This window comes from Pseudomonas sp. 5Ae-yellow (assembly GCF_014077575.1).
Classification (GTDB): domain Bacteria; phylum Pseudomonadota; class Gammaproteobacteria; order Pseudomonadales; family Pseudomonadaceae; genus Halopseudomonas; species Halopseudomonas neustonica.
The window spans coordinates 1-56,066 of sequence record NZ_JACGWE010000002.1 but is presented as its reverse complement, the minus strand read 5'-3'; the positions used below and the strand labels follow the sequence as shown (position 1 = coordinate 56,066).

The 56,066-nt window shown below is 56.6% G+C and carries 55 protein-coding genes, 1 tRNA gene and 3 pseudogenes (1 of these 59 running past the window's edge); 25 read left to right on the top strand and 34 right to left on the bottom strand.

Annotated elements, in window-relative coordinates:
- The 5 genes from H4J77_RS02290 to H4J77_RS02270 form a co-directional block, all read right to left on the bottom strand.
- A protein-coding gene (locus H4J77_RS02290; protein ID WP_182246881.1) for an MFS transporter crosses the window boundary here: on the bottom strand, positions 1–601 show its 5' end (the start). 626 nt of this gene lie to the left of the window's left edge; 601 of the gene's 1,227 nt are visible here — the first part of the coding sequence; the start codon lies at positions 599–601; its stop codon lies off the left edge, out of view.
- A 117-nt stretch (positions 602–718) separates the two neighbouring features.
- Positions 719–1,588: an MBL fold metallo-hydrolase gene (locus tag H4J77_RS02285; protein ID WP_123888671.1), complete on the bottom strand. Its 870-nt coding sequence runs from the start codon at positions 1,586–1,588 to the stop codon at positions 719–721.
- 98 nt (positions 1,589–1,686) lie between these two features.
- Positions 1,687–2,940, bottom strand: coding sequence for an OprD family porin (locus H4J77_RS02280; protein WP_123888672.1), 1,254 nt, complete (start codon positions 2,938–2,940; stop codon positions 1,687–1,689).
- 19 nt (positions 2,941–2,959) lie between these two features.
- Positions 2,960–4,336, bottom strand: coding sequence for a solute carrier family 23 protein (locus H4J77_RS02275; protein WP_123888673.1), 1,377 nt, complete (start codon positions 4,334–4,336; stop codon positions 2,960–2,962).
- 79 nt (positions 4,337–4,415) lie between these two features.
- The gene (locus H4J77_RS02270; protein WP_123888674.1) at positions 4,416–6,035 is read right to left on the bottom strand and encodes an acyl-CoA synthetase; all 1,620 of its coding nucleotides are present in this window, start codon (positions 6,033–6,035) and stop codon (positions 4,416–4,418) included.
- Positions 6,036–6,210: 175 nt separating this feature from the next.
- On the opposite strand from H4J77_RS02270, the gene H4J77_RS02265 reads away from it, so the two are divergent.
- Positions 6,211–7,641: a sensor histidine kinase gene (locus H4J77_RS02265; protein ID WP_123888675.1), complete on the top strand. Its 1,431-nt coding sequence runs from the start codon at positions 6,211–6,213 to the stop codon at positions 7,639–7,641.
- A 26-nt stretch (positions 7,642–7,667) separates the two neighbouring features.
- Positions 7,668–8,303 carry a response regulator transcription factor gene (locus tag H4J77_RS02260; RefSeq protein WP_123888676.1) on the top strand — a complete coding sequence of 212 codons (636 nt, stop codon included), beginning with the start codon at positions 7,668–7,670 and terminating at the stop codon, positions 8,301–8,303.
- A gap of 136 nt (positions 8,304–8,439) precedes the next feature.
- Here the strand turns inward: H4J77_RS02260 and H4J77_RS02255 are convergent.
- Positions 8,440–8,516: transfer RNA gene (locus H4J77_RS02255), tRNA-Met, on the bottom strand.
- A 235-nt stretch (positions 8,517–8,751) separates the two neighbouring features.
- On the opposite strand from H4J77_RS02255, the gene H4J77_RS20150 reads away from it, so the two are divergent.
- Positions 8,752–9,933: a GGDEF domain-containing protein gene (locus tag H4J77_RS20150; protein ID WP_123888677.1), complete on the top strand. Its 1,182-nt coding sequence runs from the start codon at positions 8,752–8,754 to the stop codon at positions 9,931–9,933.
- A 47-nt stretch (positions 9,934–9,980) separates the two neighbouring features.
- Positions 9,981–11,033, top strand: coding sequence for a DNA polymerase IV (gene dinB / locus H4J77_RS02245; RefSeq protein ID WP_123888678.1), 1,053 nt, complete (start codon positions 9,981–9,983; stop codon positions 11,031–11,033).
- 56 nt (positions 11,034–11,089) lie between these two features.
- On the opposite strand, the gene H4J77_RS02240 is transcribed toward dinB, so the two are convergent.
- On the bottom strand, positions 11,090–11,533 hold the full coding sequence (locus tag H4J77_RS02240; protein ID WP_123888728.1) for a hypothetical protein: 444 nt from the start codon (positions 11,531–11,533) through the stop codon (positions 11,090–11,092).
- Positions 11,534–11,680: 147 nt separating this feature from the next.
- Here H4J77_RS02240 and H4J77_RS02235 point away from each other — a divergent pair, with 147 nt between their 5' ends.
- Positions 11,681–12,463, top strand: a complete 783-nt coding sequence (locus H4J77_RS02235; RefSeq protein ID WP_123888679.1) for an SDR family oxidoreductase — start codon at positions 11,681–11,683, stop codon at positions 12,461–12,463.
- Positions 12,464–12,500: 37 nt separating this feature from the next.
- On the opposite strand, the gene H4J77_RS02230 is transcribed toward H4J77_RS02235, so the two are convergent.
- Both H4J77_RS02230 and H4J77_RS02225 read right to left on the bottom strand, forming a co-directional pair.
- Positions 12,501–12,941: a DUF2489 domain-containing protein gene (locus H4J77_RS02230; RefSeq protein ID WP_123888680.1), complete on the bottom strand. Its 441-nt coding sequence runs from the start codon at positions 12,939–12,941 to the stop codon at positions 12,501–12,503.
- 5 nt (positions 12,942–12,946) lie between these two features.
- Complete coding sequence (locus H4J77_RS02225) at positions 12,947–13,417, bottom strand: LEA type 2 family protein (protein ID WP_123888681.1); 471 nt, start codon at positions 13,415–13,417, stop codon at positions 12,947–12,949.
- Positions 13,418–13,518: 101 nt separating this feature from the next.
- On the opposite strand from H4J77_RS02225, the gene H4J77_RS02220 reads away from it, so the two are divergent.
- Positions 13,519–14,097, top strand: a complete 579-nt coding sequence (locus H4J77_RS02220) for a hypothetical protein (RefSeq protein ID WP_123888682.1) — start codon at positions 13,519–13,521, stop codon at positions 14,095–14,097.
- 56 nt (positions 14,098–14,153) lie between these two features.
- On the opposite strand, the gene H4J77_RS02215 is transcribed toward H4J77_RS02220, so the two are convergent.
- Both H4J77_RS02215 and H4J77_RS02210 read right to left on the bottom strand, forming a co-directional pair.
- Positions 14,154–14,639, bottom strand: a complete 486-nt coding sequence (locus tag H4J77_RS02215) for a YchJ family protein (protein ID WP_123888683.1) — start codon at positions 14,637–14,639, stop codon at positions 14,154–14,156.
- A gap of 2 nt (positions 14,640–14,641) precedes the next feature.
- Entirely contained in the window at positions 14,642–15,139 is a 498-nt protein-coding gene (locus H4J77_RS02210; protein ID WP_123888684.1) for a DUF6231 family protein, read from the bottom strand.
- Between the two features lie 127 nt (positions 15,140–15,266).
- Here H4J77_RS02210 and dinG point away from each other — a divergent pair, with 127 nt between their 5' ends.
- The 4 genes from dinG to H4J77_RS02190 all read left to right on the top strand — a co-directional run bounded on the left by dinG (position 15,267) and on the right by H4J77_RS02190 (position 20,339).
- On the top strand, positions 15,267–17,402 hold the full coding sequence (gene dinG / locus H4J77_RS02205) for an ATP-dependent DNA helicase DinG (RefSeq protein WP_123888685.1): 2,136 nt from the start codon (positions 15,267–15,269) through the stop codon (positions 17,400–17,402).
- Positions 17,403–17,533: 131 nt separating this feature from the next.
- Positions 17,534–18,706 carry a serine hydrolase domain-containing protein gene (locus H4J77_RS02200; protein WP_123888686.1) on the top strand — a complete coding sequence of 391 codons (1,173 nt, stop codon included), beginning with the start codon at positions 17,534–17,536 and terminating at the stop codon, positions 18,704–18,706.
- 88 nt (positions 18,707–18,794) lie between these two features.
- On the top strand, positions 18,795–19,436 hold the full coding sequence (gene pdxH / locus H4J77_RS02195; protein ID WP_123888687.1) for a pyridoxamine 5'-phosphate oxidase: 642 nt from the start codon (positions 18,795–18,797) through the stop codon (positions 19,434–19,436).
- Positions 19,437–19,514: 78 nt separating this feature from the next.
- Positions 19,515–20,339, top strand: coding sequence for an SDR family oxidoreductase (locus H4J77_RS02190; protein ID WP_123888688.1), 825 nt, complete (start codon positions 19,515–19,517; stop codon positions 20,337–20,339).
- Here the strand turns inward: H4J77_RS02190 and H4J77_RS02185 are convergent.
- The 3 genes from H4J77_RS02185 to H4J77_RS02175 form a co-directional block, all read right to left on the bottom strand.
- Positions 20,317–21,561 carry a TIGR03862 family flavoprotein gene (locus H4J77_RS02185; protein ID WP_123888689.1) on the bottom strand — a complete coding sequence of 415 codons (1,245 nt, stop codon included), beginning with the start codon at positions 21,559–21,561 and terminating at the stop codon, positions 20,317–20,319. The two genes, H4J77_RS02190 and H4J77_RS02185, sit on opposite strands and share 23 nt — an antisense overlap.
- Positions 21,562–21,765: 204 nt before the next feature.
- On the bottom strand, positions 21,766–22,980 hold the full coding sequence (locus H4J77_RS02180; RefSeq protein ID WP_123888690.1) for a hypothetical protein: 1,215 nt from the start codon (positions 22,978–22,980) through the stop codon (positions 21,766–21,768).
- Between the two features lie 228 nt (positions 22,981–23,208).
- Positions 23,209–24,129, bottom strand: a complete 921-nt coding sequence (locus H4J77_RS02175; protein ID WP_123888691.1) for a histone deacetylase — start codon at positions 24,127–24,129, stop codon at positions 23,209–23,211.
- 202 nt (positions 24,130–24,331) lie between these two features.
- Between H4J77_RS02175 and tesB the strand changes: the two genes are divergently transcribed.
- Together tesB and H4J77_RS02165 are read left to right on the top strand one after the other, a co-directional pair.
- Positions 24,332–25,195, top strand: a complete 864-nt coding sequence (gene tesB, locus H4J77_RS02170; RefSeq protein ID WP_123888692.1) for an acyl-CoA thioesterase II — start codon at positions 24,332–24,334, stop codon at positions 25,193–25,195.
- Entirely contained in the window at positions 25,192–25,776 is a 585-nt protein-coding gene (locus H4J77_RS02165; protein WP_123888693.1) for an HAD family hydrolase, read from the top strand. The genes tesB and H4J77_RS02165 overlap by 4 nt, the downstream gene beginning before the upstream one ends.
- A 5-nt stretch (positions 25,777–25,781) precedes the next feature.
- On the opposite strand, the gene nadC is transcribed toward H4J77_RS02165, so the two are convergent.
- Both nadC and H4J77_RS02155 read right to left on the bottom strand, forming a co-directional pair.
- Positions 25,782–26,639: a carboxylating nicotinate-nucleotide diphosphorylase gene (gene nadC, locus H4J77_RS02160; protein ID WP_123888694.1), complete on the bottom strand. Its 858-nt coding sequence runs from the start codon at positions 26,637–26,639 to the stop codon at positions 25,782–25,784.
- Between the two features lie 113 nt (positions 26,640–26,752).
- Positions 26,753–28,105: a sodium:alanine symporter family protein gene (locus H4J77_RS02155; protein WP_123888695.1), complete on the bottom strand. Its 1,353-nt coding sequence runs from the start codon at positions 28,103–28,105 to the stop codon at positions 26,753–26,755.
- A gap of 345 nt (positions 28,106–28,450) precedes the next feature.
- Here H4J77_RS02155 and H4J77_RS02150 point away from each other — a divergent pair, with 345 nt between their 5' ends.
- From H4J77_RS02150 to H4J77_RS20275, 5 genes and pseudogenes are all read left to right on the top strand, one after another.
- Entirely contained in the window at positions 28,451–30,850 is a 2,400-nt protein-coding gene (locus H4J77_RS02150) for a DUF1631 domain-containing protein (protein WP_123888696.1), read from the top strand.
- Between the two features lie 68 nt (positions 30,851–30,918).
- Complete coding sequence (gene ampD / locus H4J77_RS02145) at positions 30,919–31,479, top strand: 1,6-anhydro-N-acetylmuramyl-L-alanine amidase AmpD (RefSeq protein WP_123888697.1); 561 nt, start codon at positions 30,919–30,921, stop codon at positions 31,477–31,479.
- A gap of 11 nt (positions 31,480–31,490) precedes the next feature.
- On the top strand, positions 31,491–32,312 hold the full coding sequence (ampE, locus tag H4J77_RS02140; RefSeq protein ID WP_123888698.1) for a regulatory signaling modulator protein AmpE: 822 nt from the start codon (positions 31,491–31,493) through the stop codon (positions 32,310–32,312).
- A gap of 209 nt (positions 32,313–32,521) precedes the next feature.
- Positions 32,522–33,646: pseudogene (locus H4J77_RS20280) on the top strand (HAMP domain-containing protein); the annotation flags it as partial.
- 324 nt (positions 33,647–33,970) lie between these two features.
- Positions 33,971–34,507 (top strand): annotated as a pseudogene (locus tag H4J77_RS20275) (methyl-accepting chemotaxis protein); the annotation flags it as partial.
- 19 nt (positions 34,508–34,526) lie between these two features.
- Here the strand turns inward: H4J77_RS20275 and H4J77_RS02130 are convergent.
- The 3 genes from H4J77_RS02130 to H4J77_RS02120 form a co-directional block, all read right to left on the bottom strand.
- Positions 34,527–35,093, bottom strand: a complete 567-nt coding sequence (locus H4J77_RS02130) for a cob(I)yrinic acid a,c-diamide adenosyltransferase (protein WP_123888700.1) — start codon at positions 35,091–35,093, stop codon at positions 34,527–34,529.
- A 72-nt stretch (positions 35,094–35,165) separates the two neighbouring features.
- A complete protein-coding gene (locus tag H4J77_RS02125; RefSeq protein ID WP_123888701.1) occupies positions 35,166–36,077 on the bottom strand; it encodes a 2-dehydropantoate 2-reductase in 912 nt (303 codons plus the stop codon).
- A gap of 8 nt (positions 36,078–36,085) precedes the next feature.
- Positions 36,086–37,042: a response regulator gene (locus H4J77_RS02120; protein WP_123888702.1), complete on the bottom strand. Its 957-nt coding sequence runs from the start codon at positions 37,040–37,042 to the stop codon at positions 36,086–36,088.
- Between the two features lie 110 nt (positions 37,043–37,152).
- Between H4J77_RS02120 and H4J77_RS02115 the strand changes: the two genes are divergently transcribed.
- Complete coding sequence (locus H4J77_RS02115) at positions 37,153–37,638, top strand: YajQ family cyclic di-GMP-binding protein (RefSeq protein ID WP_123888703.1); 486 nt, start codon at positions 37,153–37,155, stop codon at positions 37,636–37,638.
- A 29-nt stretch (positions 37,639–37,667) separates the two neighbouring features.
- Positions 37,668–38,504, top strand: coding sequence for a mechanosensitive ion channel family protein (locus H4J77_RS02110; RefSeq protein WP_123888704.1), 837 nt, complete (start codon positions 37,668–37,670; stop codon positions 38,502–38,504).
- A 62-nt stretch (positions 38,505–38,566) separates the two neighbouring features.
- Here H4J77_RS02110 and H4J77_RS02105 read toward each other — a convergent pair whose 3' ends face one another.
- Positions 38,567–39,940, bottom strand: a complete 1,374-nt coding sequence (locus tag H4J77_RS02105) for an AmpG family muropeptide MFS transporter (RefSeq protein ID WP_123888705.1) — start codon at positions 39,938–39,940, stop codon at positions 38,567–38,569.
- A gap of 30 nt (positions 39,941–39,970) precedes the next feature.
- A complete protein-coding gene (locus tag H4J77_RS02100) occupies positions 39,971–40,327 on the bottom strand; it encodes an MGMT family protein (protein ID WP_123888706.1) in 357 nt (118 codons plus the stop codon).
- A gap of 45 nt (positions 40,328–40,372) precedes the next feature.
- Here H4J77_RS02100 and H4J77_RS02095 point away from each other — a divergent pair, with 45 nt between their 5' ends.
- Positions 40,373–41,395, top strand: a complete 1,023-nt coding sequence (locus H4J77_RS02095; RefSeq protein ID WP_158611241.1) for a DUF481 domain-containing protein — start codon at positions 40,373–40,375, stop codon at positions 41,393–41,395.
- Between the two features lie 73 nt (positions 41,396–41,468).
- Here H4J77_RS02095 and H4J77_RS02090 read toward each other — a convergent pair whose 3' ends face one another.
- Positions 41,469–42,227, bottom strand: coding sequence for an SDR family oxidoreductase (locus H4J77_RS02090; RefSeq protein ID WP_123888708.1), 759 nt, complete (start codon positions 42,225–42,227; stop codon positions 41,469–41,471).
- A 190-nt stretch (positions 42,228–42,417) separates the two neighbouring features.
- On the opposite strand from H4J77_RS02090, the gene H4J77_RS02085 reads away from it, so the two are divergent.
- From H4J77_RS02085 to groL, 3 genes are all read left to right on the top strand, one after another.
- On the top strand, positions 42,418–42,867 hold the full coding sequence (locus tag H4J77_RS02085; protein WP_123888709.1) for an FxsA family protein: 450 nt from the start codon (positions 42,418–42,420) through the stop codon (positions 42,865–42,867).
- A 201-nt stretch (positions 42,868–43,068) separates the two neighbouring features.
- Positions 43,069–43,362 (top strand): co-chaperone GroES, encoded by a 294-nt coding sequence (locus H4J77_RS02080; RefSeq protein ID WP_092288096.1) that lies wholly within the window; start codon positions 43,069–43,071, stop codon positions 43,360–43,362.
- 49 nt (positions 43,363–43,411) lie between these two features.
- Positions 43,412–45,061 carry a chaperonin GroEL gene (gene groL / locus H4J77_RS02075; RefSeq protein ID WP_123888710.1) on the top strand — a complete coding sequence of 550 codons (1,650 nt, stop codon included), beginning with the start codon at positions 43,412–43,414 and terminating at the stop codon, positions 45,059–45,061.
- 458 nt (positions 45,062–45,519) lie between these two features.
- On the opposite strand, the gene H4J77_RS19880 is transcribed toward groL, so the two are convergent.
- From H4J77_RS19880 to mutS, 3 genes are all read right to left on the bottom strand, one after another.
- A complete protein-coding gene (locus H4J77_RS19880; RefSeq protein ID WP_259364681.1) occupies positions 45,520–45,651 on the bottom strand; it encodes a hypothetical protein in 132 nt (43 codons plus the stop codon).
- 45 nt (positions 45,652–45,696) lie between these two features.
- On the bottom strand, positions 45,697–46,020 hold the full coding sequence (fdxA, locus tag H4J77_RS02070) for a ferredoxin FdxA (RefSeq protein WP_123888712.1): 324 nt from the start codon (positions 46,018–46,020) through the stop codon (positions 45,697–45,699).
- Between the two features lie 147 nt (positions 46,021–46,167).
- On the bottom strand, positions 46,168–48,708 hold the full coding sequence (gene mutS, locus H4J77_RS02065; protein ID WP_123888729.1) for a DNA mismatch repair protein MutS: 2,541 nt from the start codon (positions 48,706–48,708) through the stop codon (positions 46,168–46,170).
- A gap of 217 nt (positions 48,709–48,925) precedes the next feature.
- Between mutS and H4J77_RS02060 the strand changes: the two genes are divergently transcribed.
- Entirely contained in the window at positions 48,926–50,362 is a 1,437-nt protein-coding gene (locus tag H4J77_RS02060; RefSeq protein WP_259364679.1) for a site-specific integrase, read from the top strand.
- Between the two features lie 191 nt (positions 50,363–50,553).
- On the opposite strand, the gene H4J77_RS02055 is transcribed toward H4J77_RS02060, so the two are convergent.
- From H4J77_RS02055 to H4J77_RS02030, 6 genes are all read right to left on the bottom strand, one after another.
- On the bottom strand, positions 50,554–51,180 hold the full coding sequence (locus H4J77_RS02055) for an SCO family protein (RefSeq protein WP_053113916.1): 627 nt from the start codon (positions 51,178–51,180) through the stop codon (positions 50,554–50,556).
- A gap of 17 nt (positions 51,181–51,197) precedes the next feature.
- On the bottom strand, positions 51,198–51,554 hold the full coding sequence (locus H4J77_RS02050; RefSeq protein ID WP_008173648.1) for a DUF3703 domain-containing protein: 357 nt from the start codon (positions 51,552–51,554) through the stop codon (positions 51,198–51,200).
- A 57-nt stretch (positions 51,555–51,611) separates the two neighbouring features.
- The gene (locus H4J77_RS02045) at positions 51,612–52,334 is read right to left on the bottom strand and encodes a cytochrome c biogenesis CcdA family protein (protein WP_008173647.1); all 723 of its coding nucleotides are present in this window, start codon (positions 52,332–52,334) and stop codon (positions 51,612–51,614) included.
- A gap of 81 nt (positions 52,335–52,415) precedes the next feature.
- Complete coding sequence (locus H4J77_RS02040; protein ID WP_123891401.1) at positions 52,416–53,093, bottom strand: thioredoxin domain-containing protein; 678 nt, start codon at positions 53,091–53,093, stop codon at positions 52,416–52,418.
- Entirely contained in the window at positions 53,090–53,524 is a 435-nt protein-coding gene (locus H4J77_RS02035; protein ID WP_008173641.1) for a disulfide bond formation protein B, read from the bottom strand. The genes H4J77_RS02040 and H4J77_RS02035 overlap by 4 nt, the downstream gene beginning before the upstream one ends.
- Positions 53,521–54,246 (bottom strand): cation diffusion facilitator family transporter, encoded by a 726-nt coding sequence (locus H4J77_RS02030; RefSeq protein WP_008173639.1) that lies wholly within the window; start codon positions 54,244–54,246, stop codon positions 53,521–53,523. Before H4J77_RS02030 ends, H4J77_RS02035 begins: the two co-directional genes overlap by 4 nt.
- A gap of 69 nt (positions 54,247–54,315) precedes the next feature.
- Between H4J77_RS02030 and H4J77_RS02025 the strand changes: the two genes are divergently transcribed.
- Positions 54,316–54,723, top strand: a complete 408-nt coding sequence (locus H4J77_RS02025) for a helix-turn-helix domain-containing protein (protein ID WP_008173636.1) — start codon at positions 54,316–54,318, stop codon at positions 54,721–54,723.
- A gap of 61 nt (positions 54,724–54,784) precedes the next feature.
- Here H4J77_RS02025 and H4J77_RS02020 read toward each other — a convergent pair whose 3' ends face one another.
- The 3 genes and pseudogenes from H4J77_RS02020 to H4J77_RS02010 form a co-directional block, all read right to left on the bottom strand.
- Positions 54,785–55,408 carry an SCO family protein gene (locus H4J77_RS02020; protein WP_123891400.1) on the bottom strand — a complete coding sequence of 208 codons (624 nt, stop codon included), beginning with the start codon at positions 55,406–55,408 and terminating at the stop codon, positions 54,785–54,787.
- Positions 55,405–55,938 (bottom strand): annotated as a pseudogene (locus tag H4J77_RS02015) (cytochrome c oxidase assembly protein); the annotation flags it as partial. The pseudogene H4J77_RS02015 and the gene H4J77_RS02020, both read right to left, overlap by 4 nt.
- Before the next feature lie 4 nt (positions 55,939–55,942).
- The coding region (locus H4J77_RS02010) for a transposase (RefSeq protein WP_182246879.1) at positions 55,943–56,066 on the bottom strand (124 nt) is incomplete at its 5' end.

Below are 56,066 nucleotides of genomic sequence, written 5' to 3'. Positions count from 1 at the left end.
GATTGTCGTTGCGCGCTTCGGCATCACGCACGCCGTGCAGAAAGAGCAGTGCCAGCAGGAACAGGCCTAGTCCGGCGGCACCACTGATCAGGAAGACATTACGCCAGCCACTGACTTCGATCGCACTGGATAGCGCCACCGCGCCGATCGCCGCGCCCAGCATGCCGGTGGCATTGACGATACCCGAGAGCACCGCAAAGCGCTCCGGAGCAAATTGGTGGTTGACCACATAGAGCGCACCAACAAAGGCGAAGGAGGCGCCCAGTCCTGTCAGTAAGCGTGCTGCGGCCGTTAGCGCTAACCAGTCGGTCGCGGCAAACAGTGCCGTGCCCAGCGCGCAAAACAGAATCGCGGGTACAACAGTACGCCGCACGCCATAGCGGTCCAGTGCCAGGCCCACCACCAGCTGCATGGGTGCGTAAATCCAGAAGAACAGACTGACCAGAATGCCAAAGCCGGTATTGCTCAGGCCAAGGAAGCGGCTGATGTCGGTAGCGGCGAGGCTGGGCTCGATGCGCGCGACGAATTCATAGAGAAAGAACAGGCTTGCGGTGATAAAAGCCAGCCAGCGGAAAATAGCAGCGTTGTTGGTATTGCTCATGCCTCAGATACCCCGGGGACAAGACCGGCACAGGCCGGTACAGCGTTATCCAGTGCCGGAGTATAGGGCACCCTGCCGCTGACCATAACCCGTCAACGGCAACAGGGGCTTTCTGTGTCAGTGATTCAGACCGCTGATCTGCGCCTGACTGTCATCCACGCTGTAGCGCCCGCTTTCGCTATCGCGGGCTACTCGCGCCATGGCAACGCGCGGGTCGTGGGTGAATACCAATCGCCCATTACGTGATACCAGATTGTCCAGCAAGGCTTCTTTTTCCTCGATCAACGCTTCCGGGAACCGGTCGTAGCCCATGGTGATGGGCAAGTGAACCCAGGGTGCACCAGGGATCAGATCGCCGGGGAAGACCACGGGGCCATCGGGCATATCGATGATGGGAATCATCAGCCCTGGTGTGTGGCCATCACTGAACCGGAAACGCCAGCCTGCGCCCAGAGTGGCAGACGCCTGGCCGTCGTCAATCAGCTCGAGGCGCCCGCTATTTTCCAATAGTGTCAGCAACTCCGGGATGAACGAGGCCTGATCGCGCGGATGCGGTCGCTTGGCGCGGTGCCAGTGGCGTTGTCCGGTGATGAAGGTTGCATTGGGGAAAAGCAGCTGCGAAGGCTGGCCTTCCTGCCAGGCACTAAGTAGTCCGCCAGCGTGATCGAAGTGCAGATGCGTGAGTACCACCACGTCAATATCAGCGTCAGTCAAGCCAGCGGCGGCCAGGCTGTCGAGCAGTACGTGCCGGTCTTCCACGACGCCGTATCGATCTTTCAGATGCGGTGCGAAAAAGGCGCCGATTCCGGTTTCTACCAGTATGTTGCGATTGTCTTCCTGAACCAGCAGTGCGCGGCAACTCAGGGCGATACGATTTTTGTCATCGACCTCGACCCAGCGGGACCAGAGGGCCTTGGGAGCGTTGCCGAACATGGCACCGCCGTCGAGTCGCTGGCTGTTGCCTTCCAGAGTAGAGAGTGTGCGCATGGGGGCGCTCCTATAACAGAAGGCCATGCGTTGACTCGTTTGTCATGCGCATGGCAGCAGGTATGTTGTCAGCCCGTTTGCGGGCTGTCCAAGTTATCTCAGAGTGAGAAGGTGTAGCCGATAATAAAGCGGTTTTCATCCATGTCGCTGGCGAAGCTACTGCGGTAGGTCGCGTTGCGCCAGTGCAGGGATAGATTCTCCAATGGTCCGCTTTGTATGGTGTAAGCCAGATCGGTGTTGCGCTCCCATTCACTGGCGTTGTCGCTGCCGCTGACGATGTTGATATTGTCGCCGTGGGTGTAGCGGTTCATCAGCTTCAGGCCCGGCAAGCCCAGATCGGCGAAACTGTAGTCATGGCGTACTTGCCAGCTGTGCTCACCACGATTGGCAAAGTCGTTGATCTGTACCAGGTGGACCAGAAAGGGGTCGGTGCCCTGCAGGTAAGCGAAGCCGGTATTGCCATCCATCTGTTGGTAGCTGCTGGCCAGGCGATGCATGCCGGACTGCCAGGAGAGCGCCAGACTGGTCATGCGGTTGTCGACATTGCTGCGTCCGGCATCACTGCTGTCGGCGTAACGCAGGTTAGCATTCAGGCTGCCGCCACCCAGTGCCCGGCTATGGTTGAGGGTCAGGTAATGTTGGCGGTAGATGGAATCTAGCTCGCCGTAGTGATAGCTGGCGCGTGTATCAGGGCTGAAAGCATAAGTGGCGCCAGCAAAGTCAAAGGCGTTGCTCTGCTGTTTGCCGGTCACTATGACATTGCGCGCGCCGCCTTGTACGGGCTGCATGCTCTGATAGTCCGACGAATCGCGCAGATTGATGGCATCAAAGCGGCCCAGGTCGAAGCTAAGGGCATCGTTGCCCTGGGCTTGCAGCCAGCCACCACGGAACGTTTGCGGCAACAGGCGGCTATCGTTATGCATGGCGACGGGCAAGGTGGGTATCAATGTGCCCAGGCGCAACACGTGTTCATCCAGTCTTAGTTTAGCGGTCAGCCCCAGCTCGCCGTATTCAGACATGGCGCGCCCATCGCTGCGGTCACGCTTGAGCAAGCCTGTGCCAGTGCGATCAGGGCTGGAGTCCAGTTTGATGCCAAGCAGCCCGATGGCGTCCAGCCCGACGCCGACGCGGCCAGCGGTATAACCTGATTGCCAGTAGGCACGTACGCCCTGCGCCCACTCATCGGCCTTGCTCTGGGCCGCGCCGGATTGACGAAAGTCACGATTGAAGTAGAAATTACGCAGCTCGATACGACTCTCTGCATCCTGCAAAAAGTCGGCATGTGCCGGCAGAATCAATAGACCTGGCAGGGCTGTCAGTAGAGTGGCTTGTAGCAGTTTCATAGTGTTCATCTCTTGTTTTTATAGTTGATCAGTCAGGGGTGTCGGCGTTTTTGCTCGGCATGTCCTTGACGCTGCGAAAGCGCAGGATGTGGGTGCGTTCGACCAGGATGTACAGCACGGCACCTGCTGCCAGCCCCCAGCCGGCGCCATACACGGCCAGGACGACGCCCATGGTGCCGGCAACGCCGCGCTCGGTATTGTTGTTGAGTTGCTCAAAGCCGACCATCAGGCAGATATAACCGGTCAGGACCAGAGTCAGCGACAGAGCAATGGGCAGCACAGGTTGAAAGAAGCTGACCAGCGGCAGCATGAACAACGCAAGGAAACCGGTGATCCAGAAGGTGCCTGCGCCGCTATAGATCGAGTCCATTGCCTTGCGGCCGTACTTGTAGCGCTCAGCCATGGTGGCGGCGACTGCGGTCCAGATTGGGCCGGCCAGCCCTGGATAGGGGGCGAAGAAGGCATGCAGCGCATTACGCAACGCCGTCACCAGATGCGCTCGATCGATGTTGTTCTCGATGACTTCGTCTGGGCGCAGTTCGTCTGCGCGCTGCATCAGTGACTGACCCACGATAATGTCACCGAAGGCAATTATGTAGGCAATAACCGCCGTTGGTGCCGCCAAGAGGAAAACCTTGGCGTCCGGGAAGCCAACATTGAATGGCAGGTAATTCCACATCTCGGCAAAGGCCGGCATGGTAATGCCCCAGCGCACATTCGGTACCTGATACTCGCCTACCGCAATGCCGACGATAATGGCGATCAACATGCCTGGCACCATGCCGTAGTTGACGATCTTGCGCATGAATGGGACGCGCTCGGTCAGCCCTTTGAAGGATACCGAGAACATCAGATACAGGCAGATCAAGGTGCCCAGGATCAAGGATATTGGTGTGTTGGCCAGGCGGCCGCCGGTCGATATTTCGCCCATCAGAGCGGCGATGCCGGCACCGATAACAATGCCGCCCTTCATCGAGTTGGGCACGATGCGCACCATCACGCTACCGAGCCGGGTGATACCCAGTATCAGAAAGATCAGAAAGACCGTGAACTGCAGTGCGAACAGCGCCTGAATAGCCTCTGGTCCCGGTGCGAAATCACCAAGAAACAGCAGCACAACAGGAATCGCCGGGGTGATCCAGCCCGGTACCATAGGCACCCCAAGCAGGGCCGGCAGCATGAAACCGATGCCGCAGACTACGACGTAGGCCAGCGCGACGTCGTAGGGCAGTCCGAGAAATTTTTCCAGTAGCGGGATCATGCCCAGGCTGACCACAAACATGATCAGCGCCTGCAGCATTTCTGCGGTTTCCCAGCGATAGTGGACGAATGGCAAACGGATCTTGAACGGGCCACAGGGCCAGAAAGGTTGCTCTGCGCCGTCGGCGCGCTTGAAAATAGACATGAAAGGCTCCGTCAGCCGGGCAATACCCGGCTGCTTATTGTTGTTGTGAAACGGTTTTGTGGTGGTGCGGTGCTGTCGTCTAGAGCGCCTTGGCCCAGTCACGCAGCACGTACTTCTGGATCTTGCCGGTTGAGGTTTTCGGCAATTCGGTAAAGATCACGGTTTTGGGTGCTTTGAAGGCTGCCAGGTGCTCGCGGCAGAAGTTGATGATGTCCTCGTGTGAGATGTCGTGGCCGCGCTTGCGGGTTATGAAGGCGCAGGGTGTTTCTCCCCACTTTTCATCCGGACGGGCGACGACGGCCGCTTCCAGCACGGCAGGGTGTTTGTAGAGCGTATCCTCCACTTCGATGGTTGAGATGTTTTCGCCGCCGGAAATGATGATGTCCTTGAGACGGTCCTTGATCTGCACATAGCCGTTGGGGTGACAAACGGCCAGGTCGCCAGTGTGGAACCAGCCGCCCTCAAAGGCTTCTGCCGTGGCTTCCGGGTTTTTCAGGTAGCCTTTCATGACAGTGTTGCCGCGCATGAAGATCTCGCCGATGCTCTTACCGTCACGTGGCACTGGCTGCATTGTTTCCGGGTCACCTACCATCACGCCTTCCAGTGTTGGATAACGCACACCCTGATGGGACTTAAGGTCAGCACGCTCGTCCAGCGACAGGGCGTCCCACTCGCTGTGCCAGGCGCAGACTGTGACCGGGCCATAGACTTCGGTCAGGCCATAGGTATGGGTGATTTGGATACCCATGTCTTCAACCGCACCTATGACCTTGGCCGGTGGAGCTGCGCCGGCGACCATTGCCTTGACTGGATGATCGATGGCGGCCTTGGCCGAGTCGGGCATGTTGGCCAGCGCATTCAGCACAATCGGGGCGCCACACAGGTGAGTGACCTGATGCTCATGGATCAGGTTGAGAATCTTCTGTGGGTCGACCCGGCGCAGGAATACATGCACACCGGCCATGGCTGTGATGGTCCAGGGGTAGCACCAGCCGTTGCAGTGGAACATCGGCAGCGTCCACAGATAGACGGGGTGCAGGCCCATGGCCCATGTCATCTGATTGCCGATGGCATTCAAATAGGCGCCCCGGTGGTGGTAAACCACACCCTTGGGGTTGCCGGTGGTGCCTGAGGTGTAATTCAGCGATATCGCATGCCATTCATCCGTCGGCCAGTGCCAGTCGTATTCGGGGTCGCCTTCGGCGAGAAAGGTCTCGTAGTCTAGCTCGCTGACCGGCTGGCCCTCACCGTATTCGGGATCGTCAACGTCGATGACCAGAATGGGCCGCTTGATCAGATCCAACGCCTTGCTGATGACCTCGTGAAACTCACGGTCGGTAATCAGCACCCGCGCTTCGCCGTGATTCAGCATGAAGGCGATGGCCTCGGCATCCAGACGTACGTTCAGGGTATTGAGTACCGCGCCAATCATGGGCACGCCAAAGTGAGCTTCAAGCATCGCCGGGATGTTTGGCAGCATCACAGCAACCGTATCGCCACTGCGAATACCGCGCTCGTGCAGCGCTGAGGCAAGGCGTCGGCAGCGTTGATAGGTTTCCTGCCAGTCGCGGCGTATGGCGCCGTGGACGACCGCCGGGTAGTGTGGATAGACATGGGCCGTGCGCTCAATGAACGACAGCGGGGACAGGGCAATATGGTTCACGGGGGCCGGTGCGAGGCCTTCCTGGAAGATGCTCATGGCAAAACCTTCTTGTAGTTGTCGGCTGTGCGCGGTGATGTACGATGCGCATGCGGTTCTTGAGATACCCAGTTTGGTGCGGTACGGGTATCCTGCTAGAGGTATTTATATACCAGTCAGAGTTAATATGGAATATACCCTAAGGTATTATGGTGTAATTACTATATGGTGATGCATGGCTGAATCCCTACCCTCGTTGCGTGGTCTGCTGCAGGCGGACCCATTGCCGATGATGCTGGTCGCGGCGCAGGGCTTGCCGCTGTTTCGTAACGCGGCGCTGAGCCGGTTGGCTGACGACGCCAGCGGCCTGGATGCCTGGCTGCCACCGAATCATCTGTCGCTGGTTAACTCGGCGCTGCAACAGCGGCGAGCCATCGAAGATGTGCATACCTGCTGCGGGGAGCGCCATTTGTTGTGGAGTTATATTCCGCTGGTCGAGACCGAACAGGTCTGGGTGCGTGGCCGGGATGCAACGCAGTGGCTGCAGCATCAGGAGCAGGCGACTGTAGCGCGCCGTCTGTATCATTTGATTATTGAAAACACCACAGACCTGATCTCTCGGCATCGTCCGGACGGTCGCTTCATTGATGCTTCTCCGGCCTCCTGGACCTTGCTGGGGGTCTGGCCTGAGCAACTGCGCGGGCAGTTGCTTGATAGCCTCTTTCATCCGCAGGAGCGCGAGCAGTTGATCGCTCGTTTTCGTAATGCCCTGGAACAGGATGGCTATCTCACCTATACCTATCGCATCCGCCATCGTGATGGCCACTACCTGTGGTTCGAGACCGCCAGCCGGGCGATTCGTGAAACCTACACCGGTGAAGTAGTCGAGGTCGTGAGCGTATCGCGAGACATCACCGAGCGGCTGCAAAGTGAAGAGCAGAACCGCCGACTGCAGGATGAACTGGCGCATGCTGCGCGCCTGGCGACGCTGGGCGAGTTGGCTTCAGGTATTGCCCACGAGATCAATCAGCCGCTGGCAGCCGTACTCAACTATGCGGGCGCCAGTCAGCGCTATTTGGCGCAACTTGAGAGTGACACACCAGAGGCGATCAAGATTGGCCAGGGCCTGGAACGCATTCAGCAGCACGCAGAACACGCCGCAGCGGTGATCCGGCGTTTGCGTGATTTTTTGCGTAAGGGGCAGCGACGTTTACAGCAGGTTAACGCCGGTCAGTTGGCCGCTCAGGCCGTTGGCTTGTGCGCTTGGGAGGCGGGGCAGTATCAGGTGCGTATCATTGAACAGATAGCCGATGAACTGCCGGACCTCAACGTCGACCCGATTCTGCTGCAGCAGGTCTTGTTGAACCTGCTACGCAACGCTATTGATGCCAATCGAGAGAGTCATGGGGAGCGTGGCTCAGAGGTCCTTTTGCGTATCTCGTTGCATGGGCAGCAGGTTTGTATCGAAGTGATTGATCAGGGGCCCGGTGTCTCTGCCGAGGCCCGCGAGCGCTTATTTGTGCCTTTCTACACCAGTAAGGAAGATGGCTTGGGCTTGGGGCTATCAATGAGTCAGGGTATCGTAGAGGGCTTTGGCGGCAGTCTGGAAGCCTTGCCTGCCGATACCGGCGGCCTCTGCCTGCAGTGCCTGCTTCCCGCCGGATAAATTGATTTCGTTAACAGGGACAATCGATGTCTGAGTACGCGCAACAACGGGTTTACGTCGTCGACGATGATCAGGGCATGCTGGACTCTACGGTCTGGCTGTTCGAGTCGATCGGTTTGCAGGCGCAGCCTTTTACCAGCGGTCAGGCGTTTCTGGATGCCTGCGACGCTGCCGCGCCAGCCTGTGTGCTGCTTGATGTGCGCATGCCGGGCATGGGGGGGTTGGCGGTACAGGAAGCCATGCGTGAACGGGGTATTGAACTGCCGGTGATTTTCGTTAGCGCCCATGCCGACGTCCCTATCGTGGTACGCGCTTTTCGGGGTGGTGCGGTGGACTTCATCGAGAAGCCCTACAACGAGCAATTGCTGCTCGATAGTGTGCAGCGAGCGCTCAGTCAGCGGCGGGTTTTTATTCATCCGCAGATACCTGCAGTACAGGCTCGCTTTGAGTCGCTGACGCCGCGCGAGAGCGATATCCTGCTACCGCTGGTTCAGGGCTTCAACAATCGAGAAATAGCCGAGCAGTTGGGTATCAGTGTGAAAACAGTGGATCTCTATCGCTCCCGCGTGATGAAGCGCATGCAGGCGGACAGTTTGCCGGCGTTGGTCGGCATGGTGATTGGATTAGGGTTAATTGATCCCTTCACGCAGCGCCTGATTTAGGCGTGCTGGCGGAGAGCGCGCATCACACTCAAGCATCAAGGTCATGGAAGAGGGTGGTGCTTATGGTGTGAATGGGTACTAATTTTCAGGCATAAAAAAACCGCTGAAGGGGTTAACCATTCAACGGTTTTTAACTTGGTTGCGGGGGCAGGATTTGAACCTACGACCTTCGGGTTATGAGCCCGACGAGCTACCAGACTGCTCCACCCCGCGTCTGTGGTGGCCATTCTACGCATAGAACATTTTCTGTCAAGCAATTGATGGGAAAAGATTTTTTATTGGGGTCTTGGCTTGATTTGCGTAGCAGGGCAGTGCGAATAATTGATGCCATAATGACATCTCTGCGCGTTTGTCTTACTCTTCGTCTCAGGCATGGGCGTTGTCTCATGCCTGAGATAAAAAATAAAAAACGGTTCAAGCCGCATAGCTACGGAAGGTACAAAAGCCAGTGGAAACCAGGAACGACATCTATCACTTGTCAGCTTGGCGCGGAGAGTTCACCCATCCTGAAATCGAGCGCGGTTACCGCCAACATAACCAACTGACTTTTGCGCGCCATTTGCGTCGGTGCTTGGTTGTTTGGCTGGTGCTATTGCTGCTATTCGGTCTGCTGGACTATCCGGCGCTGGGCGTCAGCACCGAGTTCGCGATAGTTGCCGGTTTGCGATTGGCGACTGCGGTATTGCTTCTGGCTTTATTCTTTCAGTTGAAAAGCAAACCTGAATTGGCAACCGAGGGCTACGCGGTCACTGCTATTGAGGTCTTTGGCTTTGTACTCTTCTTCTTTCTCTACTTCATTCGCCACGACATCGTCAGCTGGATTATCGGCGTGGTAGCGATGCTGATCATTAGCCTGTACGTATTTGTGTCAAACAGGGTTTACCTATCTACTCTGGCTGCCTGTTTTGGTATTGCCGGTATGCTTTATTCTGTCTGGCTGAATGGTTTCGGTGCTCCTGAGCTGATCGGCTTACTATTCATGCTGTCTTTGCCTACGGTGGTTGGCTTTTTTACCGCGCTGCGCCTGCAGACAGTGCAGCGTCAGCAGTATGCCCTGTTCAAGCAGGTCAGCTCGATCAATCGCAATCTGCAGAATGAGATTAAGCAGCGTGAAGCCTTGGAAGCAGAGCTTAAGCGACAAGCCACCACTGATCCGTTAACCGGATTGCTCAATCGCCGTCAGTACGAAATGCTCTTTAATCGAGAGCGCGAGCGTTGCACTCGGCAGGAAAAGCATATTTCCCTTTGTGTGGCAGACCTGGATTATTTCAAGCGCATTAATGATACCTACGGGCATGACGTCGGCGATCTGGCGTTGCGTCATGTCGCCGACCTGTTCAACCGCACGTTACGGCAGTCTGATGTGCTGGGGCGCTATGGTGGTGAGGAGTTTGTCTTGATTCTGCCCGATACCGATCTCGATCAGGCGGCAGATGTGGTTAATCGGCTGCGAGAGGCGCTGCAGGCAAGCACACTGAAAATACCGTCAGGCGAGATCAGGTTGACCGCGACTTTCGGACTTGCCCAGGTTGCCGGCGCTGAAAAAAACATTGATAGCGTGATAAAGCGTGCTGACCGAGCCTTGTATGATGGCAAGGCTGCTGGCCGCAATCGGGTAATGACGGCCTGATCGGTTACACTGGCAGCCAATCAGTTATGGCCTGACCCGGTTCCCGCGTGCGCAAAATTATTCATGTAGATTGCGATTGTTTTTACGCAGCCATCGAGATGCGCGATGACCCGCGTCTGCGTGGCCGACCGTTGGCGGTGGGCGGCGATCCGGGTAAGCGTGGCGTCATATCCACCTGCAATTACGAGGCAAGAGCCTTCGGTGTGCACTCAGCGATGGCATCGGCTTATGCTAAACGGCTGTGTCCGGATCTGTTGATCGTGCCTGGCCGCATGTCGGTCTACCGGGAAGCCTCTGCCGCGATTCAAGCGATCTTTACTGACTACACCGACTTGATTCAGCCATTGTCACTGGATGAGGCTTATCTGGACGTTACCGAGAGCCAGGCATGTCGGGGCAGCGCCACGTTGATCGCCCGCGAGATTCGGCAGCGAGTGCAGGCGAGCCAGGGTATTACCGTGTCTGCCGGTGTTGCGCCCAACAAGTTTCTCGCCAAGATTGCCAGTGATTGGAATAAACCGGATGGGCTCAAGGTAATTCTGCCTGATGAGGTTGAAGCCTTTGTGCATCAGCTCCCGGTCACCAAGCTGCACGGTGTTGGCAAGGTGATGGCCGAGCGGTTGAAACGCGTGGGTGTGGATGTCTGCAGTGAGTTGTTACCCTGGCGCAAGCAGGACCTGGTGCGTGAATTTGGCAGCTTCGGCGAACGCCTGTGGCAGCTGGCGCGGGGCATCGACGACCGCCCGGTAGTGGTGGAAAGCAAGCGCCAGTCTGTCAGTGTCGAGCATACCTATGAGCACGACCTGCCGGACCTGGACGCCTGTCAGGCGGCACTACCGCCGCTGCTGGACAAGCTGGCCGAACGCCTCGGCCGACTGGATAGCGTTTACCGGGTTAGCAAGCCCTTTATCAAGCTGAAATTCCACGACTTTACCCAGACTACTCTGGAGCAGGCAGGCGCCCCGATAACGCCAGAAGGCTACGCCGAGCTTTGTGCTCAGGCGTATGCCCGCGGTGGTCGTGCGGTTAGATTGATTGGCGTTGGCGTGCGGCTGGATAACGCGCACTCGCCCATGGGCGAGCAGTTGGCGTTGTTCTAGCAGGCGCTTTCACCCTTGATCATGGGGTGCCGTATCTATTAGCCGATGGTGCAGCGTTAGTGGCTTTGTTGTTTGCGGGCGCAGGCGGGGCAGAGGTGGTTGTCACCTTGTGGCTGCCAGCCCAGCTCGGCGATGCGAGCGACTGCTTTTTGGGTGCGCGCGGGCAGGTCATCGCGCTCGGCGGCGAGAAACTCGAAGGCTTGCTCGCGCGCGCACTGGTCACAGGTGATGGACCAGCCCAAGACCGCTTGTCCGCGCAGATCGGGCCCCTTGGCAGTCGCCGTCCACTGTCCCGCCGGATTGATCAGATAGCGGACCTTGTCGACGGTCAGGCGTAGCGGCAAATCACGACTACCCTTTACCGTGCAGATGAGCATGTCAGTGGGCTGAATACCGCCACCCTGGCCCGTCACCTGATAGAGCCCGGCGCCCAGAGTGCGGCACTCAATCAGAGTATGTGAAGGGTTCAGTGCGGTGCGTCTAAAGTCGTGTTCAGCCATGTTCAGGTCCGGATCGGTAAAAGCGGGCATGATAACACCAGTGTGGGGCGGCATATCACGCGGATCACTGATGGTCGGCCTATGGGCTCCGGGTGACTATGATACCGGAGTTGAATTGTCATCCATTGAGACACAAGAGGATATTCCATGAGCGTCAAGCAACTGTTCGATATGACCGGCAAGGTCGCACTGATCACCGGCGGCACCAAGGGCCTGGGCCTGCAGATGGCAGAAGCCTTTGGCGAACAGGGAGCCAAGGTGTTCATCAGCGCGCGCAACGCAGCAGAAATCGAAGCCGTCGTGGCAGATTTGAAAAAGCAGGGTATTGAAGCGGCGGGTGTAGCCTGCGATATGGGTAACCTGGAAACCAAGCCCGTTCAGACGCTGGTCGACGCCTGTGAAGCTGCCTTCGGCACTGTAGACGTGCTGGTCAATAATGCCGGTACCACTTGGGGTCAGCCTGCGGAAGACCACAGCTATGAAGGTTGGCAGAAGGTGATGACCCTGAATGTTGACGTTTGCTTCCTGGTCGCTCAAGAAGTGGCACGCCGCTTCATGATTCCGCGCCAGTCCGGCAAGATCATCAACATCGCATCGATTGCCGGCTTCAAAGGTAACCGCGCCAACTCGGGTATTCATACCGTCGCCTATAACACCAGTAAGGCGGCAGCAATCAACCTGACGCGCGCATTGGCCGGTGAATGGGGTCAGTACAACATCAACGTGAATGCCATCTGCCCCGGTTACTTCCCAACCAAGCTGGCTAAAGGTCTGGAAAAAGTGACCGAGTTGATCAAGCAAGGTACGCCGTTAGGCCGTATCGGTGGTGAGGAAGACATCAAGGGCGCAGCGGTATTTCTGGCCAGCGAGGCGTCACGCCACGTAAGCGGTCAGGCATTGGCAGTCGATGGGGGTAATTCGGCAGTCTGACGCTGTTGGGGCGGTGCAATGCCGCCCCTCACTCGGCCTAGTTCAGGCCCTTGGTCAGCTCGCCAGCGGCCTGCTTTACCTGCTCTTGATGATCCCGTTCCAGTGTTTCCATCAGGCGTGAATGCAGCTTGCGTTCAGCGGCGCTCAGCTGTTTCCAGCCAGTATGGGTGGGGATGTGGGCGGTCTGATCGTAGATCTCGGTAAAGATGGTTACGTCCAGATCACTGCGCCGCGGACCAGCGTAATTATCCAGCAGCACCTTGATCCGGATCGACCCTTCAATCAAGGGCACCTGGCCGTTCAGCAGGCTTTGGCCGATGAACTGAATGTCCTCCGCCAGGCGCTTGTCACGCCCATCCTGTTGCTGCTGTTGTTCGGCGCGCGTGCGCCAGACCCGACGCCATAACGTCAGGGCATAGCCTGCCAGGGCAATAATGATCAGGAGGCCTGCGAGTAGTAACCAGTGTTGCATTTGCATAGGGATCAAAAACTCAGTTGCGAGGGTTCCAGCGTCCCTTCTTCTTTCAGGTTGATATTGGGGGCGAGAAAGAAGCCGGTGCTGATATGTCCTTCTATACGGTAGGTGACCGCTTGTTGCTTGTCGACCAGTTTGACCAGATCAGAAAGGTGACGCCACAGGTTGGATCGGACCTCCAGATCGAAGGTTTCCGAGCCATAGGCCGGTACGTCAAACGCGTTGTTGCTGACGCCGGTCGCCAGGCGCATATCGTTTAAATAGACCTGATACTGCATTCCGCGAATGGGCAGTGCCTTGCTGTTGGGGTTATCGACTCGCAGCTTTAGCCGAAAGGACTGCTCCCACAGGTTGGATTTGAGCATTTCTACATTGGCCAGACTGACATCCGGTTTGCTGTACGACGGCGTGAGCATGGCGCAGCCGTGCAATAGCAAGCAGGATATCAGCACCATCATTCCCAGTACGCGCGACTTCATTGTCTCCCTCCGCAGTCTGTTCAGGCCGACTTATAAGTGGAGTTGTCGATCAGCCTGGGTCGGACCATACTAACCCTAATTGACGTACAGGGAGTGACAAGATGGCCCGTTTTGAGATTGTTTTTCAAGGGCAGGTGCAGTCTGGCGTGCCTGTAGAAGAGGCGCGAGCGCGTATCGGTCAGCTGTTTCAGGTCGCTGGCGAGCAACTGGATACGCTGTTTTCCGGTCGCCGGATTGTTATCAAACAAGGCCTGGATGAGGCGGCAGCGGCCAAGTATCGCGCGGCCATTGAGCGCGCCGGTGCGGTCTGTAATGTAGAGCCTATGACGCCTGCTGAGCCAGATTCGGCTCCAGCACCAGAACCAGCTCCGGCGCCTGCTGCTCCGCCGGTAAGTCAGCCTACGCCCGTGCCACAGCCTGGCACCGCCAGCGATAACCACGGCAAGCGTCTGGCGCCGCGGGATGAGTATATGGCGGCCTTTGTTGATGTCGAGGCCCCGGATTTTGATATCGCCCCGCTCGGCGCTGATATGCAGGATGACTACGATGAAACGGCGGCGCTGCCAATTGATCTGAGTGCGCTTAGTCTGGCGCCCACTGGTAGCGATCTGGGTGAGCTCAAGCGAGAGTTGCCAGCGGTATCGCCGGATATCAGTTACCTGAAGTTACAGGATGATTAACCCGTGGTCCCGTCAGGCCGCAGCTCGTGAGGGCGACGGCCTGGTAGCAGGCTCGGCTAGAGCATGCAGCATTGTTTGAATTTGCGCCCTGAGCCGCAGGGGCAAGGTTCATTGCGGCCAGCTTTAACACTATGATTGGGATCGATGAAGTACCAGCGCTCGCCAATCTGCTTGAAGTCAGAACATTCGCGGTGGCCATGCACGCTCTCATCCGGATCTGCCCAGCGCGCCGTGAACGTGACCTGGGCGCGGTTGCTGCCAGCACCGCCAGTCACTTGTTCAACCTCTAGTCCTAGCCATCTGCTTTGCTCGCTCCAGCTGCGCATCTGTTCTACTTCCAGCTGGGTCTGTTGGGCGGGGAGAGTCGTCGTCACCAGATAATCAATCAGTCCCAGGGTGTAGGCGCAATAGCGCGACCGCATCAGAAGCTCTGCATTGCCAGCTGGCGCGCCGGCGTGACAGGGTTGACAGCATTGGCCATAGACTTTGCCGCTGCCACAGGGGCAGTTGTCAGCGCTGTTGATCGTTGCCACTGTGCTCATGCTTACCACCAATATTTATCGAACATCTCGGGATTGGCCCAGTATTTATTGTTGAGCCAGTCCGGAACCTGTTTGTAATCGGCCAGATCGTAGGTATAGAGCGCCAGCGTGCGTTCATCCGTGCTGCCAGCCTGGGTAAAGCTGGCATGGCGTTGTAGCGCCAGGGCAAAAAAATCATTTTCTTGCCAGTGTGCACTTTGCGTCAGATCAACCAATACCGCCAGACGGCTGGCTGAAAGGTTGCGCAGCCCTGCCAGTAACTCAACGCCGTTACGCTGCGGAATATGTTCCAGCAAGTCAGCAATGATCGCCAGATCATAGCGCTGGTTGGCCAGCTCCACCGGTAAGGGCGTCTGATCACTGGTAATCAGTTGCGTGTCGGGGTGGTCGGCGCAAAACGCCTCGACGGCGGGCACCCGCGTTTGGCTGACGCAGAGCAGCCGGGCAGGCTGGTAATGCTGCAAAATGCTGAGCAAGGTGGCGTTCGGAGTGGCCGTCATGGCGTTCCTCAATGGGAAAATAAAATGGTCGGCTGACCCTAGAGTCTCGCGCCGGTCGATGCAAGCTTGTTGGCAGTCGGTTGCCGGCCGGTTCAATGTTATCATCGCGGGCTAGCCCGGAGCCCGCATGCTGAACGATGAACTCAAAGGCCAGATTCAAACGGCCTATCGCACCTTTCTCGAAAACAAATCCCTCAAGCCACGCTATGGTCAGCGGGTGATGATTGCCGAGGTCGCCAAGCTATTTGGCGGCGTTAAGCTGGATGACGACGGCCATCGCGACGGCGACCCGGCGGTGGCGGCGATCGAGGCGGGCACCGGTACCGGCAAAACCGTCGCCTATTGCCTGGCGGGCATTCCCATTGCCAAGCATTTGGGTAAACCGCTGGTAATTTCCACGGCGACGGTGGCGCTGCAGGAACAGATTGTACTCAAGGATCTACCCGATATTCAGCGTAATGCCGGCCTGCAGTTTGGTTTCTCGCTGGCCAAGGGCCGTGGGCGCTACGTTTGCCTGTCCAAGCTCGATAACTTGTTGCGGGAAAACCAGTCGGCGGCGGATCAGCAGCAAATCTTTGCTGACGAGGGCTTTAACCTCGATGTGGATGAAGCCGGGCTCAAGCTCTACACCCGCATGGTGGAGGCGCTGGGCGGCAACAAATGGGACGGCGAGCGCGACTCCTGGCCTGAGGCGTTGGAGGATCAGGACTGGTCACGACTGACCACCGACCACATTCAGTGCAGCAACCGCCGCTGCGGCCACTTCCAGCAGTGCGTGTTTTACAAGGCGCGTGAAGGGGTGCAGAAAGTCGATGTCATTGTTACCAACCACGATCTGGTATTGGCTGACCTCGCGCTTGGCGGCGGTGCCATTTTGCCGGACCCGCGTGACTGCCTGTACATCTTTGATGAAGCACATCACTTGCCCGACAAGGCTATTTCGCACTTTGCCCATAATACCCGCCTGCACGCCACAGCAGATTGGCTGGAGCAACTGGACAAGAATCTGAGCAAGCTGCTTGCCCAGCACCCGCTGCCCGGTGAGTTGGGTCGCCTGATTGAAAAAGTACCGTTGGAGGCGCGCGAGTTAAAGCCGCACCAGCAGTTTATGCAGCAGGCGATGGGCGATGTAGCCGACTTCTCCAGCGCCGAAGACTTGCGCGGCAATATTCGCCCGCAGCATCGTTTTGAGCACGGCATAGTGCCGCAAGAACTGGTGGACATGGGGCTGGAGCTCAAAGCCGGCTTTGGTCGCATCACCGATTTGCTACAGCGCTTGGTGGATATGCTGAAAGAGGCGATGGATGGTGAGGCAACCATAGGGGTGTCCGAATCCCAGGCGGAAGAGTGGTACCCGCTGTTTGGTGTGCTGCTGGCGCGCTCCGAGGCCAACTGGACGCTCTGGACGCAATTCTGCCTGCAGGACCCGGAGGGCAAGCCGCCTACCGCGCGCTGGCTGACCCTGACCGAAAATAACGATATAGAAGTGCATGTCAGCCCGATTCTGGCGGCCGAGACCCTGCGCATGTATCTCTGGCACAGCGCCTTTGCTGCACTGGCTACCTCGGCAACCCTGACCGCGCTGGGCAAGTTCGATCGCTTTAGTCAGCGTGCGGGCCTGCCCAGGAGCGCGGTTTGTACCATGGCGCCAAGTCCGTTCAAGCATGGCGAGGCGGGTGTGCTGAGAGTACCCAACTATGGTGCCGATCCGCGCGACAGCGCCGGGCATAGCGCCTCGATTATCGAGCATCTGCCGGATATTCTGGCTGAGGAACGCGGCAGTCTGGTGCTCTATTCTTCGCGCAAGCAGATGCTCGAAGTCTATGCGGGTTTGCCCGCGGCCTTCCGCGAACGCATCCTGGTACAGGGCGACCTATCCAAGCAGGAGCTGATTCGCCAGCACCGCAAGAGAGTAGACGAGGGCAAGCCGAGTGTGATCTTCGGTCTGGCCAGTTTTGCCGAGGGCGTCGATTTGCCCGGCAAGTACTGCGAGCATGTGGTGATCGCCAAGATCCCCTTCGCGGTCCCGGATGACCCGGTTGAGGCAGCACTGGCTGAATGGATCGAGAAAAACGGCGGTAATCCCTTTATGGAGATTGCTGTGCCGGACGCCAGCTTGCGTCTGATTCAGGCCTGTGGTCGATTGCTGCGCACCGAACAGGACAGCGGCACTATCACGGTCCTGGACCGCAGGTTGGTGACTCAGCGTTACGGTAAAGCGATTCTCAAGGCGCTGCCGCCGTTCCGTCAGGAAATTGATTGAGCGGCAGCCCGGGCCTGGCGTCATCAGTTGCATCGATAATGCTGTGGTTTGGCGCCTTATGGTCGCTGCATTTGTTGACGCAAGCAGCTTAAATGGCAGCACAACAAGACACCGACTGAGGAAAGACATCCATGGGTAATGTTCAGGGTTATTTTGATCCGCGCTTCGAGCGAGTGCGCGAACTCTTCGCCGAGCAGCAGCAGGACGAGCAGGCGCGCGGCGCGGCGCTCTGTGTAACCGTGGGTGGCGATACCGTGCTGGATCTCTGGCAGGGCGTAATGGATAAGGAAAACCAGCAGGTCTGGGAGCAGGACACACTGGTTAATGTGTTCTCCTGCACCAAGCCCTTGGGCGCCGTGGCGCTGCTGCAACAGGTGGCTGCTGGCCGGATCGAGCTGGACGCACCGATTGCCGAGGTATGGCCGGAATTCGCCCAGGCTGGCAAGCAGGGTATCAGCCTGCGCCAGTTGTTGAGTCACCGCTCTGGGCTATCGGCCGTAGCCAAAACATTGCCACCGGAAGCACTGTTTGACTGGACTGCCATGAGCACCGCCTTGGCTGAGCAGGCGCCCTGGTGGGAACCCGGCGCAGCGCACGGTTACGCGCCGGTAACCTACGCCTGGTTATTGGGTGAGCCGCTGCGTCGGCTGACCGATCAGCGCGCCGGCAGCTACATTCAACAGCATATCTGCCAACCGCTGGGTATGGATTTTCATGTTGGCGTGCCGGATCAGGATTTACCGCGTATTGCGCACGTGTCACGTCTGCGCAATCAATATGGCGATGAGGGTGCGCGGGCGTTATTTGCTGCCATGGGCGAACCGGAGGGCCTGACCGCCAAGGCGTTCGGCAATCCGTCCAGCATGATGACCAGCACTAACAAGCGCGAGTGGCAGCAGGCGGAAATTCTGTCGGCTAACGGCACAGGCAATGCCCGCTCCCTGGCGCGTTTCTGGCAGTTGCTGGCGCACGGCGGCAAGTTGGATGGTGTCAGCTTGCTGGATGCTGAGTTGGTTGCGCTGATGCAGCAGGAGCACAGCAAGGGCCAGGATCGTACGTTGCTGTGCCCCACCCGTTTCGGCTTGGGTGTGATGCTGGAGCAGGATACCCCCGGTGGTGGTTTCGGTATGGGGCCGCGCGCCTTTGGGCACCCGGGTGCTGGCGGCTCGCTGGGCTTTTGTGACCCGGATGCGCAGGTCGGCTTTGGTTATGTAACCAACACCATGGGGCCTTATGTGTTGATGGACCCACGCGCCTTGGCGCTAAGTAGCGCGGTAAAGGATTGTCTGCGCGAGCTTGACTGAAGGCTGCCGTAGGTCAATACCGTTAATGCGTCGCATGTTAGGCTGAGCTCCTGTTGATACATGCCATGCCGCTGAAGGAGTTGCGTTGATGAAACCCACTATTGCCGATTTGCGCCGTGATTATACCCGCGACGGGTTGACTGAATCGCAGGCGCCGAACGAGCCCTATACGCTGTTTTCTACCTGGTTTGCTCAGGCGGTAGAAATCGAGTCAACCGAGGCTAACGCCATGATGCTGGCGAGCGTCGATGCACAGGGGCAACCGCACTTGCGTACGTTATTGCTCAAGGGTTTTGACGAGCGTGGCTTTGTGTTTTTTACCAACTACCAAAGCGCCAAGGGTGAGCAGCTGGCGGCGCAGCCGTTGGCCGCCATGACCTTCTGGTGGCATGACCTTGAGCGTCAAGTGCGTATCGAGGGGCAGATCGAGCGCGTAAGCAGCGAAGAGTCTGACGTGTATTTTCACAGCCGACCTGCAGGTAGCCGTCTGGGCGCCTGGGCCTCGCCGCAAAGTCAGGTGATCGCCGGACGTGAGGTGCTTGAGGATCGTTTGCAAGCGCTTGAGGTGCAATACGCGGAGGAGCAGCCGCCACGGCCGCCGCATTGGGGTGGTTATCGCCTGGTACCCAGTTTGATCGAGTTCTGGCAGGGGCGTTCCAGTCGCCTGCATGATCGCCTGCGCTATCGCCTTGAGTCAGGTCAATGGGTGCGTGAGCGCCTGGCGCCCTGAGCTGTCGCCTGTTCAATTGGCTTGCCGCCATTCTCCACTGGCTTTAGGCTGGGCCAATAAGCCAGTAGAGGAGGCGATATGGGCAGGCGAGTCTTTCAGCAGAAAGTAGTCGTAATTACCGGTGGCTGCGCCGGCATTGGCCGTGCGCTGGCACTGCGCTTTGCCCAGGCTGGCGCCCACATCGCCATTCTCGATATCCAGGATGAAGCCCTGGTTGCCTTTCGTCAGCAGCTGCACGATAAGCTCAACGCTGACGTCATGGCATTGCACTGTGATGTGTCGGATGACCAGCAATGCGCGGAGGCGATCAGTCAGGTGGTCGAGCGTTTTGGCGGCATAGATCTGCTGATCAATAACGCTGGCATAACCCACCGCAGTGCCTTTGCCGATACCGATATCGCGGTGTTTCAGCGCATCATGGCAGTGAACTATTTCGGCGCCGTGAATTGCACGCGACATGCCTTGCCCAGTCTGTTGGCGCGGGGTGGGCAGGTAATCGGGTTGAGTTCGCTATCTGCCTTCGCACCCTTGCTTAACCGTGGCGCTTACAATGCCAGCAAACATGCGCTACACGGTCTGTTTGAAACCCTGCGCATGGAAGTGCGCAGTCAGGGTGTCAACGTCATGCTGGTGACGCCTGGTTTTACAGCGACCGATATTCGCAAGAACGCGCTGGTTGGCGATGGCTCGATCAATCAAGCCGCTACCAATTTGAGCTTCAAGGTTGCGGCACCTGCTGATGTGGCAGATGCCATCTATCTGGGCGCGTGCAAGCGCAAGCGGTTGTTGGTGTTGTCGAACGTGGATTGGCTGGCGCGGCAATGCGCCCGGTTCTTTCCGCGCTTGTTTGAGCGCTGGATGTTGCCGCGGCTCTCGGGCGTCAAGTCTTCGCCAACCAACTGACAACGCCGTTGCCCGCGCGCTTGCCGCTGGCAAAGCAGGCGGTCAATAGATAACCACCGGTGGGGGCTTCCCAGTCGAGCATCTCGCCAGCGCAGAATACCCCCGGCAGGCTCTTGAGCATCAAATCCTCAGTTAAACTTGGTTGCTGCACGCCGCCGGCGCTGCTGATCGCCTGATCCAGCGGACGGGTGTCGCGCAGCACTATGGGTACCTGTTTGATTGCTTTGGCCAGGTCTGCAGGTGTGGCTAGTTGGTCTTTACCAAAGCATTCATGCAGTAGCGCGATTTTCAGTGCATCCAGCCCGGCTTTCTTGCGTAGCAGCGACGCTAGCGACTGTCCTTTCCGGCTGTCTGATAGCGCGGTAATGAGCTGGGGCTCACTGCGGTCGGGAGCGAGATCCAGTGCTAGTGTTGCCTGGCCATGAGCTTGTAGTTGGTCGCGCAGCGGCGCTGACAGAGCATAAATCAGACTGCCTTCCAGCCCGTCATGGGTGAGGATGCATTCGCCACGCCGACTGATGAGCTGCCCGTTGGTATCGTTCATGCTGGCAACGATCGGCTTGAGTGGTTGGCCGGCGAAGCGCTCACTGAGAAACGGGCTCCAGTCGCAGATAAAGCCACTGTTGCTGGGCAATAAGTCGCGCACGCCGGCGCCTTGCTCGCGCAAAGGGCCGACCCAGCTGCCGTCAGAGCCAAGGCGGCGCCAGCTACCACCGCCGAGTGCGAGTACGCAGGCCGTTGGCGTGAGGTGAAACTCACCGTCGGCGTTTTGCAGTCGCAGTGCGCCATCTGCCGTCCAGCCGAGCCAGCGATGCCGGGTATGCAGCTGTACGCCTTTGTTGCGCAGTCGTTTGAGCCAGGCACGCAGTAGTGGCGCTGCTTTCATGTCGGTGGGGAACACTCGGCCGGAACTGCCAACAAAGGTGCTGATGCCCAGCTCATGAATCCATTGCTGCAGGTGCTCTGCGTCCAGCTCGGTGAACCAGTCGCTGGCCCAGGCTGCTGCTTCACGGTAGCGCTCGACAAAAGCGGGTTTGGGCTCGGAATGGGTAATATTCATGCCGCCGACACCCGCCAGCAGAAACTTGCGCCCAACTGATGGCATAGCGTCGAACAACTCCACCTGGTAGCCCGCATTGGCGATGGTTTCTGCCGCCATCAGGCCGGCCGGTCCACCGCCGATTACGACAACACGATTGGCGTCTGGTTGTTGCGTGGTCATGACTCTGTCCCCGGCGTTGGCTAGCGTTCTATTACACGCCGCGCAGTCTACCGCAAAGTGCGCTACAGCCCTATTGGTGGGGCGTTCGTGTACTTTGGCCAATCGCTTGCTGTTATTGTCATGCTGGCGCCTACCCGACCTCCCGCTGCTCAGCGGTGATCATGGTGCCGTTGGGCTATGCCGCCGCCGTCAGGTTGCGCACAATCAGGCTGCGACCGGTTCAGCCAACACGATAATGGCCACCGCGACCAAAACTGCCGCCGCGAATCCGCCTGCCCGCCAGCTTTGGCCGCGCCGCCATGCTGCCAGTGCGGCTTGCAATGCCTGCAAGCCGTAATAGATGACGAACATCTTGGAGGCGTAGGTGATGATCTCGTAGATATTCGCCGACCAGGTAATGACAATAGCAACCAGAGCGGTGACCAGATTGCCAAGTTTGACTGGAACACGGCGGCGGGATGATTCCGCCAGGAGCCCGCCGGCGCCATTCATATCGGCTACGGCTGCAGATAGCTGCGAGGCCAACGCGGTCACAATGAGTAACGGGGCGACCAGCATGCCTAGTGGCCGTAACAGGTCAATAATCGCCGTTTCACCCCCTTCAGACGGTAGATCGCTGTGAAAGAAATCGGTTATCAGCACCAGGAACACGAGATAAATCGCGCAGGAAATCCACTGTGCCCATCGCATGCTGCGAATTCGGGTCGCTGCGTCGTACTGGCTACCAAGATAGCGCGAGGTTTCAAAGCCTTGCACCAGAATCACCAGCCCTAGCAGTATCGCTAACTGCTGATGGTCTTGCAGGTTTGCCTTTTGTGCCCATTGGAACGAGCCGTCCACCATGGCCGCCAGATTCACCTGCGTCAGCATCGCCAGCAAGCCGCCGATCAGGGATAACTTTAACGCGACTACTATGACCTCTAAACGCTCGAGTCCAGCTAGACCGCGGAGCATGCCGAGCAGTCCAATAGTGGCTATCACCGCTGTGGCCACGATACGAGTCCATAGCGGGTCAATTATGTCACCAAGGCGCATGCCGAAAGCAGCAAACAGGTTGAGATAGTAGGTAACGGAAACAAAGTAAGCCAGTGCCAGCGCCAGCTCTGACAGACGCTCCAAGGCGGATTGGTAGCCCGGAGGGTGATCCGCCAGGCTAGGCTCAACATAGCGGATGTTATAGCGGATAGCTGCGCCGAACCAATAGCTCAATGCGCACAGTGCCAGCATCGCCAACCAGGCCCAGGGACCAACGGCGTGCGCCAGAATTGGCCCTGCGACGAGAAAGCCGGAACCAATAATCGAGGCAAGCGGCGTTACGGTAGCACGCCATCCCGGTGCTGCCATCAGGCGTGGCTGGAAGGACAGTATGGCTAGTAGTAATGCCACGCTCACTAAAATGAGGTTGTTAAGGTTGAACATTGATTAACCTGGCTTGCGTGCGCGTGCTGAGAGTGTGTTGTTTTCTCTGTTTCGGTGGGCGTGCCGCTCGGGCGGCAGGCGAGATCTGCCAAGCTGCAAGGAGGGATGCCGATCGGCCTTATTGGGCTTTTTTGTCACAGCAATTGACTTCCTCGGCAAGCGCGGTGATTGGCTGCTATCTAGTAGTGCTCTTAGCCAAGGACCGGATGTTTGAATGCGCTGCGTAGTTTACCTCAGGGCATGCTGTTGCCATATCCGGGCCGCATTGTGATGCAGAATGCCGTGACGTTTGGCCAGTGCGACGCGGTCCTGATCATAGCCCCCGCCAATCACCGCGCAGACCGGAATATCTCGGCTCAGGCAGGCGCTGATTACATGGCTGTCGCGCTGTGCGATACCGGCATCGGTCAGCGCCAGATAACCTAGCGCGTCGGCCTGATGCACGTCGACCCCAGCGTCATAGAGCACCAGGTCAGGCTCGTACAGTGGCAGTAGATAATTCAGTGCTTCATCGACGGTATTCAGATAGCCCTGATCGCCCAGTTGCCGGGGCAGGGGAATGTCCCAGTCGCTTTGCGCCTTGCGCGCCGGGAAATTGTTTTCACAGTGCAGCGATACCGTGATGGCGTCGCTATCGTGCTCCAGAATGCGTGCTGTGCCGTCGCCTTGATGCACATCGCAGTCGAAAATCAGCACGCGCTCTACCTTTCCGGCCGCGAGCAGATAGCGGCTGGTAATCGCCAGATCGTTGAAAATGCAGAACCCTGAGGCAAAGTCATGGTGAGCATGATGGGTACCACCAGCCAGATGGCAGGCTAGCCCATGTTTGAGAGCCAGCTCGGCAGTCAGCAGCGTGCCGCCGACTGCGCGCAGGGTTCGCGCTACCAGCAGCTCGCTCCAGGGTAAGCCCATACGGCGTTGGGCGGCGGTATCGAGCTGGTTGCTGCAGAAGCGCTCTACATAGTCCGGGTCATGTGCCAGTAGCAGCAGTTCCTGGGGGCAGGATTGCGGCTGGTGCAGGTTTTGTGTGTGTAGCAGGCCGCTAGCGCGCAGGTGATCGTGCAGGCGCACGAACTTATCCATGGGGAAGCGGTGTGGCGCCGGAAAGGCGAAGCTGTAGTCTGGGTGGTATACCAGCGGTAGGTCCACGCTAACTCCTTGGCAAACAGCATAAGTATGCTGGGCCTGGCGGCTGTTGAATAGTCTCACTGCCGAATCAGTCATGCCGCTGGCCTGCTAACTTGGGACAATCCGGGTTAAACTTGGCGGCAATATAAAAGGCCAGCGTGATCGCTGTTGCTGAACCAATGTAGTGCGACAGCCGTGGTCGCGTCGATTGTGAGGAAGAATAATGAGCCAATTGCTGGATGATCTGGTGGACCTGCTGGCGCTGGAAAAAATTGAAGAAAATCTGTTTCGCGGTCGCAGCCAGGATCTGGGCTTCAAGCAGTTGTTTGGCGGTCAGGTACTGGGGCAGTCACTCTCTGCTGCCAGTCAGACGGTTGATCTCGAGCGCCATGTGCATTCAGTGCATGGTTATTTTCTGCGTCCGGGTGATGCGACTCAGCCTATCGTGTATCAGGTGGATCCGCTGCGTGATGGCGGCAGCTTTACCACCCGTCGGGTGCAGGCTATTCAAAAGGGTAAGCCGATTTTCACCATGATCTGCTCCTTTCAGGGCGATGAAGAGGGTTATGAGCATCAAGTGCAGATGCCCGATGTCCCTGGCCCGGAAGATCTGCCCAACGAAACCGAGTGGACGCGTCGGCACCAGCACCTGATTCATGAGAAGGTGCGTGACAAAGTGCTGTGCGGCAAGCCTATTGAGATTCGCCCGGTTGGCGAGTTCAATCCGTTCGAGCCCAAGGTTGCCGAGCCCGTTCGCTACATGTGGTACCGCGCTGATGGCCAGTTGCCGGATGACCCACAGGTACACCGTTACCTGTTGGCATATGCGTCTGACTTCCATCTGTTGGGCACCGCGATGCAGCCACACGCGATCTCTAGTTGGTCAACCAAGTTGCAGGTTGCCAGCCTGGATCACGCCCTGTGGTATCACCGTCCACTGCGCATGGATGATTGGTTGCTGTATGCCATGGATAGTCCTTCGGCCAGTGGTTCTCGCGGTATGTCGCGGGGGCATATTTTTAATCGTGCAGGTGAGCTGGTTGCGTCAGTGGCGCAAGAGTCGCTGATGCGTAAGGTCAAGGATTGAGTATGCGTGATCTGCAGGGCTGGATCTTTGATCTGGATGGTACGCTCACCCTCGCGCAGCATGATTTTGCCGCGATTCGGCGGGAGCTGGGCGTTCCTTCAGATTCTGATATCCTCACCTATATCGCAGGCTTGCCTGCTGCTGAGGCGACTGCCATGAAGGCAGAGCTTGATCAGATTGAGCTGCGTTTGGCGCAAGAGGTCGAGGCTGCACCGGGCGCAGTTGAGTTGATCCGCTACTTGCATCAGCAGGGTCGACGGTTGGGGATATTGACCCGTAACCTGCGCTGCGTAGCGATATCGACGCTGCAGCATCTGGATGTACTGGATTGCTTTGCGCCAGAGGACGTATTGGGGCGCGAAGAGGCGGCACCGAAACCGCACCCGGAGGGGATTGAACTACTGCTTCAGCGCTGGCAGCTGAGCCCGGCGCAATCGGTCATGGTTGGTGATTTTCATTTTGACCTGCAAACGGGCAGGGCAGCTGGCAGCAATACCTGCCTGGTTCACCCGCAAAACCAGTGGCCTGAGCTGGCCGACTGGCATGCGGTAGATTGTCGAAACCTGCTGGCGTTGCTCTGATTTTTTCAGGTGGTTTGAAAGCGCAGGCGCATCGACAGGTCAACGGCTTTGACATCCTTGGTCAGGCTGCCGATTGATATATAGTCAACACCGGTGTCGGCTACGCTGCGCAGGGTAGTTTCGTTGATGCCGCCAGAGGCTTCCAGAGCGGCCTTGCCAGCGGTCAGGCTCACCGCTTTGCGCATATCTTCCAGGCTCAGCTCATCCAGCATGACGATGTCGGCGCCGGCGTCCAGCGCCTGTTGCAATTCATCCAGACTTTCTACTTCTACTTCCACCGGCTTGCCGGGCGCGATCTGGTTCGCCTGGGTGATGGCGGCGGCTATACCGCCGCACGCCGCTATGTGGTTTTCCTTGATCAGAAAGGCATCAAAAAGTCCGATGCGGTGATTATGGCAACCACCGCAGGTAACGGCGTACTTTTGCGCCATGCGCAAGCCTGGCAGTGTCTTGCGGGTATCGAGCAGCTTGACTGCGGTATCTTTCACCAGGTCGGCGAAGTGGCGGCTACGGGTTGCCGTAGCGGATAAGGTCTGAATGAAGTTGAGCATGCAGCGTTCGGCTGTCAGCAGGCCTCGTGCCGGGCCGTGCAGGCGGCACAGGGTCTGGTCAGCGCTGAGCATATCGCCATCGGCAACCCGCCACTCGATTTGAATGCTGGGATCGACCTGGCGCACAACTTCGTCGGCCCAGGCGCGGCCGCAGAATACGGCAGCTTCGCGGGTGATGATGCTAGCGGATGCCTGGTTATTGGCCGGAATCAGGCTGGCGGTGATGTCGCCATCGCCCACGTCTTCATTTAATGCGCGGCGCACATCGTCAACGATGACGGCCTGTAGGCTCTCGAGAGTCAGGTTTGGCATGGGGGCTCCAGCAGTGTTTCCGAATGCCGGCGAGTATACCCGATTGATAAAAAAATACCCGCCTCGAAAGGCGGGTATCGGTCGCAGGTCAGAGCTGCAGTTGAGCTTCTTTCTCAGGGTGTCGGATTATTGAAATAATCACGCGTCAGGCGGAATACCACGGGGCTGAGTAGCAGCAGAGCAATCAGGTTGGGGATTGCCATCATGGCATTCAGCGTGTCCGCAACCAGCCAAAGGCTGGCCAGATCAATGTTCGGTATGGTGCCCAGCGGTACGGCAATAATCCACAGTACGCGGAAGGGAGTGTTGGAGCGCTCGCCGAACAGAAACTGGGTGCATTTTTCGGAGTAAAAGCTCCAGCCGATGATGGTGGTGAAAGCAAACACGGCCAAACCAATACTGACGATGTATTGACCCCAGCCACCGGGCAGACCCTGACTGAAGGCCAGTGCCGACATCGGCGCGCCGTTCTCGCCGCTCTGCCAGGCGCCGGTCACCATGATCACCAGGCCAGTGATCGAGCAAATGATAATGGTGTCGATGAAGGTACCCAGCATAGCAACGGTACCCTGGCGAATCGGGTTGTTGGTCTGCGCTGCGGCATGGGCGATAGGCGCGCTGCCCAAGCCCGCTTCATTGGAGAAGACGCCGCGGGCAATACCAAAGCGCATTGCTGCCCAGATAGTAGCACCGGCAAAGCCGCCAGCAGCGGCTGCGGGGTTGAACGCGTAGTGGATGATGTCGGCGAAGGCGGCTGGGATGCGGTCGAAGTGCGTGATCAAAATGATCAGCCCGCCACCGACGTAGAACAGCGCCATGATAGGTACCAGCTTACCGGCAACATCGCCAATACGCTTGATGCCGCCGAGCAGAACCAGGGCAACCAGCACGGCGATGATAATGCCGGTAACCAGTGGCGGGATGCCAAAGCTGCTGCTCAGTGCATCAGCAACCGAGTTGGACTGGATGGTATTACCGATGCCGAAGCCGGCGAGCATGCCAAAAATAGCAAACATGATGCCCAGCCATTTCCACTTGGTACCCAAGCCGTTTTTGATGTAGTACATCGGACCGCCGACGTGGTTTCCCAGTGCGTCCTTCTCGCGAAAGCGCACTGCCAGGACTGCCTCGGCAAACTTGGTGGCCATGCCAACCAGCGCGATGACCCACATCCAGAAGAGTGCGCCGGGCCCGCCAAAGAAGATGGCGGTAGCAACGCCAGCAATATTACCGGTGCCGACCGTTGCCGAAAGAGCGGTCATCAATGCGTTGAAAGGGCTTATATCGCCTTCTTCACTGCTCTTGCGGCCGCGCCAGAGCATGCTGAAGCCATAAAATAGTTTGCGTTGCGGGATAAGCTTGAGGCCAAGCGTCAAGTAGAGCCCGGTGCCTGCCAGTAGCGCTAGCATGGCGGGACCCCAGACAACGCCATTAATCTGGCCGATCAGGTTGATGATTGCTTCCATTAATGCTGCTCCTGATGTCTACCGTTGTGGATATGGACATGCCATACCACTGTTATTAATGTGTTTTTGAACCGATGCGCTCTCAGGATATACCAGGATTGTCGATTCGGCGTTAGCCAAAGATGCAATCGCTATATTGTCATGCTGGTGCAAGGTAAAAACTGATGTCTAGAATGTGATCTATGTCCATAAAATATAACGACGCAGGATGCGCTGGTTATGAAAGTGGGTATAATGATTAAAAATTTTGACGCCAAATTTACGACACACGGAAGACTACCTTTTTAGTGGAATAAGCATCCCAGGCGTTTTGCGCGATAAGCCACGCTTATCAAGAGAGGCAGCATGTCCCAGGATCCCAAGGTTGTATCGATTAAGCCGAATCTCGCTGGCCGCAAGGGCGCGCGGGCGGGCGAGGGTTCCTCTGTTTTGCCACTGCCGCTCATAGCGGTTCGCGAGCACCTTCAGCAATATCTCCTTGGCGCGCTCAATACCCTGTTTGATGCGGCGGACGACAATCTCTTCGAAATGGCCGATCGGGCCTCAAGTAACGCCGAGCAGAACCTGTTTTTTGAAGCTATGCGTGCTGTGCGCCTGCAGCGTGGCGCCATTCTAAAGAATGCTGCTGACGAGCTTGTTCAGGCGACCGAAAGGTTAAATAGCGACACACCTGCTCGCGCCCTGCATACCTCTTTCGAGCTGGATAGCCTGGCTTTGGTGCAGCCTGATGAGCTGGAGCAGTCGGTCACGCTGGACGGCATGGTCAGCAGGGTTAATGGGCGAAACCAGCAGCCGTTGATGCACTTGGCTATCCGCAGTAACAGCCTGGTCAAAAGCCTGATTGATGAGCGCAATAACCCCTTGGCGCCGGCAGCGCTAGCCCAGTATTTTGCTGATGCAATTAAGCCGCTGGGGTTGGAAATCAAGGTTCGTCTGATTATTTTCAAGCTGTTTGAGCGCTATGTATTCAATCCAATTGATACTGAATACGAAGAGCTCAATACGCTGCTGATCAATTCTGGGGTGATGCCTGACCTGCGGCTGGCGCAAGTGACGCCTAGCTCGCGCCGCGTGCCTGCGGCCGGGTCTGGTTCATCTTCTAGCAATGAAGCCCGAAGCGGTCAGTCCAGCAGTGCCGATCAGCAAGAAGTGCTGAGTATGTTCAGTGAGCTTATCGGCAACTGGCGTCACGCCAGCGGTGACATGGCGCTATCGGGGTTGACCGGCGCGGGCGCCAAGCCCATGCCCAGCAACGAACTGCTGCAAGTACTTGCCGACATGCCGGCGGATCAGCTGGCTAATGGTGATGCCGAGAATCAGCTCCCGGGCATGCGTCAACGTATTCAGCAGCTGTTGCAGCAGCAGCGGCATCAGACGGGTGGGGATCACAAAACCTTGGGCCGGGTGGATGACGATGTCATTAGCCTGGTGTCCATGTTGTTTGATTTTATCCTGGAAGATCCGGCGCTACCTGCCGCTGTCAAGGCCATGATCAGCCGCCTGCAACTGCCCATCTTGCGCGTAGCCATTGCCGACAAGAGTTTCTTCAGTCGGGGCTCTCACCCTGCGCGCCGCCTGCTCAATGAGCTGGCACGGGCTACCATGGGCTGGAATGACCACGATGATCTGCGCCGCGATCAGCTGCATGCGCTGCTGGAGAGTATCGTGGAGCAATTGTTGGCGGTCAGTGCACCACAGGACTCGTTGTTTGAGGCGCTGAATGTTGAGCTCACCAATTGTCTGCGTAATGAGCAGCGTCGCTCAGATCGGATAGAGCAGCGCACGCGCGATGCTGAAGAAGGGCGAGCGCGCATGCAACTGGCGCGCAATGACGTTGCCAAGGTCATCAACAACCTGTTGGTCGGTCGTACGCTCCCGGTGACGCTGGTTGACCTGTTGCGTGATAGCTGGAGTCAAGTGCTGCAAATGGTCTGTCTGCGCGAAGGTGCGGACTCCAAGGCGTGGCGGCAGAGTGTCGACCTGGCTCAGCGCATGATCGATAGTATTGAACCCGTCCCTCTGGGTGAGATGCGCGCGCGCGCTGAGAGTAACCAACAGGTGCTTGATGCATTACATGTGGGCCTTGAATCGCTGGGGATGGACGCCTCTGCGGTCGCTGTGCAGGTCGCGCGGTTATCACTGCCTCAGGCGCGAGCGCTCGCGGTGGCACAAGACGCTGCGCAGAAAATACTAGATGAGCGTGCAGCTCAAGCCGCTGCACGCGTTGCCGTGCAAAAAATTGAAAGCCCGGAAGAGTCGGTGCGGGCAGGAGGCGATGCGGTTCAGGGCGCAGCTGCTGCTGACGTGCCTGAGCAGGAAAGCGTATCGTCACCCCTGCAGCCGGAAACGCCCGAGTCGGTTATCGAGCCTATTGCGCAGATACGGGTTGAAGCTCCGGTGCTGGAACAGCTGGATTCGGAGCCAGAGGCGGACACGGTTGATGACTTGCCTAGTGTCGGCGCTCAGCGTTGGATCGAGAGCCTGCGTGCTGGCTGTTGGTTTCGCTTGGGTGCGACCGAAGGTCGGCCAGAGCAACGCTGCAAGCTGGCAGCAATCATCAGCTTCAGCGGCAAATATATCTTCGTCAATCGTGGCGGCATGAAGGTCGCCGAGTTTGGCAGGATTGAGCTGGCGCACCATTTTGAGCAGGGCCTGATTACAGTACTGGACGAGAACCAGCTGTTTGATCGCGCGCTTGAGTCAGTGATTGGCAACCTGCGGCGCCTGCAATCCGGAAAACCCTGATCCAAGCCGGGTGCGTGGCTGCTTTGCTCCTGTTAGCATAAGGTTTTGTTGATGGGAGTTTGAGCATAATGCGCCTGCATAAGGGCTGGTTAGACAGCGCGCGAATATGCCGTTCAGAGCATTTTAATGATCGCCCTGACGGCGAAGCTGTGTCGCTTCTTGTTGTGCACAATATCAGTTTGCCGCCGGGCGACTTCGGTGGTGGCCACGTGCAGCGTTTTTTCTGCGGTCAGCTCGATTCCTCCCTGCATCCTTATTTCGCTGAAATCGCGCACCTGCGCGTATCCGCACATTTTTTTATTGAGCGCGACGGCGCTATCACCCAATTTGTCAGTTGTGACGAGCGTGCCTGGCATGCCGGTGCCTCCTTTTTTGGCGGGCGCGACAACTGCAATGACTTCTCTATTGGCGTAGAGCTGGAGGGCACAGATCAGACGCCCTACACTGACGCGCAGTATGCTGCTCTTGGCGAATTGACTCAGGCCCTGCAGCTGGCCTATCCGGCGATCACTCCCTATCGGGTTACCGGGCATGAGTTTATCGCGCCGGGACGCAAGACAGATCCGGGCAGCGCTTTCGATTGGCGCCGGTTTTTGCTCAGCCTGACGTCTGTTAAACCCACTGCTTAAAGGTCCTGCGCATGCGTTTCCTCATTTTGTTGGCGACCGTTCTGTTGATTCGATTCACGCCCCTGAGTCGCGGCGTGCGTCCGGATTTGACTGCTGCCTGGGCGCGCTACAGTGCGCGATTTGCTGAGCGCCGACCGGGCTGGCCAGCGCTGCTATGTCTGTTGCTGCCGTTGTTACCGTTGGAAATTGCCTTCTGGTTGCTGGCCGATGTGGCGCACGGCATTTTTGTGCTGGCGCTGGGCGTTCTGGTGTTGCTGCTGGGGTTGGGCGGGCATGATTTGCTGCGCGGCTTTGGATGCCGCTTTGAGCAAGCCTGGGGACGAGGTGACAAAGCCGCGGCAACCTTAATTGCTGAGAATGACTGGGGCGTGCGGGCAAGCGATGAGAGGATGCTTGTCGCGCAGGTCCGCAGTCGCATGCTGGTCGAAGCCTGTGCCAGTTATTTCGTGCCATTACTCTGGTTTCTGCTCCTTGGCCCCATGGGCGCATTGGGATACCGTCTGTTAAGGCTATACGTAGATAGACTCCCGGTTGAAGCGCAGGGTTACGCGGGCAGTCTCGTGCACGCGATGGAGTGGTTGCCGGCACGATTGCTTGCGGTCAGCTTTGCACTGGTTGGACATTACGATCGGGTCTTCGGGGCGATGCGCGGTTTGTGGGGTGATTGGGAGCAACCGGTTGAGCTGTTCTTGTCCAAGGCGGCAGAGGCGGCCATCGAAGGTGAATCCAGCCAAGCGCAAAGCGGGAACGTTTTAGCTCCGATCCGCTCACTGTTATTCCGCGCGGCACTGGCTTGGGCTGTACCTGTGGCGCTGCTGGCACTCTTGGGATAGATTTCGCCCCAACGTTAAAGTTGTCTCGGTATCAGCCGATAGGCTCAGCATGGGACGAAAAGAATTAGCTACGCGTTAACAGGTCCGAAATAGTAGTACATATAACAACAAACAGGGGTGTCGGGACGATGCCTGCCAGGTCTGCCATAGACCGGTCTATTTAGGAGAAAAACTGGGTGAATAGTCTTCTTGCGCCTGCCATTGCCCTGATGAACCGCCTCAGCTACGGAATGAAGTTCTGTCTGATCAGCGTGCTCTTTTTTATTCCGCTCGGCATTGTTAGCAGTATGGTGGTCCATCAGGCTTACGAGCGTGTTCAGATGACGCGCCACGCCCAGCAGAACCTGGAGCTCGTGCGAGCGAGCTCGGCCATTGTGCATGATGCAGAAGTGATCCGGGATATGGAGAACGTGACCTCCATGCTGGGGCAGGGTCAGCTTGCAGCAGAGCTGGAAGCCCGTGGTGCAGGTTTGCGTAAGCAAGTGCTGGAAAAGCTGCAGGCGTTGCCTCTGGATACGCAAGACGATGCTGCAGCAGATGTTGCCACTAAACGCGACGAGTTGATTGCGCTTTACCAAGGCTTGGCCAATGAGTCGGTTAGCGGTAAGAAGGTGCTAGCGGTGCAGGGACTGGCCGAAGCGGCTACCTTGCTGAACTTTAGTGCGGCCTATGCAGGTCTGCCGCAGGACTTTGATCGCGACGTTCGTCAACTCACAGAATTGCTCATTGATGCTACCCCGCAGGTTACCTCCGCACTGGGCGAAGGGCGTGCCGTGGGCGCTTACTCCATGGGGCTGGGTTTCATTAACTCTGATGCCAGTCGTGCAATGGATGACCTGTTTGAGACGCTGCAAAAGCTGACTGCAAACTATCAGCAGAAGCTGCAGCAGACGTTGTCCGGGTCAGAGCTGCAGGGCCTCAAACCGGCGGCTGATGCCAGTTTGGAGAGTTTGAGCGTTGCACAGAACATATTTGATGAAGAAATCATTTTGGCTAACTCACTGGAAGGCGAGTGGGATGATTACTTTGCGCGCATTACGGTCGAAATTGAAAAGACCTACGCGCTGGATGCAGCGATCTTTGACACCTTGTCTACGCGGTTGAAAGCGCGTTTAGGGCAGAATCAGCGGTCTATGCTGATCCTTATTGTGTCGCTCTCTCTGGTTGGCTTGCTGATCATTTATCTCTACGCCGGTTTCTATATGGCGACGCGTCGCACCCTGAAACGCTTGTCTTCGCAGATGGGGCAGGTGGCCGGCGGCGATATGACGGTTCAAGTCGAGGTGGATAGTCACGACGAGCTGGGCGATCTGGCGGCGGACTTTAATAACACAGTGCTCAAGGTTCGTGAGCTGATTCGTCAGGTCAGTACTACCTCGGATCAGGTGCAGGAGCAGTCGCGTCAAGTCGAGAACATCGCTACCGAAAGTAGCCATGCGGCAGCGTCTCAGCGTAGTCAGATCGAGCAGGTTGCAACGGCCATGAATGAGATGGCGGCAACCTCACAGGAAGTTGCCCGCAGCGCTGCCTTGGCAGTAACCAACGCTGAGGAGGTTAACAACCAAACGCTCAGTGGTCGGCGCCTGGTGGAATCCTCGGTGGATGGGATTGAAAAACTCTCTGGTGAGATTGAAAACTCGGTTCGGGTTATCAACCAGTTGGCCGATGACAGCTCATCAATCAGCCGCGTGCTGGATGTAATCAAAGGGGTTGCCGAACAAACCAACCTGTTGGCGCTCAACGCCGCCATTGAGGCAGCGCGCGCTGGCGAGCAGGGTCGAGGTTTTGCCGTGGTCGCGGACGAAGTGCGCACCCTGGCGCGCCGTACCCAGCAATCAACCGAAGAAATTGAGCAGATGATCGTGCGTCTGCAAGATGGCGTGAGTGCGGCGGTGAAGGCTATGGGTAGCAGTCATAGCATGACGGCAGAAGCCGTGGATGCCTCCCGCAAGGTGCAGGAAGGGCTCGACAATATTCTCAAGTCAGTCGTGCATATCGTTGATCAGAGTCAGCAGATTGCGGCGGCTGCAGAGCAGCAGACCGCCGTCAGCCATGATATCGATCACAATATCGTGGAAATCAATCAGGCTGGCGAGCGCACTGCTGCAGGGGCGAGTCAGGCCGAAGAGTCCAGTGGCCGTATGACGCAGTTGGTGCAATCGCTGCAAAGTATTATCAGCGCGTTCAAGGTCTGACGCGCTGTGCTTCCCAGGCTCAGGCTGCAGGCTTGGGTTTGGGAGCCCAGAGCACTTCCGGCGTTTCCTCAAGGCGGGCAATGGTCCGCGCCAGCACAAACAGCAGATCAGATAACCGGTTGAGGTAGATCAGCGCCTGCTGATTTACCTCAACCTGTTGCGCCAGGCTGATGTATTGTCGTTCCGCTCGGCGACACACACTGCGCGCCATGTGCGCCTGCGCAATCGCCTTTGAACCGCCTGGCAGAATGAAGTTTGTCAGCGGTTCCAAATCGGCGTTCAGCTCGTCAATAGCCTGCTCCAGCTGCGCCACATCAGCGGCATCGATCATGTCGTGGCCAGGTACCGCCAGTTCGCCACCCAGATCAAACAGGCGATGCTGTATAGGCGTTAGCAGTGCGAGCAAAGGATGCACGCGGTAGTCGGTTAACTCGGTGATGAGCAGGCCCACCTGGCAATTAAGCTCATCTACGTCTCCCATGGCCGCGACGCGCGGATGGTTCTTGGCGATACGTTCGCCATTCGCCAGGCCCGTGTCGCCCTTATCGCCGGTACGGGTATAGAGCTTGCTCAAACGATAGCCCATGGTGTTTCGCTCTCCGCTAAATAAAGTGTTGATTGCTTGAATATCGCGTAAGCCTAGCGGTAAAGCGGGTGGTCAGTCCACGGGCAGGTTTTTATCGGCCAAGCACTGACGGGTTGCCTGCAGTAAGCGGGTGAGGGCGGGAACCGCTATATTGCGTTGCTGCGCCTGGCGGCAGGCATAGCCGAGAATATAATCCAGCTCGGTGCGGCGCTTGGCACGCAGGTCCTGGCGCATTGAGGAGCTGTTGCTCGCAGTGCGCTGAATGACGTCATGAATCTGTTTGGCGAGCTCGTTAGTGTCAGCGACACCCTGTGCTGCCAATAGCAGCTGTAATTCCTCAATGCACCTATCTAACCAATCACCCGCGCGGCTCGGCACGGCGCCATTGACGCAGTCAAATAGCAGGGTGAATGGGTTGATCGCGCAGTTGATTGCCAGCTTGCGCCACAGCACGGCAAGGATGTCGTTATCCCACTGCCATTCGATGCTGCTGGTTATGCGCTCCAGCCAAGGGGGCGGGGGTTGTTGATCCGGATCTCCAATAACCGTTTTGCCTTGCCCTGCCCAGACCAGATGCTGCGGTGACGGTTGCCAAGCGCCATCGGTGACGCTGGCGTAGAGCACCCGCTGTTGCGCGAATGCAGCACTGACCTCTTGCTGCGCACCAAGGCCATTTTGTAGCAGTAGTATCTGGCTGCCCGGATTCAGCCGGTGACGGATAGACTCCAGCGCCGAGATGACGGCGTAGGCCTTGGTGGCTACAACGACGATGTCTATCGGGCCAGTGCTCTGGGAGGCAATCTCTGTGGTTACGGGGAGCACGCGGCGGGCGCCGTGGTGCTCAAATATCAATTGGTTGCTGTTGTTTTGCCATTGCGTCAGTGCAGATGAGTTACGCAGTAGCAGGCAGCAGGACTGGTTGGCCTGCTGCAGCCGCGCAATCCACAGCAGACCGAGACTGCCAGCACCAAGAACATGCACCATGAAGTGGGTTATTTACCGCGAACTTCGGTGATCAGATTGGTTTCGTAGGCCTGCTGCAGGTGGTCTTCGACTTTGGCTAGCAAGTCCTCGGGACTAGGCAGATCATCTTTGTTAGTGACGGTGCATAACGCCATACCAGCGCGAATCGACAAATAGCCTTCGGTTGTTTTAAAGGCTTTGAGGTTGAGACCGTCGTGCAGGCGGCGAAAGCTGTTGGGTTTACACTCTTCGGCATCGTCTGCGAGGGTCACAATGGCGAAGGCGTTAGTGGCTACCCGGGCTATTACATCGGTGGGGCGCACCAGCTGTTGCAGGCGCCTGGCGGTGCCTCGCAGAACCTCGCTCTGCACCGCTTCGCCGAAGCGATCGCCTAGCGATACCAGGTTTTGTACGCCCAGCAGTACGACGCAGCAGGCGCCACCGCGTGAATCAACGCTGCGCAGCGCTTCTTTCAGGCGCTGCAATAGGTAGCGACGATTGCCGATCGCTGTCAGGGTGTCGACCAGATTGTGTTCTTCGAGCTGGGCATTGTTATTGGCCAGCAGGTGATTTTCGTCCAGTAGACGATTAATCAGCTGGGAGGTGCGGTCGGCGGCAAAAATGCGAGGCAGCAGTTGTTCATTCATTGAGGACTTGCTGATGAAGTCATCAACGCCACGGTCAAACGCCTCGCTGAGGACATTGTCGCCTTCGCGGGCGGTCAGCAAGACAACGTAGGTATAGTGATTGTCCTGCTCATCCATTTGACGGATACGCGTGGTCAATTCAAGCCCGTCCATCTCCGGCATGAGCCAATCGGCGACCATAACGCTGGCTGGACGCTCTTCCTGCATACGCAGGGCATCCATTGCAGAGTTGGCGAAACGAATATCGTTGTAACCGGCCTGACTCAGGGTGTGTCCGATAACGGCGCTACTGAACTTGGTATCGTCCACCACCAAAATACTGAGTTGGGGGTTAGGCATCGAAGGTGCTCCCTGCTGGTCTCTGGCTGACTGCCGTTATAATGCTACGAGGTTATACTGTTGTTTTCTATCGAACATCATAATTATGCGTTTTGTGTGAGGTGATTCCAATGCCATCGTTTGACGTTGTTTCTGAGCTTGATAAACATGAAGTAACCAACGCGGTAGATAATGCCATGAAAGAGCTTGAGCGGCGTTACGATTTGCGTGGTAAGGGCGGCTTTGAATTCAATAGCAAGAATCTGCAGGTCACTATTTCATCGGAAGCAGACTTTCAGCTTGAGCAGATGCTGGAAATTCTCAAGCTGTGTCTGGTCAAGCGCAACGTCGATATCCAGTGCCTTGAGATCAAGGACTCATTTGCCTCGGGCAAGCAAGTAAAGCAGGATGTGGCCCTAAAGGAAGGCATAGACAAGGATCTGGCGCGCAAGATTGTCGCTCTCATCAAGGACGCCAAACTGAAGGTGCAGGCAGCCATTCAAGGGGAGCAGGTCAGGGTAACCGGTAAGAAGCGCGATGACTTGCAGGAAGCGATGGCGCTGCTGCGCAATAGCTCGCTCGATATGCCTCTGCAGTTCAACAATTTTCGTGATTAAAAACTTTAAATCTATTTGGGGGTAGTGCAATGGAGGGACTTATGGAAAAGCTACAGGGCCTGGAGGAGGCGTGGTTGCCGCTGGTACTTGAGTACGGCAGCCAGTTTTTGTTGGCATTGCTCACGCTTGCGGTTGGTTGGTGGATTGTTGGCCGCCTGGTAGCTGCGCTGAACACGCTAATGCAGAAGCGTAACGTTGAGCCCACCTTGCATGGCTTTGTTTCTTCGCTGGCAAGTATCGCGCTCAAGGTGCTGTTGTTGGTCAGTGTGGCTGGCATGGTGGGGATCGAGACCACCTCGTTTATTGCCGTATTGGGTGCTGCCGGTCTGGCGGTGGGGCTGGCGCTACAAGGCAGTTTGGCCAATTTCGCGGGCGGCGCGCTCATTCTGTTTTTGCGTCCATTCCGTGCTGGCGATTACATCGAGGCACAGGGTGTTGGCGGTACCGTTGATAGCATTCAGATTTTCAATACTATTTTGAAGACTCCGGATAACAAGACGGTCATTGTTCCCAATGGCAGTTTGTCCAATGGCAATATCGTCAACTACTCACGCCAGGCCACTCGCCGTGTTGATGTTAATATTGGTATCGATTACGGCGACGACGTCAAGCAGGCGCGCTCCATTCTGCTGGGTCTGGCGGCAGCGGATAGCCGAGTATTGAAAGATCCCGAAGCGGTTGTGTGGTTGGTTTCACTGGGCGATAACTCGGTAAACCTGTCGCTGCGCATGTGGACTAAAACAGAGGATTTCTGGGGTGTGTTCTGGGATATTCAGGAGCAGGCCAAGGAAGCCTTTGATGCACAGGGCATTACCATTCCGTTCCCGCAACGGACAGTGCATGTGGTAAAGCAAGAAGCTGAATAGGTATTTTTCAGACATTAAAAAACCCGGCCATGTGCCGGGTTTTTTAATGTCTGCTGTCGCTCTCAATCAATACCGGGACGTTTCAGCTTGTCCGGATGTGCGAAGCGCAGCAAGAGAAAGCCCAGAATGATGGCGGGCAACCCGGTGAGTGCGGTGATGGTAAAAAAGCTGACCCAGCCAACATTGGCAGCCAGCACGCCGGTAAAACCGGCTGCAAACTGGCCTGGGAGTGTCATTACCGAGCTGAACAGGGCGTACTGCGTGGCGGTGTAGGCTGTATTTGTCAGGCTCGACAGATAAGCGATAAACACGGAGATTGCCAGTCCGCCGGTTATGTTGTCAGCAATAATGGCTAATACCAGCCCGTCTGGTTGCGGGCCGATAAACGCCAGCCAGGCGAAGATGAGGTTAGTGGCAGGGGCCATAAAGGCGGTCAGTATCAGGATTGGAGCGATACCAAAGCGCGCTACCATCAGGCCGCCCAAGGCCGCGCCAAGCAGGGTCATGGCCAGGCCGAAGGCCGCGGCTATGTTGGCGATTTGTTCTTTGCTGAAGCCAATATCCAGATAGAAGGGGTTGGCCATGGTGCCCATGAAAATATCGCTGATGCGGAACGTGGCGACAAAGAGCAGTATCAGCAGCGCTACTTTGCCGTAGCGCTCAAAAAACTCGGTAAAAGGCGCGACGAAGGCGCTGAAGAACAGGCTGGACAGGTTCAGTCGCATACCCTTGTGCCGTGATGCGCCCAGAAAGCGAGTCAGGCGTTCTTCCTGGTCGAGGGTGTCTCTGGTGATATGCACCTTGGGTTCGGCAATACAGAAGGTCGTTATTACGCCTACCAGCATCAGTGCCGCCATGCCCGTATAGGCGAGGCTCCAGCTATCCAGGGCTGCCATGTGCAGTGCGCCTGCGCCGGCGGCGAGAATCGCCACGCGATAGCCAGTGACGTAGGTTGCGGCCATCGCGGCCTGTCGGTGCTTGGCTTCCGCTTCGACGCGATAAGCGTCGATCGCCACATCCTGCGTTGCTGAGCCAAATGCGACCAATACGGCCCAGATGGCGACCAGCTCCAGCTGCTGGGTCGGGTCCGTCATCGCCATACCAAACAGACCGCCTGCAATCACCAACTGGGCGAGCAGCATCCAACTGCGCCGTCTGCCCATCAGGCGAGTCAACAGTGGCACTGGTAGGCGGTCTATCAACGGAGCCCATAGCACTTTAATCGAGTGCGCCATGCCAACCCAGCTGAGGAAGCCGATCGCCGCCAGCTCTACACCCAGGTCACGCAGCCATGCGCTGAAGGTTCCGCCGACCAGCAGCAAGGGTAGGCCGGCAGAGAAACCGAGAAATAGCATGCCAACAACACGGGGCTGCAGGTAAACCTTTAGTCCCTCGGGTTCTGGCAGGCGATTGGAATCTGAAGAAAAGGAGCTCATTAATGTCCTTGTTATGATGATTGTAGGTCTTCAAGGCCAGGCATATTGCCCTAAGTTCACTCGGCCGTCGCGCACCAGCACGCCCTCGGCGAGCAGTCGTGCACGTTGTTTCGCGCCGCTTGGGCTATCGGCCGGCAATGATAACTTACCCTGGCTGTTCAAGACTCGATGCCATGGCAGTTGGGTATCATCCGGCAGTTGCCCCAGCCAGCGCCCGACCAGGCGAGCACCTTTACCCATACCGGCGAGCTCGGCAATTTTGCCATAGCTGCTTACCCGGCCTGCGGGAATACTGGCCAATACGAGGAAAAAAGCCTCTTTTTGTGGGGCATGCCCGGTTAAACCAGGTGGGCTCCGGAACACTACAGCCTTGTTCGGGTCTTTCATGGATACTATTCCGATTATGTCGACGTTATGTTCGAGGGTGAAAGAATGCTGTGTGTACGCAAGGTGCTGGCGCTGAGTTTGTCATTTATACCCTTTGGCAGTTTCGCCGATACGCTTTGGCTCGACAATGGTGACCGTCTCACCGGTAAGATCGAATTTCTTGAGGCCGGCAAGATGTCCATCAAGACCGATTTTGCCGGGATGATTACGGTCAGTACCGCACGGGTTGCTACCTTTGAAAGTGATGAACCGCTGCTGCTCAAACTTGGTGATCAGGCGCAGTACATTACGCGTCTCCAAGCCTCTGACCAGAAAGGGCAAGTCACTCTGGCGTTTGACGAGTCAGAGAATCAGGCGCGTCATGTTCAGGTGCGGCAGATCAGCCAGCTACTGGTACCCACGCCGATCATTCAGGATATGGTGTGGGAAGGTGATGCCAGCGCTGCATTGGAGTTCAAGAACTCGTCCGGCACGGAAACCGAAGACCTGGATCTGGATGTCAGCTCGCGTTTGCGCCACGGTGACTGGCGTCATGATCTGACACTGGATTATGAGCGCGACTACCGCGACGATATTAAAACCCGACATACATGGGAAACCGATTACGACATCAATCGATTCCTGACCGAGCACTGGTTCTGGATGACCAGTTTGCGCTACCAGCGCGATTATCTGAACGAAGTCGCCAAGCGGCGCCAGTTTGGTATGGGCCCAGGGTATGAGTGGTGGAATAACACCTTGGGGCGTTTCGAGACCTCCGCGCGTCTGGATAGGACCTGGGTTGAAGAGCAGGATGGTAGCAAAAGCAAATATAACGCCCTGGGTTTACAGTGGGACTATCGACGCTTTCTGCTGGGTAAACGCTTTGAGTTCTTCCATAAGGCAGAAACTCAGATACCTGATGACCCTAATGTGCGCTATCAGATTGATACTGAAGCGGGCCTGCGCTACAGCCTGACCAACTGGGCGTCGTTGAGCCTCAAGGCGGAGATGGACTACCTGGATAGCTCTGACGATACCGATTATCGTGACACGCGTTACACCATGGGGTTTGGAGTAGGTTGGTAACCTTTGGATCGCAAAGCAAAAAAACGGGCGCACTAGGCGCCCGTTTTGCTATCGCTGCCGCGCTGGCAAATGCCTAGATGCGCAAGCCACCGTCCAGCTCCAGAATACGACCGGTGTAATAGTCGTTTTCAAACAGGTAGGCCGCAGAGTGTGCGATTTCTGCGGGTTTGCCCATGCGTTTCAGCGGAATACCAGCCGTCATCTTCTCCAGTGCTTCGGGTTTCATGCTGCCGGTCATTTCGGTTTCGATAAAGCCCGGCGCGATACCGGCGACGCGGATGCCATAGCGCGATAGTTCTTTGGCCCAGGTTACGGTCATGGCGGCAACGCCTGCCTTGGCGGCGGTGTAGTTGGACTGTCCAACGTTACCAGCACGTGAAATCGATGAAATATTGATGATCAGGCCTTGATTGCCCAGTTCGATCATCTTGGCAGCCACTTCGCGGGTGCCGAGAAATACGCCGGTCAGGTTAACGTCAATTACCGATTGCCACTGTGCCAGGCTCATCTTTTGGGTCACGCCATCCTTGACCTTTAACAGCAAGCCATCGCGCAGGATGCCGGCATTGTTGATCAAACCATGGATAGCGCCGAAATCCTCGGCCACCTGGCTTACCATGTGGATGACCTGCTCTTCGTTGGCCACATTGCAAATATAAGAGCGTGCGTCACCACCGGCCGCTTTGCAGGCTGCAACAGCAGCGTCAAGCGCCTCCTGGTTAAGGTCAACCAGGGCCAGTTTGGCGCCTTTGGCGGCCAGGAATTCGCCCATAGAGCGGCCCAGGCCTTGTCCACCGCCGGTGATAATGATGACGCTGTCTTTCAATTGCATGAGTTGCTCCTCGGAAAGAGTGATGAAGTAAGGTGGGCAAGAATGCCCGAGTTTTCATATCTTTTGAATACCTAAATGCTAGTTCTGGTCACTTTCTGACTTGGCTTTCGGTTAAACGCTGTTGTTGCTGCCTTGAAAGCCAGAAGAGCAGTACCCATATAGTTATTACATACAACCTTGAGAGGTGCGCATGCCCTTTTTTCGCTTATTGATGCTCGCTTTTCCGCTCCTTGAGCTGGCGTCACTTATTGTGCTCGGCAACCGCATTGGTGTCGGGGCAACGCTGTTATGGGTGCTGGGGAGTGGTTTGCTCGGTTTGGTGCTGATACAGCGTCAGGGCTGGAGCATGTTGCAGCAGCTACAAATCAAAATGGCCGAGAACCGTTCACCTTTTGCCGTGCTTAAAACCGGCATGTGGTGGTTGCTGGCCGGCGTATTGCTGATGATTCCAGGCTTGATCACGGACGTTTTGGCCGTGCCGTGCCTGGTTATGGCGTTACTCAACAAAGATCGGCCTGCACCCGGCGAGCCGGGCGGCCCTGGGGTCTATAAGCGGGGTGGTAACACCATCATTGAGGGTGAGTGGCAGCCGGGCGAGGCCAAACCGGCCGAGCCCGAAGATCGAATTGATCAACGTTGAAAAAAATCTGCTTGCGGCCCTTGAAATAGCGACTCAGGACCCCATCTTAGATGCAACGGTTTTGACAGGCTCTCCCGGAAGGGGAGCAACAGAACAGTGACGTGGCTTCTGGCCCGTCCTTCGAGCTCGGTTTGGGCTCGTTTTAACTCGAAATAGCCGATCCTTCGGCAATTGACATTACCTATTGGGAGACACATAACGATGAAAATTCGTCCGTTACACGATCGCGTTGTCGTTCGTCGCAGCGAAGAAGAGACTAAAACCGCTGGTGGTATCGTTCTGCCAGGCTCTGCCGCAGAAAAGCCGAATACCGGTGTCGTCGTTTCCGTAGGTACCGGCCGTGTGCTGGACAACGGTGAAGTACGTCCGCTGGCCCTCAAAGAAGGCGACAAGGTCGTTTTCGGTCCTTATTCCGGCAACAACACCATCAAGGTTGATGGCGAAGACCTGCTGATCATGAGCGAAACCGAAATCTTTGGTGTGCTGGAAGCCTGATAACGGCTCCGCTGCATCCCTTAACGAACTCATTTGAAGGAAAGCAAACATGGCTGCTAAAGAAGTTAAATTTGGTATCTCCGGTCGTAACAAAATGCTGGACGGCGTCAACACGCTGGCCAACGCCGTTAAGGCTACCCTGGGGCCAAAAGGTCGCAACGTACTGATCGAGCGTAGCTACGGCGCGCCGCTGATCACCAAAGACGGTGTAACCGTTGCCAAAGAAATCGAGCTGAAAGATCGCTTCGAAAACATGGGCGCTCAGCTGGTCAAAGATGTTGCCTCACGTGCCAACGACGACGCGGGTGACGGTACTACTACCGCTACCGTTCTGGCCCAGGCCATCGTTACCGAAGGCCTGAAAGCGGTTGCTGCTGGCATGAACCCGATGGATCTCAAGCGCGGTATCGACAAGGCAACTGCTGCCATCGTTGCCGAGCTGAAGAACCTGGCCAAGCCTTGCGCTGATTCCAAAGCTATCGCTCAGGTCGGTACTATCTCCGCCAACTCTGACTCATCCGTCGGCAACATCATTGCCGAAGCGATGGATCGCGTCGGTAAGGAAGGCGTCATTACGGTTGAAGAAGGCTCCGGTCTGGATAACGAGCTGTCCGTTGTAGAGGGCATGCAGTTTGACCGTGGTTATCTGTCTCCTTACTTCGTCAACAAGCCAGAGACCATGTCTGCCGATCTGGACCAGCCTTACATCCTGCTGGTTGACAAGAAAATCTCCAACATCCGTGAACTGTTGCCGGTTCTGGAAGCGGTTGCCAAATCAGGCCGTCCGCTGATGATCGTTGCTGAAGATGTTGAAGGCGAAGCGCTGGCGACTCTGGTTGTCAACAACATGCGCGGTATCGTCAAGGTTGTTGCGGTCAAGGCACCTGGTTTTGGTGATCGTCGCAAGGCTATGCTGCAGGACATCGCTGTACTGACCGGTGGTACCGTCATCAGCGAAGAAATCGGCCTGAGCCTGGAAACCGCTACTCTGGAGCACCTGGGTCAAGCCAAGAGCGTTCAGATCAACAAGGACAACTCCACTATCGTTGACGGCTCTGGTGCCAAAGTCGATATCGAAGCGCGTGTTACTCAACTGCGTAAGCAAGTTGAAGACACCACTTCTGACTACGACCGTGAGAAGCTGCAAGAGCGTCTGGCCAAGTTGGCTGGCGGTGTTGCTGTGATCAAGGTTGGCGCTGCTACCGAAGTTGAAATGAAAGAGAAGAAGCACCGCGTAGAAGACGCTCTGCACGCTACTCGCGCCGCTGTCGAAGAAGGCGTGGTACCTGGCGGTGGTGTTGCTCTGGTTCGTACCCTGGCTGCCATCGAAGGCCTGAAGGGCGACAACGAAGACCAGAACGTCGGTATCAAGCTGCTGCGTCGCGCTGTTGAAGCGCCCCTGCGTCAGATCGTTACCAACGCGGGTGATGAAGCTGCCGTGGTACTGCAGGCAGTCAAGGCTGGCGAAGGTAACTACGGTTACAACGCGGCTACTGGTGAGTACGGCGACATGATCGAAATGGGTATTCTCGATCCTGCCAAGGTCACTCGTGCTGCGCTGCAAGCGGCTGCCTCGGTTGCCAGCTTGATGATCACCACCGAAGCCATGATTGCCGATCTGCCTGAAGAGGGCGGTGCTCCGGCTATGCCTGATATGGGCGGCATGGGTGGTATGGGTGGCATGGGCGGCATGATGTAATATTGCTGCACTGTTGTACCCGAAACCCGGCTCTTTTGAGCCGGGTTTTTTTATGCATGATCTTGGGGCTGGGATTTTTAGCCTGGAAAAGGCTGATTGATACGGCCTCGTTTGTAAGAGATCGCCTACAAGGCGTGTAGGTGATTGGCACTAGGTGGTGTGGGTATATTGGTTGTTTTGCTATAGGTATATTGGTAAGTGTCTGTTTTTTAAGTTTTTATAATCTTTGAGGTGGCCAGTAGTGCGGTCTGCGGCCAGTTGCGCGCGGCTTTGCGTAGGGTAAGATACATCCATGCGCAACGGACAGCGCCGCTCGGCAGGATGCTTGAGCCAAGGATTTTCAGGATGATGAAGCCAGGACGGCTAGACAGGGAAGGCACATAGGGAATGAAGAGTGGGCGAGTTTACTCGCCCCTTTTTTTGCCTGAAATTTAGCTTCAAGCCTCAAGCCTCAAGCCTCAAGCCTCAAGCTTAAAACCAAAACCAAAACCAAAACCAAAACCAAAAATCAGGCCCATACTGTCAATGCTTGTAGCTTGTAGCTTGTAGCTTGTAGCTTGTAGCTTGTAGCTTGCGGCTTGCAGCAACAAAAAACCGGCACATGGCCGGTTTTTTGTTGCGTGGCAGCTGGCTGCTCAGCGCTCCAGGTACTGCATCTTGTCTGGTACGCCATCCCATTCTTCAGCATCGGGCAGCGAATCTTTCTTCTCGGTAATGTTTGGCCAAATCTCCGCCAGATCAGCATTCAGTTCAGTGAACTCCTGCATGTCTTCCGGGATCTCGTCTTCGGAGAAGATGGCAGTCGCTGGGCACTCGGGCTCGCACAGCGCGCAATCGATGCACTCGTCCGGGTGAATAACCAGAAAATTCGGGCCTTCATAGAAGCAATCGACTGGGCAGACCTCAACGCAATCGGTGTACTTGCACTTGATACAGTTGTCGGTAACAACAAAAGTCATGGTGGGGTCTCCATCAGAATCAGGCGAACAAAATCTGGCGCGTAGTCTATCAGCTTTTACGCGCCGGTACAGAGCGCTTGCGTTGTTTGCGTAGATTAAGCGATGTTTGCTGCACGTTAATGAAAATAAGTATCATTTACCAATAAGTTACTGCCATTCCTTCTGCATCTGGTATAGCAGGTCCAGTGCCTGGCGCGGACTCAGCTCGTCTGGTTTTAGCGCCTGTAGTTGCTCGACCAGCGGGTGCGGAGCGCTGGCGAACAGGTCGCTTTGCATCGGTTGACCAGATTGCTGATTACGCGCGCCGCTGTGTTGCTCAAGGCTGCTTTGTTCCAGTTTTGCCAGGTGCTCGCGTGCGCGCAGAATCACCGGTCGTGGTACCCCTGCGAGTTGCGCTACCTGCAAGCCATAGCTTTGGCTTGCCGGACCTGGCTGTACTTTGTGCAAAAACACGATGCGTTCGTTATGTTCGGTCGCGTTCAAGTGCACATTGGCCACCCCGGGATCGGTTTCGGCCATGCCGGTGAGTTCAAAGTAATGCGTCGCGAACAGCGTAAAGGCGCGTACTTTGGCCAGATACTCGGCCGCAGACCAGGCCAGTGACAGACCATCAAAGGTACTGGTTCCGCGGCCCACTTCGTCCATCAGTACCAGGCTGTCGGCGGTGGCGTTGTTGAGAATATTGGCGGTTTCGCTCATTTCCACCATAAAGGTGGAGCGGCCGCCGGCCAGGTCGTCGCTCGAGCCGATGCGGGTGAATATGCGGTCTACGCAGGACAGCTCAACCTCAGCGGCGGGCACAAAGCTGCCGATGTGCGCTAAAAGTACAATCAGCGCGGTCTGACGCATGTAAGTTGATTTACCGCCCATGTTGGGGCCGGTAATAATCAGCATGCGCGTATCTTCATCGAGCGTGAGGTCGTTCGCCACGAAGGGCGTTTCCAGCACCTGCTCAACGACTGAATGGCGGCCTTGCTGAATGTCGATGCGGCTGTCTTCAACAAAGCGCGGGCAGCTGTAGCTCAGCGTGCCTGCGCGCTCTGCCAGGGTGCTCAAAACGTCGACTTCGGCCAGGCTGGCGGCGGTGGTCTGCAGGTCGGCCAGGTCTTGATTCAGGCGGTCGAGCACTTCTTCGTACAACTGCTTTTCGCGTGCCAGAGCGCGACTGCGCGCTGACAGAGCTTTATCTTCAAAGGTCTTGAGTTCCGGTGTGATGAAGCGCTCCGCACCCTTGAGCGTTTGTCGGCGAATATAATCCGCTGGCGCCTGCTCGGCCTGGCTGCGTGACAACTCGATAAAATAGCCGTGCACGCGGTTATAGCCCACTTTCAGACTACTTAAACCACTGCGCTCGCGTTCGCGTGTTTCCAGATCAATAAGGTACTGCCCGGCGTTTTCGCTGATGTTCTGCAACTCGTCGAGCTCGGCATCAAAGCCCGCTTTGATCACGCCGCCATCACGCAGTACCGCTGGCGGGTTGTCGATAATCGCGCGGCTGAGTAAATCAGCCAGTTCAGGATAGGTTTGAATATGGCTTGCCAGCGCCTTCAGGTGGTCTGACTCCAGATCCTGCATGCAGCTCTGTAGCTCTGGCAGCGCGACCAGCGCATCGCGCAGACGCGCAAGGTCTCTGGGTCTTGCCGAGCGCAAAGCGATCCTGGCGAGAATACGCTCGATATCGCCGATACCCTTGAGCTGTGGCTGCAGGTCCAGATAGAACTGTTGATCCAGCAAGGTGCTGATACTGGCTTGCCGTGCGTTGAGTATTTGCATGTCGCGCAGTGGCCGGTTCAGCCAGCGCGCGAGCAAGCGGCTACCCATGGCTGTCGCACTGTGATCCAGGACGTCCAGCAGGGTGTTTTCGCGTCCGCCACTCAAATTCTGATCTATTTCGAGATTGCGGCGGCTGGCGCCATCGATGATCACGCTGTCTTCAAACCGCTCCTGCGCGATGCTGCGAATGTGCGGCAGTGCGGTACGCTGGGTCTCCTTGGCATAGCTCAGCAGGGCACCGGCCGCACCAATACCGAGGGTCAGCGAGGCGCAGCCAAAGCCAGCGAGATCTTTAGTGCCGAATTGCTGGGTCAGGGCTTTTTGTGCACTGTCCTGATCAAACTCCCAGGGTGCACGGCGACGCACGGCTCTGCGGCGCTCAATCGGCGTATTACTTTCCCAGTCATCCGGGATCAGCAGTTCGGCGGGTGCCAGGCGTTCCATCTCGCCCAGCAGGGTTTCCCAACCGCTCAGCTCCATGACGACAAAACGCCCGCTATTGATATCCAGTGTCGCCAGACCAAAGCCTTTCTCAGCGCCCACCAGGGCGGCCAGCAGGTTGTCACGGCGCTCATCCAGCAGCGCTTCATCACTCACCGTACCGGGAGTGATAATGCGCGCAACCTGACGCTCGACCGGTCCCTTGCTGGTCGCCGGATCGCCAATTTGTTCGCAAATGACGACCGACTCGCCGAGTTTCACCAGCTTGGCCAGATAGCCTTCGGCTGAGTGGTAAGGCAGGCCTGCCATGGGGATCGGCTGGCCACCGGACTGGCCGCGGGCGGTCAGGGTGATGTCGAGCAGACGTGCCGCTTTTTTTGCATCTTCATAAAACAGCTCGTAGAAATCACCCATACGGTAAAACAGCAGCTGTTCCGGGTGTTGCTGTTTGATGCTGAAGTACTGCTGCATCATGGGGGTGTGTGAAGTTTTGAGATCGTCTGTGTTCACTGGTAGCTCGCCTGTAGAATAGCTTCAAACCGCCTTTTGACAGGGGGTTTTCTGGTAAATTTGTCTGTGTAGCGTCTGAAGGAGTCTGATGAAATCTGCTGTAATCCAGTTCAAGAGTATAGGTTTTGGTATAGCTTTTGGTGTAGGGTTGTGGGCGCCTTAACAAAAAAGGCTGTTGATGATGAAAAGCTATACTTATGGCCAGAGCTTCATCAATGCCATCGATGGCTATCGTTCCAATCAGTTAATGGATCAAAGCATGCAGAATAACAAACACGGCAACAAGCCACTATCGGCGAGAGCCATCGAGACGATGCGGCCTGGCGATAAAGTCAAAGTAGACACTGGAGAGAATGCCGGTCTGCGTGTGACTTGCGGGGCTAGCGGTGGCAGGTCGTTCATCTATCGCTATCGGAGCCCCGAAACGGGCAAGCTAACTCAAGTCAAGATAGGGAATTACCCCTCGATGAGTCTGGCTGAGGCTCGCCTAGAGCTTGCTCGGATGAAGGCTTTACGACGAGATGGCGTATGCATTCGTGCCGAAATTCAGCGGGAGAAAGTACGTCAAAGTGCAAAAATTGAACAGGAAAAGGAAGCGGCAGAGGTGGCCGCGTTTACTGTTCGTGACTTGGTTGATCTGTACTTAACTGAAGTGATTGAGGATCGACTGGTTGTAAATCGTCGAACTGGGGCTCAGAAACGAGTTCCTGGTGCACGGAAACCTAAGGGGCAGGCCGAGACTAGGCGCACCCTGTACGGTGATGCTGTACGCACTCTGGGGGATCGATCTGCTGCAGAAGTTCGGCGTAAACATGTGGTAGAGATGGTGAAGGACATTCTTGACCGGGGAGCAAACGTTCAGGCTGGGAATGTGCTGCGTGAGCTCAGTGCCGCCTACGACTATGCGATTGGCCTTGGCAAGTTTGATGATGATTTTGCGAACCCGGCTTTGTTGGCAAAGTCGAGCCTGAAGCAGGCTAGAGTCCGACTTACGTCTGTTCGGGGCAAACGGGTATTGTCTGATGCGGAGTTGAAGGAAGTGTTAGCGTGGTTGCCAGGCTCTGGTTTCTCGGTAACACAGAAGAACGTCATTCGTCTGACTCTGTGGACCGGCGCTCGCACGGGGGAGGTTTGTAAGGCGCGTTGGTCTGATGTAGATCTCGATCGAGCCGTTTGGCATATGCGAGACTCCAAGAACGGAGCCGAGCGGTATGTGCAGTTGCCGAGCCAAGCTGTGGCTTTTCTCCGTCAGCTTCGTTTAACCACCAATACCTATCTGTTTCCTTCGAGTCGGACGGGATTGCCGATCCAGCAGAAATCGCTTACCGAAACAAAATGGTATTTGAGAAATTCTGCCAAGGCTCGAAGTGGCACCTACTTTAAGCCAGGCCAAGCTTGGCTGGATAGCATTCCTGACTGGTCTCCACATGATCTGCGTCGTACGGTTCGCACGGGGTTGTCTCGTTTAGGCTGTCGCAATGAAGTGGCTGAGGCAGTGATAGGGCATTCAAGAAAGGGTATTGAAGGGACTTATGATCTGCACGATTATGAACCCGAATGTCGCGAGTGGCTGCAAAAGTGGGCTGATCATCTGGAAACCCTTGACGGCGTGTGTTAGTTGGCATAACCCATCTTAATTTCACAAATTGCAGCAACCGGACAGAGAGAAATCTATTTCTATCTGCCTCTCTTAGGCTCGCCAGTCCCTGACCTTGCTGGCCTGCGGCCTCCACCGGACGCCTCGATCAGTCCGCTGCTAAACAAAAGCGAACATTCGAGTCAGAGCTTTCCTCCAGAGCCTCCAGTCATTCAGTAATCCTCTTCAAGCAGGCCAACAAGGTCCTGCCGAATGGATTGAGCGCTTAAATCTTCCGGCCGGATAAGCAGGCGAGGATTACCCTCACGATCAAACACATAGACTGCACCGCTGTGAGTAACGGCATAGTCACCTTCTGCGTCCGGTTCTTCATGCCCGAACGTCGTCCGGTATCGCTGGGTAAGCGTGCGGAGGTCAGAGGCGTTGCCGGTCAGCCCGATGATTTTGTCACCAAAAAAATTGACGTACTCCGCCAGGCGTTCGGGTGTGTCGCGCTGAGGATCGACACTGACGAACAACGTAAGTACTTCCTCCTGATTTTCCGTGCTCAGCCCGCTGACGGCCTGGCTGAGTTTTTGCAGAGCAGTGGGGCAAACATCAGGGCAAGAGGTAAATCCGAAAAACAGCATTCGTACCTGACCACTGTAATCATCGCCTGAAACCCGTGTTCCCTGACTGTCGATCAAATCGAATTCAAGCTTGGGCATCACGCCGCTGATGTCTGTCCCGTGCCAATCCGGCGGATCATCGCCCATGCAGCCAACAAGGAGGATTGCCAGCATCATCAATGCAATGGATGCAAAGCGCTTTGCGTGGTGTTGGAAGCAGGGTTTGATCATCAAGTGGTGTCCTTCAATTACGTGTTGGAAGGATTCTGGTGTCCCAGAACAATCGCCAAGTCTTCCGGCACCGCCATCGGTTCAAATGCGCTGACGTTGGCACGTCCCGTATTGCCGACAGGAACCCGGATTCGTGAAACCAGCAACGCAGCGAAGGCCCGAGCCAGCTGACCGAGAACCTCGCGAGCATCGCGCGCGTGCCAGCCAAGCCGGAGCATGCGCAAATGTGTTGTCGTGTGCGCTAACGCGAACTTCTGGCTCAGAATATGAGCCCGTTCAAGATGTCTGAACGCTGTAGCGACATCGCCCTGATTGTCAGCATCAGCGGCTGCTGCCGGTTCTGTCAGATAGAACGTCTTGAGTTCACTGTTCACTGCTCAGTTCTCCTGCCTTATCGGCCAGCTAAGTTGTGGGCAAAGATTTGCCCGGGATCAACCGAGTCTTCCGAGTACCGGAAATGCGGATAACATCCATGATGCAAACCGGGTCATCTGTCCCGTCAGCACCATTACCCCCATAACAACCAGAACCAGCCCTGCCAGGATTCTCAGTGACTGACTCCAGCGGCTCATCCAGCGCACTCGCGCCCGAAAGTGCTTAATAAATAAAGCCGTTGCCAAAAATGGAATTGCCAACCCCAGCGAATAAACGGCCAGGTACAGCATGCCGGTTTCAGCATTCGCATGGGTGGAACTGAGAGCCAGGATAGCGCCCAATATCGGGCCAATACACGGTGTCCACCCGACGGCAAAGGCCAAGCCGAGAAGGAACGCTGCCGTGGGCCGTCCACCCTCAAGGGTTTGCCCAAAGCGCCAGTCGCGCTGTAACGCGGGCATGCTCCACCAGCCCAGCATAAATAGCCCCATCAGCACAATCAGAATGCCCGCCACCAGATTGGCTTCCTGCCGGTAGGCCATCAGCCACTGACCGAGCAGACTAGCGCTGGCACCAAAAGCGATGAACACTACACTGAACCCAAGGACAAAACAGATACTGAGCCACAGAGATTGCAGTCGACTCGAACGGTCTGTGACAGTGCCGCCCGTAACGACCGATAGATACCCCGGAACCAGCGGCAGAGTGCAGGGTGAGAAAAATGACACCAGGCCGCCAAAAAAAGCAGCCAGCATTCCCCATGTCGCAAGATCTGGCATTTCCGTGAGTCCTCAATTTTCTGAGTTCAGTTGACGGTGGAGGGCATCAAGCCCATCCGTGTTTTGTTCGACACCGGTCGACTATTTCTGTGCGTCTGGGAGCGACTCCTGAACAAGACGAAGTAGCGGTTTGGGACCAAACTCCGTGAGTTGGCGGCCATTCACGAAAAAAGTCGGGGTGCCCCGAACACCGATGGTTTTGACGTCCTGCATGTCCTGATCAAGGATGGCGCTTATCCGTTCGGATTGCATATCCTCACGGGCTTGGGACAGGTCCAGACCGGCTGCCTCGGCCGCTCCCCATGCCTTGGCAACCTTCGGGTCGTCGTGCCAGGCCGGCTGCACCTCCAACACAGCTTCCAGCACCGGTTCATAGACATCTTGCAGGCGAGCTGCTTCCAGAATTCTGGAGACTTCCTCGGAACCCTGATGGAACATTGTGTACCGCAAAACAAGCCGCACCTGGCCTGGATACTCAGCAAGTATCTGTTTCACGATCGGGTAGAACGCCCGGCAGGCTTCGCAGGAGGGGTCGAAAAACTCAACGATGATCACCGGTGCGTCGGCAGGCCCGAATGTGGGCGAATGGAAGCGTACCAATGCTTGTTGGTTCGCGATCGGTTCGCCCGCGGCAACAGACTTTTCGCCGGTGGTGGCCGTTTTTTGAGGCTGCTGGGGCTGTGGCTTGAATAGGACGGCGGCTGAAAAGGCTGCGATCAGCACGAGACACACGACAACAAAGATGGCACGACGATTCATGTATGAACTCTCCGACGGATAAGCAAGAGCAGAATGATGATGGCAACAAAAATGGCCAGCGATAGAAACGGAAGCGGCAGCCCACCAAATATCGTCATTCCGTCACCCGAGCAGGACGGGCCAGTGGCCGTGCAGGGCTGAATGGGTTGTGGAATGAGCCCCACATAAAGCAGTGAGTGGGCTAGAGCGAACAGGGAGCCAATGACAGACAGCGGCATAGCGTAGCGCCAAACGTTAAAATCCGAGTAGTAGCAGGCGACTGCGAGAATCACCGCCAACGGAAACATGAAGGCGCGCTGAAACCAGCACAGAACGCACGGAGCCTGCCCGAGAACTTCCCCGATGTAGATGGCTGAAAGCGAGGACCCCGCCGCCAGTAGCCAGGCTGACAGCAGCAGCCCCCATGGAATCACCCGGTTATTGGTGGTCACCGGGATGGCTCTCTGGATTCATTGGCACAAGTGCTTTGCGAAGAAGAGCAGCAGCTGTTTCCAGCGGTATCGCCTTCATCTTTGCTCGATTTATCGGCGGTTTCAGCCCCACCGGCACGCCATTCCTCCATACCCTCACGGATGACCTGCCAAGCGGAGTGCAGGAATAGCGCAGCAATGGCGAGGCCCACAATGATGTCCGGCCAGAGGGTATTGGTGAGGGCGACCAATCCTGCCGCAATGATTACACTGCTATTGGCGAACAGATCGTTCCTGGAACACATCCAGGTGGAACGCATATTGAGATCGTCCGCACGATGACGGTAGAGCAACACAAAACAAACGCCGTTTGCAAACAGGGCAAGAGCGCCGACAGCGCCCATCCACTCGGCGGCGGGCACTTCCTGTATCACCAGCTTGCGGATGGCATCGGCGACAACAACAAGCCCGAACAACAGCATAAAGCCGCCTTTGAACAAAGCCGCTCCGGCACGCGCGCGACGGCTTCGGTCCAGCACGAACAGTGTCAGTGCATAGACAGACGCGTCGCCAAACATATCCAGCGAATCGCCCAGCAACGCGGTAGAGCTTGCAATCCAGCCGGCGCTGAATTCCACCACAAACATCACTGCGTTGATGGCAAGCGCAATGTAAAGCACCCGGCTTTGGCTCGCTCGCAATTGTGCCAGTTCACCGGCCTTGTTTTCACAGCAGCTGTCCACGACGAACCCTCCTAAAACGTGCAATACATCGATACACTGGTGGTTATAGTAACTATAAGGTCAATAGCGATGAGCGAAAAAAGGAACACGGTCGGTCGGCTAGCTGATGATACGGGCGTTAAGCCCGTGACCATCCGTTATTACGAAAAAATTGGACTGTTGCCGAAAGCGACCCGCTCGGAGTCGGGCTATCGTCTCTACTCCGAAGAGGATCATTCGCGGCTGCTGTTTATTCGACGAAGCCGCGGGCTCGGATTTAGCCTTGACGATATTCGTGAACTGCTTTCACTGGCGGATCGTCAGCAGGAGTCCTGTGCGGGTGTGGACGCCAAAGTTGAACAACAACTGGTTCAAGTGCGCTCTCGACTGAAAGATCTACATGCAATGGAACACGAGTTGGAAAGACTGAGTGCGTGTTGTGACGGCGGAGTTATTATGGACTGCCGAATTATCGAGACACTCTCCGGCTCTGCTTAACCACTTTGTATGTGCCCGCCAACCAGGACTGTCTCAATTCGAGTTGGGACAGTCTATTCAGTCAGGCATCCTCCTGAATAAGAGCAACGAGGTCATGCCGAATTTCTTCTCTACTCAGATCGGGCCGCATTAAGAGGCGGGGGTTACCTTCGCGATCAAATACATAAATCGCGCTGCTGTGTGACACCGCATAATTTCCATCAGCGGCAGGTTCGTCATAACCGAAGGTTGTTCTATATCGTTTTGCCAGTTCACGAAGCTGGGGTTCTTTTCCAGTGAGTCCTACAATATTGTCGCCGAAGAAATCCACGTATTTTGCGAGACGCTCAGGCGTGTCACGTTTCGGATCGACACTCACGAACAAAGTGAGTACTTCATCCTGAAGCGCGGGGTCCAGGCCACTGGTTGCCTGATTGAGTTTTTGCAGGGCGGTCGGGCAAACATCGGGGCACGAGGTGAACCCGAAAAACAGCATTCTCACGCGGCCACTGTAATCATCGCCAGATACAGACTTGCCCTGGCTATTGATCAGGTCGAATTCCAGCTCAGGCATCAAGCCACTGATGTTTTTACCGTTCCAGTCTTCCTCGTCATTGCCAAAGCAACCAGTCAGCAATAGGGATGCTATCAGCGTTAAGGTCGCCGATATGATGTTGGTGCGCTGTCGCCAGAAGCGAGTTCTCATGACGCTGTTTCCTCAAGTTGTTTGGATTGGTTGGTATATTTTCCGTCCTGATGCATGGCTCGCCGGAGCATCAGAAGAATGCCAAGAATGCTCATCATGGCCGGAGGAATATAGGTCAGCATGCCTCCCAGTAGCTGGTCGACTTCCGGGTCCAGCGGCCAGGCCCTGCCACAGACTTCGTAAACGTCATAGACCATGTCACGTGAAAACACGATCCACGCCCCAAGAAACATCTGAAGCACACCTGCGGCGGCCAGAACCAACATGCGTCTGCCATACCCCAGCGATGAGGTGATCGCCGGCGGTCTTGGATCAAAGATCAACCACCAGAACAGCAGGCCATCCAGCAACATGCTCCAGTTCATGACCCAATACAGATCCCGGCTGAGCATGGCGTCAAAATGGATTGATGACCACAGCCAGAAATAGATAAGCCCGACAAACAGGAAAAGGGCGATAAAAGGCTGTTGCAGAACGTTATAGACCCAGCCCAGAGGCCTCAATGTATGCCTCCAGCCCGGGCTGATTTTTGGTTCATCGCGCTTTACCGGGAAATGCTGCTTTTATCTTCAGAAAGAAGTAGTCGTTATCCCGGTAGCCGTAGGCCACCCGCTTGATCACCTTGATCTTGTTGTTCATTCCCTCCAACACACTGGTG

Bases quoted from the DNA above. Each gene is read 5' to 3' on its own strand.
- H4J77_RS02285 (WP_123888671.1), bottom strand. From the start codon at position 1,588: ATGCGCACACTCTCTACTCTGGAAGGCAACAGCCAGCGACTCGACGGC.
- H4J77_RS02280 (WP_123888672.1), bottom strand. From the start codon at position 2,940: ATGAACACTATGAAACTGCTACAAGCCACTCTACTGACAGCCCTGCCA.
- H4J77_RS02275 (WP_123888673.1), bottom strand. From the start codon at position 4,336: ATGTCTATTTTCAAGCGCGCCGACGGCGCAGAGCAACCTTTCTGGCCC.
- H4J77_RS02270 (WP_123888674.1), bottom strand. From the start codon at position 6,035: ATGAGCATCTTCCAGGAAGGCCTCGCACCGGCCCCCGTGAACCATATT.
- H4J77_RS02265 (WP_123888675.1), top strand. From the start codon at position 6,211: ATGGCTGAATCCCTACCCTCGTTGCGTGGTCTGCTGCAGGCGGACCCA.
- H4J77_RS02260 (WP_123888676.1), top strand. From the start codon at position 7,668: ATGTCTGAGTACGCGCAACAACGGGTTTACGTCGTCGACGATGATCAG.
- H4J77_RS02240 (WP_123888728.1), bottom strand. From the start codon at position 11,533: ATGGCTGAACACGACTTTAGACGCACCGCACTGAACCCTTCACATACT.
- H4J77_RS02235 (WP_123888679.1), top strand. From the start codon at position 11,681: ATGAGCGTCAAGCAACTGTTCGATATGACCGGCAAGGTCGCACTGATC.
- H4J77_RS02230 (WP_123888680.1), bottom strand. From the start codon at position 12,941: ATGCAAATGCAACACTGGTTACTACTCGCAGGCCTCCTGATCATTATT.
- H4J77_RS02225 (WP_123888681.1), bottom strand. From the start codon at position 13,417: ATGAAGTCGCGCGTACTGGGAATGATGGTGCTGATATCCTGCTTGCTA.
- H4J77_RS02220 (WP_123888682.1), top strand. From the start codon at position 13,519: ATGGCCCGTTTTGAGATTGTTTTTCAAGGGCAGGTGCAGTCTGGCGTG.
- H4J77_RS02215 (WP_123888683.1), bottom strand. From the start codon at position 14,639: ATGAGCACAGTGGCAACGATCAACAGCGCTGACAACTGCCCCTGTGGC.
- H4J77_RS02210 (WP_123888684.1), bottom strand. From the start codon at position 15,139: ATGACGGCCACTCCGAACGCCACCTTGCTCAGCATTTTGCAGCATTAC.
- dinG (WP_123888685.1), top strand. From the start codon at position 15,267: ATGCTGAACGATGAACTCAAAGGCCAGATTCAAACGGCCTATCGCACC.
- H4J77_RS02200 (WP_123888686.1), top strand. From the start codon at position 17,534: ATGGGTAATGTTCAGGGTTATTTTGATCCGCGCTTCGAGCGAGTGCGC.
- pdxH (WP_123888687.1), top strand. From the start codon at position 18,795: ATGAAACCCACTATTGCCGATTTGCGCCGTGATTATACCCGCGACGGG.
- H4J77_RS02190 (WP_123888688.1), top strand. From the start codon at position 19,515: ATGGGCAGGCGAGTCTTTCAGCAGAAAGTAGTCGTAATTACCGGTGGC.
- H4J77_RS02185 (WP_123888689.1), bottom strand. From the start codon at position 21,561: ATGACCACGCAACAACCAGACGCCAATCGTGTTGTCGTAATCGGCGGT.
- H4J77_RS02180 (WP_123888690.1), bottom strand. From the start codon at position 22,980: ATGTTCAACCTTAACAACCTCATTTTAGTGAGCGTGGCATTACTACTA.
- tesB (WP_123888692.1), top strand. From the start codon at position 24,332: ATGAGCCAATTGCTGGATGATCTGGTGGACCTGCTGGCGCTGGAAAAA.
- nadC (WP_123888694.1), bottom strand. From the start codon at position 26,639: ATGCCAAACCTGACTCTCGAGAGCCTACAGGCCGTCATCGTTGACGAT.
- H4J77_RS02155 (WP_123888695.1), bottom strand. From the start codon at position 28,105: ATGGAAGCAATCATCAACCTGATCGGCCAGATTAATGGCGTTGTCTGG.
- H4J77_RS02150 (WP_123888696.1), top strand. From the start codon at position 28,451: ATGTCCCAGGATCCCAAGGTTGTATCGATTAAGCCGAATCTCGCTGGC.
- ampD (WP_123888697.1), top strand. From the start codon at position 30,919: ATGCGCCTGCATAAGGGCTGGTTAGACAGCGCGCGAATATGCCGTTCA.
- ampE (WP_123888698.1), top strand. From the start codon at position 31,491: ATGCGTTTCCTCATTTTGTTGGCGACCGTTCTGTTGATTCGATTCACG.
- H4J77_RS02130 (WP_123888700.1), bottom strand. From the start codon at position 35,093: ATGGGCTATCGTTTGAGCAAGCTCTATACCCGTACCGGCGATAAGGGC.
- H4J77_RS02125 (WP_123888701.1), bottom strand. From the start codon at position 36,077: ATGGTGCATGTTCTTGGTGCTGGCAGTCTCGGTCTGCTGTGGATTGCG.
- H4J77_RS02120 (WP_123888702.1), bottom strand. From the start codon at position 37,042: ATGCCTAACCCCCAACTCAGTATTTTGGTGGTGGACGATACCAAGTTC.
- H4J77_RS02115 (WP_123888703.1), top strand. From the start codon at position 37,153: ATGCCATCGTTTGACGTTGTTTCTGAGCTTGATAAACATGAAGTAACC.
- H4J77_RS02110 (WP_123888704.1), top strand. From the start codon at position 37,668: ATGGAGGGACTTATGGAAAAGCTACAGGGCCTGGAGGAGGCGTGGTTG.
- H4J77_RS02105 (WP_123888705.1), bottom strand. From the start codon at position 39,940: ATGAGCTCCTTTTCTTCAGATTCCAATCGCCTGCCAGAACCCGAGGGA.
- H4J77_RS02100 (WP_123888706.1), bottom strand. From the start codon at position 40,327: ATGAAAGACCCGAACAAGGCTGTAGTGTTCCGGAGCCCACCTGGTTTA.
- H4J77_RS02095 (WP_158611241.1), top strand. From the start codon at position 40,373: ATGCTGTGTGTACGCAAGGTGCTGGCGCTGAGTTTGTCATTTATACCC.
- H4J77_RS02090 (WP_123888708.1), bottom strand. From the start codon at position 42,227: ATGCAATTGAAAGACAGCGTCATCATTATCACCGGCGGTGGACAAGGC.
- H4J77_RS02085 (WP_123888709.1), top strand. From the start codon at position 42,418: ATGCCCTTTTTTCGCTTATTGATGCTCGCTTTTCCGCTCCTTGAGCTG.
- H4J77_RS02080 (WP_092288096.1), top strand. From the start codon at position 43,069: ATGAAAATTCGTCCGTTACACGATCGCGTTGTCGTTCGTCGCAGCGAA.
- groL (WP_123888710.1), top strand. From the start codon at position 43,412: ATGGCTGCTAAAGAAGTTAAATTTGGTATCTCCGGTCGTAACAAAATG.
- fdxA (WP_123888712.1), bottom strand. From the start codon at position 46,020: ATGACTTTTGTTGTTACCGACAACTGTATCAAGTGCAAGTACACCGAT.
- mutS (WP_123888729.1), bottom strand. From the start codon at position 48,708: ATGATGCAGCAGTACTTCAGCATCAAACAGCAACACCCGGAACAGCTG.
- H4J77_RS02060 (WP_259364679.1), top strand. From the start codon at position 48,926: ATGAAAAGCTATACTTATGGCCAGAGCTTCATCAATGCCATCGATGGC.
- H4J77_RS02055 (WP_053113916.1), bottom strand. From the start codon at position 51,180: ATGATCAAACCCTGCTTCCAACACCACGCAAAGCGCTTTGCATCCATT.
- H4J77_RS02045 (WP_008173647.1), bottom strand. From the start codon at position 52,334: ATGCCAGATCTTGCGACATGGGGAATGCTGGCTGCTTTTTTTGGCGGC.
- H4J77_RS02040 (WP_123891401.1), bottom strand. From the start codon at position 53,093: ATGAATCGTCGTGCCATCTTTGTTGTCGTGTGTCTCGTGCTGATCGCA.
- H4J77_RS02025 (WP_008173636.1), top strand. From the start codon at position 54,316: ATGAGCGAAAAAAGGAACACGGTCGGTCGGCTAGCTGATGATACGGGC.
- H4J77_RS02020 (WP_123891400.1), bottom strand. From the start codon at position 55,408: ATGAGAACTCGCTTCTGGCGACAGCGCACCAACATCATATCGGCGACC.